Genomic DNA, 51,373 nt, shown 5'->3' with positions numbered 1-51,373 from the left:
GCCGGAGAAATAATTGTAGCCCTTGTTGTATTCCTTGACATGCTCGAAGCAGAACAAAAAGAACTGCCCTTCCGCATTGCGCCCGACGGGGGCGCGATGCGTACCGTGCTTGTCGCAGCCGTCCCACTGGCATGTCGGCGGGCCTTGCTCAGGCTCCTGCGCGCGCTTGCGGCGGGTGCGGATACGATCGAAATATTTTGAATCAAGTCTCATGGCGTCCTAATTATGGGGCCTTGGATACCCCACAACAAGAATTGACAAACAGGAATGTTACAGGCTTTGTGGGAGCCTTTTTCGTGAGCGAGGTCGAAGCGGGAATATGGAAACGACACTGCAATCCCGCATTGAACGGAAACTTGTTGATGCATTTGCGCCCGAGCGCCTTGCCGTCATCAATGAAAGCCATCTTCATGCCGGCCACCAGCCCGGCATGACCGGAACCGGCGAAACCCATATAAGAATTCGCATCGTTTCCGCCAAGTTTTCGGGCATGCCGCGCCTTGCGCGCCATAGGGCAATCAATGAGCTTTTGAAGCCGGAACTGGACGCCGGCCTGCACGCGCTGGCCGTGGAACCCGCCGCCCCCGGCGAAATGGTACGCTGGTAACCGCACCAATCGCGTCTTAGGACGGCTTTACCTCTTCCGTCTCGGCGGGGCGAATGCGCAGCTTTGTGATGCGGTTCTTTTCCCGCTTCATGACGATGAAGCGCTTGCCGTAGAAGGTGAAGGCCTGCCGCTCTTCCGGAATGGTCATCGATTCGTGAATGACGAGGCCGGCGATCGTCGTTGCCTCTTCGTCGGGCAGATCCCAATCGAGCGCACGGTTCAGGTCGCGAATCGGCACGACGCCGTCGACGACGATCGAGCCGTCGGCCTCTTGCCGCACGCCCTGGATATCGATGTCGTGCTCGTCGGCGATATCGCCGACGATCTCCTCCAGAATGTCTTCCAGGGTGACGATGCCCTGCACCTCGCCATACTCGTCGACGACGACGGCAAAATGCTGCTTGCGGCGCAGGAAGGCGTTGAGCTGGTCTTCGAGATTGGTGCTGTCGGGCACGAACCAGGGTTTCTGCGCGATCTTGACGATGTCGAGATTTTCCGGCTCGACATTGCGTTCCGCCAGCGCCCGCAGCAGGTCCTTGGCATGGACGACGCCGATGATGTTGTCGATCGTGCCGCGCCAGAGCGGCATGCGCGTATACGGGCTGTCGAGGATCGCCCGCACCACCACCTCGGGCGGATCGTCGGCATTGATGGCGCGCATCGCCGTGCGGTGCACCATGATGTCGGACAATTCCAGTTCGCCCAGATCGAGCACACCGCCCAGACGGTCGCGGTCGGCCTTGACCACGGACCCTTCGCGGTGAAGCAGGTCCACGGCGCCGCGCAACTCCTCGTGTGCCGACAGCATCGAGACCTCCCGGGAGAGGTTGATGCCGAACAGACCGAGTATCCAGCGGACGATGGCGTTGACGAAGCTCGATACCGGACCGACGACGGCGACAAACAGCCGCACCGTGCCGGCCACATTGAGCGCGAAGCGATCTGGCGTCGAAATTGCCCAGCTCTTCGGCAGCACCTCGGCGAAGATGACGAGGATAACGGTCATCGCGGCCGTCGCCAATGCGACGCCGGAATTGCCGAACAGGCCAAGGAAGACGCTGGTCGCCAGCGAAGAGGCCAGAATGTTCGCGAGATTGTTGCCGATGAGCAAGGTGCCGATCAGACGGTCGCGGCGCTCGATGAGACGGCGCACGATGCCAGCGCTCTCATCGCCATTGGCCTCCAGCGTGTGGATCCGAGTCCGGGAGACGGCGGTCAATGCCGTTTCCGATCCGGAGAAGAAGGCCGACAGCAGCACGAGCACGACGATCGAGACGATCTCGGGCCAATATTCCAACAATACAGCCAGCGTGCCCTCGACGGTCATCAGGGATGCTTTTCTTTTAGGAAACTCAAGACTTCGGACGACGGCACATCATCCGCAACGAAGGACTGGCCGATGCCATGGGTAAGAATGAAGGTGAGCTTGCCGCTCTTGACTTTCTTGTCCTGTGCGATCGCATCCATCAGCGTTTCGGCAGGCGGCAGTTCGCCGGGGATGTCACCCATCCGGGTCGGAAGGCCGACGGTCTTCAGATGGGCCTCGACGCGCTTCGCATCGTCAGGGCTCGCGAGATTGAGGCGTGCGGAAAACTCGTGCGCCAGCACCATGCCGATCGCGACGCCCTCGCCATGCACCAGCCGGCGGCTGTCATAGGCGGTTGCGGCTTCCAGAGCATGGCCGAAAGTATGGCCAAGATTGAGCAGGGCGCGCGGTCCGTTTTCACGCTCGTCGGCAACGACGACATCGGACTTTGCCTGACAGCTCGCGGCAATTGCCTCGATGCGGGCCGCACCACCCGAAAAGACTTGCCTCCAGTTGGCCTCAAGCCAGGCAAAGAAATCCGGCTTGTCGATCAGACCGTATTTGGCGACTTCGGCATAGCCGGCGCGGAATTCGCGCTCGCTCAGCGTATTCAGCACATCGGTATCGGCAAGCACGAGATCGGGCTGGTGGAAGACGCCGACGAGGTTCTTGCCGTGATGGGTGTTGATGCCGGTCTTGCCGCCGACGGACGAATCCACCTGCGACAGCAGCGATGTCGGCACTTGAACGAAACGAACGCCGCGGCGCACGATGCCGGCGGCAAAGCCGGAGAGATCGCCGATGACGCCGCCGCCGAGCGCGATCACTGCATCATTGCGCTCCACGCGCGCGGTCAGTATCGCATCGCAAACCGTCATGAGATGCTCGAAGCTCTTGGTTTTCTCGCCGGCCGGCAGCACGAGGCTGGCTGCCTGGATGCCGGAAGCCTCGAGGCTGGCGACCAATGCGTCGAGATAAAGCGGCGCGACGTTTTCATCGGTGATAACAGCGGCCTTGCGCCCTTTCAGCCGCGCCGCGATCTCTTGGCCTGCACGCGCGATCAGACCGGGGCCGATTAGGATGTCATAGGCGCGCTCGCCAAGAGGCACGCGCACGAGACGCTCTGCGGAAGCCGGTGTGATCGCATTCATGGTATTTTGCTTTCTGCTTTCTTTCTCTCGGCGATGGCGGCAAGGACTTCATTGACCATGACATCCTTGCTTACGTCGCGGGAGAGAACCGTGATATCGGCTTCCGCATAGATCGGATAGCGCGCGTTCATCAGGTTCTCGAGGGTCTGTTTCGGATTCTCGGTCTTGAGCAGAGGGCGCGTATCGCGCTTGTTCACCCGATCCCACAGCACGTCGAGGTCGGCCTTCAGCCAGACGGAAAGGCTGCCGCGCTTGACATGCAGCCGCGTGCTTTCGTTGATGAAGGCGCCGCCGCCCGTCGAGATCACACGCGGGCCACCCTTTAGGAGCCGCTTGATGACGCGAGTTTCCAGCGCCCGGAACTCCTGCTCGCCGTAAGCGGCAAACAGTTCGGCGATCGTCATGCGCGACACGCGCTCGATCTCGATATCCGTATCGACGAAGGGAAGGCCGAGCTGCTGCGCTACGGGACGGCCGATCGAGGATTTTCCTGCTCCCATCAATCCGACGAAGACGAGGTTGCGCTGACCCAGCGCAGCGCGCGCCCTGTCTTTGAGGCTTTCGTCAAGGGTCAGAACTTGTTCACTCATCGGCCCATTCACAATTTCTTTGGAAACGGTATCGTCAAATGCACCGGTAGCGTCAAGACGCCGCTGTCGTAAACATGTCTGCAATATCCTTCAGCTAACCCTTGAAGGGCATAATTATCGCGCATCGCGGCGCCAATGAGCGGGAGAAGGAGAGTTTTCGAATGCCAACCCTGTTTCGCTTCCTTGTCATCTGCGCGGTCATCGCGGGATCGATATATGGAGCGATGTGGGCGCTCGTGCTCTTCGTCGATCCCCAGCCGCGCGACGTGACGATCCGCATTCCGCCCGAGCGCCTCAACCCGCCGACAACGGGCTCGTTGAAACCATGAGCGTGCAAGCCGAGAACGTACGAGCCGGCAAGAGGGATCTGGGGCGCGCGCATCTGGAAGCCTTTCTGGAGATGATGAGCGCCGAGCGGGGTGCGGCCATCAACACGCTGCAATCCTACGAGCGCGATCTCGACGATCTCCATTCCTTCCTGTCCGGGCAGGGTGTCCGCCTGACGGAGGCCGGCCCCGGCGATCTTGGCGCCTATCTCGCCAGCCTGTCGAGCCAGGGCTTCAAGCCGTCCTCCCAGGCCCGCCGCCTCTCCGCCATGCGGCAGTTCTACAAATTCCTCTATGCCGAAGGTTTGCGCACGGACGACCCCACCGGAATTCTCGATGCCCCCAAGAAAGGCCGCGCGCTTCCGAAGACGATGGGCGTCGAGGAGGTGACGAAGCTTCTGACCCAGGCGGAGCAGGAAGCGGCGATCGAAGGACCTGACCGGCTGCAGCGCCTGCGTATGCTGGTGCTTCTGGAAATGCTCTATGCCACCGGCATGCGCGTAAGCGAGCTCGTTTCTCTGCCGGCGAAGGTGCTGGATCAGGAAGGCCGCTTTCTGATGATCCGCGGCAAGGGCAACAAGGAGCGGCTGGTGCCGCTATCCCAAACGGCCATTTCGGCCCTGAAAGCCTATGGGCGGCTGCAGGCCGCGATTGCAGCCAACACCAAACAGTCCGCATCGGAAAGCCCATGGCTTTTTCCCGCCGCTTCCAAGCAAGGCTACCTGCCGCGTCAAGTCTTCGCGCGCGATCTCAAGGACCTTGCCATCCGGGCCGGCCTGACGCCTTCGATGATCTCGCCGCATGTGATGCGCCATGCCTTCGCAAGCCATCTTCTCGCCAATGGCGCGGACCTTCGCGTGGTGCAAGAACTTCTCGGGCATTCCGACATTTCGACCACGCAAATTTATACACATGTGCTGGAAGAACGCCTTCATCAGCTGGTCCAGACGCATCACCCCCTTGCCAAACAGGCAAAAAAACAGGATTAGGACCGGCATACTGGCTAAAGCTGCCGTCTCTCGTCACGGGCAAAAGGATCGGAAACGCACCTCATGCACAATTATCTGGACTTCGAAAAACCCATCTCGGATCTCGAAGGCAAGATTCACGAGCTCAAGAAGCTGGCGAGCGAAGACGAAAGCATCGACACATCGGACGAAGTCGGCCGGCTTGAAATCCGCGTCCGCGAGGCGATGGTCGACATCTATTCCAAGCTCAATGCCTGGCAGAAGACGCAGGTCGCGCGCCACCCACAGCGCCCGCATTTCGTCGATTATGCCAATGCGCTCTTCACCGAATTCACGCCGCTCGCCGGCGACCGCCAGTTCTCCGAAGACGCCGCCATCCAGGCAGGCTTTGCCCGCTTCCGCGGCCAGCCGGTCGCCCTCATCGGCCAGGAAAAAGGCAACGACACCAAGAGCCGCCTGAAGCACAATTTCGGCAGCGCCCGGCCGGAAGGCTATCGCAAGGCGATCCGCATCCTCGAAATGGCCGACCGCTTCCAGCTTCCGGTCATCACGCTGGTCGACACGGCCGGCGCCTATCCCGGCGTCGGCGCGGAAGAGCGCGGCCAGGCAGAGGCAATCGCCCGTTCCACCGAAATGTGTCTCGGCGTGAAAGTGCCGATCGTCTCCATCGTCATCGGCGAAGGCGGCTCCGGCGGCGCCATCGCGATTGCCGTCGGCAACCGCGTCTATATGCTCGAACATTCGATCTACAGCGTGATTTCGCCCGAAGGTGCGGCCTCGATCCTTTGGCGCGATTCAACGCGGGCCAAGGAAGCCGCAACCAACATGAAGATAACGGCCGACGATCTGAAAGGCCTCGGCGTGATCGACGGCATCATCCCCGAGCCTCTCGGCGGGGCACACCGCGATCCGAACGCAGTGATAAGCACGGCCGGCGAAACGATTGCGAACGCGCTGGCTGAACTTTCCAGCCGTTCGGGCGAACAATTGCGCAGCGACCGCCGCCAGAAATTCCTCAACATCGGCCGCAATCTGTAGAGCCGGATGATTTTAGGTCGCATCGACCTAAAATCTCGATCCGCTCTACCATCAAAGAAGTAGAGCATGATGTCGTCCGAAATTCCCGACACTTTTCGGCATCATGCTCGAAGCCGCATTCGGAAAAAGTGATCGCTAAAAGCCGGCCAAAAACGGGAATGAGGCCAAACCTTGGCCACATTTTCGTTATCGAAGCTGTTATGGCAAAGAAAAGCTTGCCGACGCGCTGCGGGCAGGTCATAGGCTGGTAAGGAATTTTCAAGTATAAGCCGTCTATGATTCCGTTTCATGCTTCGAGGGGAGTGGCGAAACAGATCGAGTTGCCGCTCTTCGCATTTATGGGCCAAGTCAGAATGCGCATCCGTCACCTTGCCTATGTTTCCCTGATGGCGCTGACACTCGCCGGCTGCAACGACGCGCTGGATACGGCGTCGGTCGACCTGTCGACGGTCAAGAACAAGGTCGAGCAGCCGCTTCCGAGCCATATCCTCGCCGACATGGCCAAGAAGGGCATGGACCGCAACTCGCCGATCATGATCCGCATCTTCAAGGAAGAAGGCGTGATGGAGATCCTGAAGGCGAACCAGAACAACCGCTTCGAAGTCATCGCGGACTACAAGATCTGCGCCTGGTCCGGGCGTCTCGGCCCGAAAGTGAAGGAAGGCGACCGGCAGGCGCCGGAAGGCTTCTACATGCTGACGCCGGCCAACCTGAACCCGAATTCGAAATACTATCTCGCCATCAACACCGGCTTTCCGAACCGCTACGATGCCGCCAACGGCCGTACCGGCAACAATCTGATGATCCACGGCGCCTGCTCGTCGTCCGGCTGCTATTCGATGACCGACCAGCAGGTGCTGGAAATCTATGCCTTCGCTCGCGACGCCTTCAAGGGTGGACAGAAGGCCGTTCAGCTCGAAGCCTTCCCCTTCCGCATGACGGCGGAAAACATGTGGAAGCACCGGCTGAGCCCCAATATCGAATTCTGGAAGATGCTGAAGGTCGGCTACGACAATTTCGAAGTCACAAAGCGGCCGCCCGAAGTCGAAGTCTGCGAGAAGAAATATGTCTTCAACCAGCAGGCCAGCGGACCGTTCAACGCCGGCGGCAAGTGCCCGGTCATGACGACGCCGCCCGCCCTGCAGATGGCGCTTGCGACCTATGACAAGCAGTACCAGGCAGATTATGCGACGGCCATGAAGAAGTTCGACGGCATGGCCTGGTACGATCCGACCGAAGCCGAGCGCAAGGCGGTCGTCGCCAAACAGCGCAAGGGCCACGATCTTGCCTATGCTCCGACAGGCACCGCCCTTGCCGCCGGCAAGATGATGAAGGTGGCTGACCTCGAATCGATGATGTCCAACCAGTCTGCCCAGCAGGTGGCGCGCGGCGGCACGGCAGTCAGCCCGACCGCCAACCCGTTGACCGCAAGCATCCGCGTGGCGACGGCCGCCCCTGCGACCGGCGCCCCGGCAGCAACGGCCGGGCAGCCCGCGGCCGGCCCGGTTGTTGCGGCCAACGCTCCGGCAAATGTCCCGATCCCGACGGCAAACCCGATGAACCCCGGTCTGAACGCGCTCGCCTATGCACCGGCCCCCGCTGTCGAGACCGCACAGACCGAGGCCAAGAAGCCGCCCTTCTGGAAATTCTGGGCCAAGAGTGAATAGTCCGGATACCGAGATCTACGATCTGCGCGGCCTGAAATGCCCTTATCCGGCGATCAAGACGGAAAAGCGCCTGCGCGCCATGGCAAGCGGCGCAACCTTGACCGTGGAAACCACGGATCCGCTCGCCGTCATCGACATTCCGCATCTCTGCAACGAAAAGGGCCACACGCTTCTCTTGAACGAGAAGACGGACAGCGGCCATCGCTTCGTGATCCGCAAGGGATAATTGTTTGGCCGGGCCATCCTCGCGGTTCGAGGGTCGCTGCGCTCCCACCTCACCATGAGGGCAATCGCACCTGAGGCAGGTACGCTGCCGAACACCCCTTCTCCCCAAGGGGAGAAGGAGCTTCCAGAGCGAGGCAGGTTGCCGGATATAAAAGGCTGAAACTAAAACCTCATCCCCGGCACGGCGAGCGGATTGTCCTGCAGCGCCGCCCTGTCGGGCGTATCGACGCGCGGCTTGCTGAGGAAGGCGTCGAACAGGCCCTTCACGAAATCCTCCGGCAGGTCCTTGGTGATGATGACCATGCGTGTACGGCGGTCTTTAGGATCGGGCCAGGCCGGCAGGCGCACCGGTGGATGGAAGATGTTCTGCACGCCGTGCAGCACGACGGGGCGCTCCGGCCGGTCGGACACGGCAACGATCGCCTTCATGCGCAGCAGCTTCTCGCCATGCGCCGAACGCAGGAGATCGATGAACATCTCCAGCGCCATCGGATCGATCGGCTGGGTCTCGACGATCGAGAAGGAACGGATCGATCCGTCATGGCGGTTGACGTCATGGGCATGGTGATGCCGATGGCCGTGGTGATGCCCATGATGGTGGTGATGATGCCTGTGGTCGCCCTGATGCTGATCATGATCGTGGTCATCGTGACGATGGTGATGATCGTCTGCCTCCAGCTCGTCATGCAGCCAGCGGCCGACATCGGCGATCTTGGAAGCCGGATCATAGAGGCCGTTGATTAGAATGGCGGCGCGGCCAGCCTCATCGCCATCGGCGTTCATGATCTGCGCGCGCGGATTGAGCAATCTCAGCCTGCTCTCCAGCTGCCCTTCAGGCACAGCGCCGGCAATCCTTGTCTTGGATACGATCAGCCGGTCGGCAACCGCCACCTGCTTGCGCGCCTCTTCATGATTGTCGAGCGTCTGCAGGCCGTTGACGGCATCGACGACGGTGATGACGCCGTCGAGGTCGAAATTGGTCGCAATGATCGGGTTGCCCATGATCGATTGCATGACGGGAGCGGGATCGGCAAGACCGGTCGTTTCGATGACGACGCGCTTCAGCGGCCGGATACGGCCGGTCTGCATGGCATCCATGAGGTTCGCCAGCGTATCCACCAGCTCGCCGCGCACCGTGCAGCACAGGCAGCCGTCGGAAAGTTCGATGATGGAATCGCCGGAGCTTTCCACCAGCAGATGGTCGATGCCGACATCGCCGAACTCGTTGATGATGACGGCCGCATCGCGCATGTCCTCGTCCTTGAGGATGCGGTTGAGCAGGGTCGATTTACCCGCACCGAGAAAACCGGTCAGGATGGCTACCGGTACTCTTTCCTGCGAAACGCTCATGATTCCAATCCGATTTTTAGAACGTGGGCCGCGGCATCGGGATCGGGACATTGGATGCGCCGCCGGCAACGGCGATCTTGTTGTCCCTGATCGCCTTGTCGCCTCTGGCCGTGGGCTCGTCGTTGTCACCCTTGGCGGCAGTCGCAACGTCCTGGCCGCCGATCAGGCCGGCATAGACGAAATTGGGCTCGTGATCCATTTCATGGATATAGGGCGACTGCACCTTGGTCCGGCCGAACGGATCGCGGGTTTCGCTGCGTGCATGCGCGCCCTTGGCGCTGCAGATCTCGGAGGTAACATCCGCAACCTCGCTCGCAACAGGCGCATCAGGCCTGAGGGTCGCCAGCGTGTCGCGGGTGGACAGCTGGTTCTGGAAGCCTTTTTCGAGGAAATTGGCGGAATCGTCGGCGCGCGCCGCCAGGCTGTCGGTGCCGAGGACGACCGAGATCAGCGTGCGGCCGTTGCGGGTTGCCGATGCGATCTGGTTGAAGCCGGCCGCGCAGATGAAGCCGGTCTTCATGCCGTCGGCGCCGTCGAAGCGGCCGATGAGCATGTTGATGTTCGGCACCTGCTTCACGCCGTTGGTGAAGCCCTCAAGCGAGAAATAGCCGGCATATTGCGGAAACTCGCGGCGCAGCGCGACGCTCAGAACGGCGAGATCGCGCGCCGTCGTATACTGCCCCTTGCCCGGCAAGCCGTTCGGATTGATGAAATGCGAATCGCGCATGCCGAGGCGTGCGGCTTCGGCATTCATCCGCGCTACGAAACTTTGCTGCGAACCGCCGACCGTTTCGGCGACGGCCATGGCAAGATCGTTTGCCGATTTGATCAGCATCATCTTCAAGGCATTGTCGAGCGTCAGCTTCTGCCCAGGCTTGAAATACATCTTCGCCGGGGGCTGGGAGGCGGAAAGCTTCGACATGACGACGGGCGTATCGAGCCGGACCTGACCGGACTGGAGCGCGCGGAAGGTGACGTAGGTCGTCATCAGCTTGGTGAGCGAGGCGGGATACCAGCGGCGAAACGCCTCCTGCTGGTCGAGGACGCGGCCGGTGCTGACATCGACGAGAATATGCGGATTGGCTCCGGCCGTCTCAGCGGTCGACAGGAAAAGCATGGATGCTGCTGCGGCCATAGGGACGAGCCGCAGGGCGGCATACAAACGATTCTGCTTCGTCGGCACGATCTATCCTTCAGAAGTCCGGAATTTTCTCGAAAGCTTCGTCTATTTAACCTATATGGCTAGGAGAAGGCAAAGGCGATTGACGACTTTATTTCCCGCCGGCACGCCGCAAAGGCCGCGATAGGCCGGCCAAGGCTGTGCGACGGACCCGCAGGTTGAACCAGAATCGATATTGAGCAGCAGGAAAATCAGCATATGCCGATCTTGAACAGAGCCGCAGAACTCCAGGGCGAAGTGACCGAGTGGCGCCGCCACATTCATGCACATCCGGAGCTCCTCTACGCGGTCGAGAACACCGCCGCTTTCGTGGCCGAGAAACTGCGCTCCTTCGGCGTCGACGAGGTGGCGACCGGCATCGGCCGCACCGGCGTCGTCGGCCTGATCCGCGGCAAAGGCGAAGGACGCACGATCGGCCTGCGCGCCGACATGGACGCCCTGCCGCTCACCGAAATCACCGGCAAGCCCTATGCCTCCCTCACTCCCGGCAAGATGCATGCCTGCGGCCATGACGGCCACACCGCCATGCTGCTGGGCGCGGCGAAATATCTCTCCGAAAACCGCAACTTCAACGGTAATATCGCCGTCATCTTCCAGCCGGCCGAAGAAGGCGGCGCCGGCGGCGACGCCATGGTCAGGGACGGCATGATGGAGCGCTTCGAAATCGCCGAAGTCTATGGCATGCACAACATGCCCGGCCTCCCCGTCGGCCATTTCGCCATCCGCAAGGGGCCGATCATGGCGGCAACGGACGAATTCACCGTCTCCATCAAGGGGCTCGGCGGCCATGCCGCCATGCCGCACCGGACGATCGATCCGATCGCCATCGGCGCGCAGATCATCTCCAATCTGCAGCTCATCGCCTCGCGCAGCGCCGATCCGCTGAAATCGGTGGTCGTCTCCGTCACCAAGTTCAATGCCGGCAACGCCCACAACGTCATCCCCAACGATGCAAGCTTCGCCGGCACCGTGCGCACGCTCGAAGCCGAAATGCGCGACCTTGCCGAACAGCGCTTCAGGCAGATCGTCTCCGGCATCGCGGCAAGCCACGGCGCGAAAGCCGAGATCGAGTTCCATCGCAACTATCCCGTCACCTTCAACCATGCCGACGAGACCGATCACGCAATCGCGGTGGCACAGGAGATCGCCGGCGCGGGCAACGTCATTGCGGATATCGACCCGATGATGGGCGGCGAGGATTTTTCCTACATGCTCAACGCCCGCCCCGGCGCCTTCATCTTCGTCGGCAACGGCGACAGCGCCGGCCTGCACAACCCCGCCTACGACTTCAATGACGAAACCATCGCCCACGGCATTTCCTACTGGGTGCGGCTCGCCGAACAGCGTCTCAACGCCTGAGGCTTCTCACCGACGCTCCCGCGCAGCCTCCAAGGCCGCGCGGGGCGCACGCTCAAGACAGATTGTCTCCGCGACGCAAAAGGGCTTGGCTTCGGGCCTTTGCTTTTGTATGGATCATGCCAAGTGGTCTCGTAGCTCAGCAGGATAGAGCATCAGATTCCTAATCTGAGGGTCACGCGTTCGAATCGCGTCGAGATCACCATTATCTCCTTCAAAAACCTTTGGATCGTAACGGCTGAGGTAATGCGACGACGCTACGCCCAGCCCACTACCATGCCCGTGAAACTCCTTGGCAATTCGGCCTCCCAATACTCTGCGCTGCATCACATCTGCTTTATTCAGGTAAATGAAAAAGCGATAATTTAGGAACAAAATGTGTTGCGCGATCATCTTTTGACGATAGGCCAAACTTGACCGAAATGTTAATGTCAATCCCATGAGCGAAGAATCAACAAAGAACATCATCGCAGCATTCACCGAGGACCAGACTGCGAGGTTGACTGGGGTCACCGTGCGCCAATTGCGTAACTGGGACAGGACGGGTTTCTTTGTACCAAGTTTGGCGTATGAAGATCGCAGCCAGCCTCTAAGTCGGCTGTATTCGTTTCGAGATCTTGTTTCGCTCAAGATTCTGAATTCACTGCGCAACGAACTCAACGTCTCGCTACAGCATTTACGGCAGGTGAAATATAAGCTTGCTCATCTCGGTGATGATCTTTGGTCTAACACAGTACTTTTTGTACTAAATAAACGAGTTGCCTTTGAAAACCCAGAGACGAGAGCTAAGGAAGAAGTAGTATCCGGCCAAGGAATTCTTCAAATTCCGTTAGAGGTTGTGACGGGTGATATGCGAAGAGCCGTGGATGCAATGCGAAAAAGAGATGAGACTTTGGTTGGGCAAATTGAGCGCAAGAAGGGAATAGCAAATAGCAAACCTGTTATTGCTGGAACTAGGATACCTGTAAGCTCCATCAAGGCTTTTGCGGATGAAGGATATACGGTTGAACAAATTTTGGCTGAGTATCCGACGCTTACGAAAGCAGACGTCATTGCTGCCATAAATCATAAAAACGCTGCATGAGGTCTGGCGTCCCATCATGAAATTTCTTTTAGATGCGGGCGTTCCAGTTTCAGTCGGCAGGGCATGTCAGTCCAATGGGCATGACGTAATATATTATCATGAAGTGCTACCCGACAGGGCCAACGATCTGCTCGTGTGTGAGACAGCGATGCAGAACGATGCGGTATTGATAGCAATTGATCTCGATATGAGGCGTATCGAAAATCGCTACGGAAACAATCCGCGGTTTGCAAAGCTTAATCTACTACATTTAGGATGCAATGAGGTAATGGCTGCCAAACGATTGGACCAGGCTTTATCGCTTATCCAAAGCGAATGGGAATTCAAGCTTCTCAAGCCCTCACGCAGATTCTGGTTTGAGATTACTGGTCAGTATTTTAAAACCTTCAGATAGTTAAGATAACTACAAGGTGGCCGATAGGATGCTGGCGAAAGCCCCGGCCATCACGAGCTTTTTCATGCGTCTCTCTGAAGATGGAATGCAAGCTGATTCCTGCGTGACGCAGGATGATTAAAGCCCTGCCATCACCCCACCGCGATCCTGTTCCTCACCAGCCGGACGCCGCGGACGGACTCGGCGACCGCGGTTGCCCGCTTCACTTCCTGCTGCGTCGCGACCGACCCGTAAAGGCGGATTTCCTGGCCCGCCGCAATCACCGTGACATCGGAAGCATCGATTCCGCCGGCAACGGCGAGCGCATTGGCAACGGCGGATTCCAGCGCCGAGCGCCTGGCCTGCTCGCTTTCCAGATCGAGTTCCATGCCGTGAAACGTTGCCGCCTTGAAAACCATCCTTCACCCTCCGCAATCGAGTGGTCGGAAAACGCAGTAGTTTGCATTTGGTTCAATGAAGATTGAAAAAAATATGACTAATTGCACATTCGCTTTCCGCCTGCGCTGCCAGAGGAACGGTTGCATGGCTCCGGACTTGCCGCTCCCGGCAATCCCCTGTAGAGCCATGGGGAGCAGCAGCAAATGCGGATACCTGAATGAACACCGCCAGCAACGCGCGCCGGCGCCTGACGATATTGGGTTCGACCGGCTCCATCGGCCAGAACACGCTCGACGTCATCGCCCAGCTCGGCGGACGTGACGCCTTCGATATCGCCGCGATCACCGGGCATGACAATATCGGCCTCCTGGCCGAGCAGGCCAAGGCCTGCGGCGCCGCTTTTGCCGTGACGGCAAATGAAGAGCGCTATCAGGAGCTGAAGGATGCGCTCGCCGGATCCGGCATCGCCGCAGGCGCCGGCAAGAATGCCTTGATCGAAGCCGCCTCCATGCCCTCGGACTGGGCGATGGCGGCAATCGTCGGCACCGCCGGTCTGGCACCGACGCTCGCAGCCGCCCGCCGCGGCGCCGATATTGCGCTTGCCAACAAGGAATGTCTCGTCTCCGCCGGCGATCTCTTCGTGCGCGCCGTTGCCGAAGGCGGCGGCCGGCTGATCCCGGTCGACAGCGAACACAGCGCCATCTTCCAGGCATTGGAAGACGACCAGCAGCATGCGGTGGAGCGCATCATCATCACCGCATCGGGCGGCCCCTTCCGCACCTGGACGCGCGAGCAGATGGCCAATGTCACGCCGGCTGTCGCCCGCGCCCATCCCAACTGGTCGATGGGCTTCAAGATCTCGATCGGCAGCGCCTCCATGTTCAACAAGGCGCTGGAAATGATCGAGGCCAAGCACCTGTTCGATGTGCGGCCGGATCAGATCGAGGTCGTGGTCCACCCGCAATCCGTCATCCATTCCATGGTCGGCTATACGGATGGCTCGGTGCTGGCGCAGCTCGGCTGTCCCGACATGCGCACCGCCATCGGCTATGCGCTCACCTACCCCACCCGCACCAGGCTCAGCGTCGACCGCCTGGATTTCGCCAAGCTCGCCCGGCTCGATTTCGAGGCGCCGGATGAAGTCCGCTTCCCGGCGCTGCGCCTTGCCCGCACGGCGCTGGAACGCGGCGGCCTGCAGGGCGCGGTCATGAATGCAGCCGAGGAAATCGCCTTCCACGCCTTCGTCGATGGCCGCATCGGCTTCCTTGAAATGGCCGATATCGCCGAAGCCGTCATGGACGAAATGATCGCAACCGGCAGCGCCGACACCATGGATGCCGTCTTTGCCGCGGACGCAGAGGCACGCCGCCGCGCCGCTGCGCTCGTCGCCCAGCGGGAAAAGGCGGCCTGACCCTCGCCGACGGCGCTTTGCGGAGATCATTTCATGCCACTTCATCTTGAAACGCCGCTCCTTGAGTCCCGTCCGCTTAGCCAGGTATCGGGACGTCCCATCTGGCTGAAAATGGATGCTCTCCAACCGCCCGGTTCCTTCAAGATCCGCGGCATCGGTGCTGCCTGCGAACATCACGCGAGAAGCGGCAAGCGGCGCTTCGTCTCTTCCTCCGGCGGCAATGCCGGCATTGCGGTCGCCTATGCCGGGCGCTGCCTTTCGATTCCGGTATCCGTCTTCGTTCCCGAGACGGCATCGGACCGGGCGAAATCGCTGATCCGCCAGGAGGGCGCCGAGGTCTTCGTGCACGGAGCATCCTGGCAGGAGGCAAACGAACGCGCGCTGCAGGCGGTCGATGCGGACACGGCTTTCATCCACCCTTTCGATGATCCGCTCCTCTGGACGGGCCATGCCACGATGATCGACGAGGTCGTTAGAGCCGGAGTCAAGTTCGATGCGGTCGTTCTGTCGGTGGGCGGCGGCGGGCTGCTGGCTGGCGTTTCCGAAGGGCTCGACCGCAACGGCCTTCAAACTGTCCCGATCATCGCCGCCGAAACGGAAGGTGCCGCCTCGCTCGCAGCCGCTGTGAAATCAGGCAAACCGGTGGAACTGCCCGCCATCACCAGCATCGCCACATCGCTTGGCGCTCGAAAGGTCGCTGAACGCGCCTTTGAGATCACCCGGAACAGGCCGGTCGATTGCATTGTCGTCAGTGACCGGACCGCCGTCGATGCCTGCCTGCGCTTCCTTGACGATCATCGCGTCCTGGTGGAGCCGGCTTGCGGCGCCGCATTGGCCGTCGCCTACACTCATGCGGATCGGCTGGCTCGCTTCGAACGCGTGCTGATGATCGCCTGCGGCGGTGCGACCGCCACCCTTGCGCAGCTGCAGGCCTGGCAGGCCAGCCTGGCATCAGTAAGCAACAACTAACCTTGTCGTCCTGAAAAGACATCGCGGAAATGGGCGCTGCGCCAGACGTTCCCGCAATGACGATGTGGATAGCGCGTTAAGCGACAGCCCTTGCGAGCGCACAGCGCGACCAGAGTGCGTGCAGCGCGCCGACCAGCTGCTCGATATCGCCGTCCGAATGCAGCGGCGTCGGCGTGATGCGCAGGCGCTCGGTCTTCTTCGGCACTGTGGGATAGTTGATCGGCTGGACATAGACGCCGGCATCCAGCAGCAGGTCCGAAATCCACTTGCACTTGGCTGCATCGCCGACCATGACCGGCACGACATGGCTCGGGTTCGGCATATGCGGAATGCCTGCCGCATCGAGCTGGGCGCGCAGCTTGCGCACGCGATCCTGATGGCGCATGCGTTCGAACTGGCTAACCTTGAGATGCTGGATGGACGCAACGGCGCCGGCAGCGAGCGCCGGCGGCAGCGAGGTCGTGAAGATGAAGCCGGATGCAAACGAGCGGATGAAGTCGCAGAGCGCACTCGAAGCGGCAATATAGCCGCCCATGACGCCGAATGCCTTGCCGAGCGTGCCTTCGATGACGGTCAGACGGTCCATCAGCCCCTCGCGCTCGGCAATGCCGCCGCCGCGCGGGCCGTACATACCGACGGCATGCACTTCGTCGAGATAGGTCATCGCGCCATACTTGTCGGCGAGATCGCAGATATCCTTGATGGGGGCGATATCGCCATCCATCGAATAGACGGATTCGAAGGCGATCAGCTTCGGCGCCTTCGGATCGGCGGCCTTCAGCTTGGCTTCGAGATCGTGCAGGTCGTTATGCTTCCAGATGACCTTGTCGCACTTCGCATAGCGGATGCCTTCGATCATCGATGCGTGGTTCAATGCATCGGAAAAGATGATGAGGCCCGGAATACGTGCGCCGAGCGTGCCGAGCGTCGCCCAGTTGGAGATATAGCCGGAGGTGAAGATCAGCGCGGCTTCCTTGCCGTGCAGATCGGCGAGTTCCTGCTCGAGCAGAATATGGTAGTGGTTGGTGCCAGAAATATTCCGGGTGCCTCCCGCACCCGCGCCACAGTAATCGATCGCCTCCTTCATCGCCTCGATCACTTTCGGATGCTGGCCCATGCCGAGATAGTCGTTGGAGCACCAGACGGTCACTTCCTGCGGGCCGTTGGGGGTGTGCCTGATAGCGCGGGGAAAATTGCCGCGGCGGCGTTCGAGATCTGCAAAGATCCGATAACGGCCTTCATTGTGAAGGCCTTCCAGCTCACCCTTAAAAAATGCTTCGAAATCCATCATCTGCTCCAGTACCGTGCGACCGTTTTCGAGAATGCCGGTACGCACGTCAACCCCTATGCATTGCTTTCGCCTCCACTGCGGCAAATGGCCCCTAATTTTGAACAATTCCAGACAAGAATAACCATTCACGTCAAATTGACAATCGAAACCACATCCCGGACGCGAAAACCGGAGCGGAGGCTTTTGCCCGCCGCTCCGGCGTTCCTCGTGGCAAATCTATGCAGCAGCCACGGCGCGCTTCGCCATGACCTTGATCAAATTGGCACGATATTCGGCCGTCGCATGCAGGTCGGAGAGCAGCTCATCGGGATCGATGGTCACGCCCGCGACAGCCTCCGGCAGCCAGTTCGCCGCAAGCGCCTGCTCCATTGCGCCAAGACGGAAGACGCCGTTCGCACCCGCGCCGGTGACGGCAACACGCACGCCACCCGCGCCCTTGGCGACGAAGACACCCGTCATCGCGTAGCGAGAGGCCGGATTCGGAAACTTGGCGTAGCCCGCCCTTTCCGGTGCGTCGAAGGCGATGGAGGTGATCAGCTCCGCACCTCCCAGCGCCGTCTCGAACAGCCCGCGGAAGAAGTCGTCGGCTGCGATTTGCCGCCGGTCCGTGACGATGGTGGCGTTCAGCGCCAGCATCGCCGACGGATAGTCCGCTGCCGGATCGTTGTTGGCGACGGACCCGCCGATCGTGCCCATGTGCCGGACATGCGGATCGCCGATCATGCCGGCAAGGTCGCAGAGCGCCGGACAAACTGCGCGGATCGCCGCCGAGGAGGCAACCTCCGCATGGGTGGTCGCCGCCCCGATCGTGACCCTGCGGCCATCGACGCGGATCCCCTTGATCGAAGGGATATGCCGGAGATCGACGAGATCGCTCGGCGATGCCAGACGCTGCTTCATGGTGGCGATCAGCGTCATGCCGCCGGAGACGTACTTGCCTTCGTCGGTATCGGACAGAAGCTTGACGGCTTCGTCGACCGAGGAGGCGCGATGGTAATTCGTTGCATACATTGTCCTATCCTCCTCTCGTTTCAGGCCGTGGCCTGCGCTGCTTCCCACACCTTGAGCGGGGTTGCCGGCATGGTCAGCCTGTTGTTGCCGATGGCGTCGGTAATGGCGTTGATCAGCGCCGGCGGCGAGCCGATGGCGCCCGCCTCGCCGCACCCCTTGATGCCAAGCGGATTGTTCGGGCACGGCGTGTTCTGGTGCGAAAGCTGGAAGGAGGGCAGATCGTCGGCGCGCGGCATGGTGTAATCCATGAAGCTCGCCGTCAGAAGCTGGCCGCTCTCGTCGTAATGAACGCTTTCCAGCAGCGCCTGGCCGATGCCTTGCGCGATGCCGCCATGCACCTGTCCCTCGACGATCATCGGATTGATGATGTTGCCGAAGTCGTCGGCTGCGACGAACTGCACGATCTCGGTCTTTCCGGTTTCCGGATCGACCTCGACTTCGCAGATGTAGCAGCCGGCCGGGAAGGTGAAGTTCGCCGGATCGTAGAAGGCGGTTTCCTTCAAGCCCGGCTCCATGCCGGCGGGCAGGTTGTGCGCCGTATAGGAGGCAAGCGCCACCTGGAACCAGGGCAGCGTCTTGTCGGTGCCCGCCACCTTCAGCTCGCCATTCTCGATGACGATATCGCTTTCGTCGGCCTCCATCAGATGCGCGGCGATCTTCTTCGCCTTCGCCTCCACCTTGTCGAGCGCCTTGACGACGGCGGACATGCCGACGGCGCCCGAGCGGGAACCATAGGTGCCCATGCCCATCTGCACCTTGTCGGTATCGCCATGGACGATGGAGACGCTGTCGATCGGCACGCCGAGCCGGTCGGCCACGAGTTGCGCGAAGGTCGTTTCATGCCCCTGCCCATGGCTGTGCGAGCCAGTGAGCACCTCGATCGTTCCGACCGCGTTCACCCGTACCTCGGCCGATTCCCACAGGCCGACGCCGGCCCCGAGAGACCCGACCGCCTGCGAGGGCGCAATGCCGCAGGCTTCGATATAGCAGCTCATGCCGATGCCGCGCTTCATCCCCCGACGGGCAGCCTCGGCCTTGCGGGCTGGAAAGCCGCTCCAATCCGCCTGCTGCATGGCCGCGTTGAGCGAAGCCTCGTAGTCGCCAGCATCGTAGTTCATGATGACGGGCGTCTGATGGGGGAAGGAACGGATGAAATTGATCCTTCTGAGCTCCGCCGGCGAGACGCCGAGTTCGCGGGCCGCCGTTTCCACCGTGCGCTCCAGCAGATAGGTCGCTTCCGGCCGCCCTGCCCCGCGATAGGCATCGACGGGCACGGTATTGGTATAGACCGTGCGGACATTGGCATGGATCGCCGGAATGTCATATTGGCCCGACAGCAGCGTCGCATAAAGATAGGTCGGCACCGCCGAGGAGAAGAGCGACATGTAGGCGCCGAGATTGGCGATGGTATCGACCTTCAGCGCCGTCATGCGGTTTTGCGCATCGAAGGCCATCTTGACCTTGGAGACGTGATCGCGGCCATGCGCATCCGTGAGGAAGGCTTCGGTGCGGTCGGCCGTCCATTTGACGGGCACGCCGGTCTTCTTCGATGCCCACAGGCAGACGATTTCTTCCGGGTAAATGTAGATCTTCGAGCCGAAGCCGCCGCCGACGTCGGGCGCGATGACGCGGAGCTTGTTTTCCGGCGCGACATTGTAGAAGGCGCTCATGACGAGCCGGGCCACATGCGGGTTCTGGCTGGTCGTGTAGCAGGTATAGTGGTCTTCGGCCGCATCATAGATGCCGAGCGTGGCGCGCGGCTCCATGGCGTTCGGCGAGAGCCTGTTGTTGTGGATCTCGATTTCGGTGACGTGCGCAGCCTCGGCTATCGCCTTGTCGGTCGCTGCCGCGTCGCCCAGTTCCCAGTCGAAGATCAGATTGTTTGCCGCTTCCGGATGGATCTGCGGCGCGCCGGCTTTCAGCGCATCCACCGCCTCGACGACGGCAGGCAGTTCCTCGTAGTCGACGGCTACGGCTTCCGCCGCATCGCGTGCCTCGCCCAGACTGTCGGCAACGACGATGGCGACGGCGTCACCGACATAGCGGACGGTATCGACCGCCAGCGGCCGCCACGCGCCCATCTTCATCGGGGAGCCATCCTTTGAATGGATCATCCAGCCGCAGATCAGATTGCCAATGCCATCGGCAAGCAATTGCTTGCCTTCAAGCACGCCGATCACGCCCGGCATGGAAAGAGCCGCCGATGCATCGATGCCCCTGATCTTCGCATGCGCATGCGGGCTGCGAACGAAATAGGCATATTTCATTCCCGGCGTCACCATGTCGTCGGTGTAGCGCCCCTTGCCCGTCAGAAATCGCTTGTCTTCCTTGCGCGTCACGCGCGCGCCAATGCCTTCCACGCCCATCACATCCTCCCGTCGGGGTTGCGGGCCTGGCATCACGCCGAGACGATCATCATCGGCGTTTCGCCAGACGGTCTCGGTGAAACTCTATTCGGCCGCTTGGCTCGCGGCGTTCATCTCGGCATTGGCTGAAAGCACTGCCTTGACGATGTTGTGATAGCCGGTGCATCGACAGATATTGCCTTCAAGCTCGCTGCGCACCGTCTTTTCGTCCAATGCCCCGCCATGACGATTGATCATGTCGACAGCAGTCATCACCATACCCGGCGTGCAGAAGCCGCATTGCAGGCCATGATGCTCCTTGAAGGCAGCCTGAACGGGGTGCAGCTCGCCACTGGCGGCCAGACCCTCGATGGTTGTGATCTTGGAGCCGGAAGCCTGAACGGCCAGGATGGAGCAGCTCTTCACCGACCTGCCGTCCATGTGAATGACGCAGGCGCCGCACTGGCTGGTATCGCAGCCGACATGCGTTCCGGTCAGGCCGAGTTTTTCCCTGATGAAATGGACAAGCAGCGTGCGATCCTCGCACTCGCCGCTGACCGGACGGCCGTTCACCGTCAAAGTCACTTTTGCCATATTTTCCTCCTCGCCTCTCCTCCAGAGGCAAGGGCATCATTTGACTTTTTCGCAATCCAATCAACCTCTACTTTAGAGAGGAGGCTGATTTTCTGCTTGCCGCGGACTGTTTTGTTCTCCGAACGCGAGATTGCCTTTGTTCAGCAATAAAAAAACTGCCACCCGCCAATAGACAATCGTATTTTGCACGATATTTTCTATAGTTGCAGGACTGTAAAGACAGCCCATCGTGGTGGAGCTGAAGAATTGGGACGACGTTGGCCGGGGTTCGGCTTAACTAACGTTGGAGAGAGTAAATGAAGAAAGTTCTTATGCTCGCATTGGTCGGCTTGTCTATCGCAAGCTGCACGCCGACCGAACAGGGCGCAGGCATTGGCGCGGCATCCGGCGCGATCATCGGCGGCGCAGTCACCGGCAACGTCCGTGGCGCGGCAGTCGGCGCAGCGATCGGCGGCGTCTCCGGCGCCGTCATCGGCAGCGTCCAGGAACAGCCCGGCCAGTGCTACTATCGCGACCGCTACGGTCGTCGCTACATCGACGATTGCCCGCGCGGCGGCTATCGCGGTGGATATGGCGGCGGTTACGGCGGCTATTGATCGATATTTCACTGAAATTTCGAAAGTCCCGGGCCGCGGTCCGGGACTTTTCGATTCCGGCGGCAAAGAACCTTTGGCGTCGGCGCCGCAGCCAGCCAGAGCCTGCAAGAGCAACTCCGGCGCGCCGTTCTTCAGCCCGCCCGAATATGTGGAAACCTGCCCTGAAATCCGGGCGTTTTACCCGCTGACGGTCATGTTTTACCGTGTTTTGACTTCAAAACGGTACACCTGAGAGACTTTTGCCTCTATGGTGGCCGCGCGTTAACTCCCGGGAAACGTCAAACCGAGTAAGTTCTCATGTAACCGTAAAGCGGCGTATGCATAAAAGAACTGAACCGAAGAAGAGTATTGCGTATCGGCAGGCAGGAACCGTGGCAGCGGTTGCGGCAGCGCTTGCGCTTGGTCCGATGTATGCTGGAAATGCCTTTGCATTCAAGCTCTTCGGAATCAAGCTCTGGGGTGAGGATGAAACGGCGGATCAGGTTTCCGATCCCGTCCATTACACGGTCGATTTCAGGGCCGACAATCTCGACAAGGACCTGAAGGAAGCGCTGAGCCAGAGTTCGATGCTGGTTTCCGACAAGGACAAGCCCGTGTCCGGCGACCTCGGTGTCGTCGTGAAGGCGCGCGACGATCGCGATCGACTGATCGCCACGCTCTACGAAAAGGCCCGTTACGGCGGCGTGGTTACCATTTCCGTCAACGGCACCCCGATCGATGCGTTGCCGCCGACGCCCACCTTCAGCCGTGCCGCACCCGTCGCCGTTACCATCAGCGTCAATCCCGGACCGGTCTTCAAGCTTGGCAGGATAAACCTGCTTGGCGATGCCGCCCGGCTGGACCCGGCAAATTATGGCCTCGTACGCGGCGGCGATGCCGGCTCCCTGACGATTCTGAAGGCAGGCGACAAGATGGTCGCCGATTTCAAGAACGAGGGGCATCCGCTCGCCAAGCTCGAAAAGCGCGAGGTCGTCGCCGATCATGCGACCAATACGGTCGACGTTTCGCTGAAAGTCGACAGCGGCCCGGTCGCTCCTTTCGGCAATGTCGGCGTCACCGGTCAGAAGTCGGTCGATCCGGATTTCATCAAGCGCTATGCCCGCATCAATGAAGGCATGCCCTACTCGCCGGACGAATTGAAGAAGGCATCGGACCGACTGAGAAAGCTCGGCGTCTTTTCAAGCGTCACCATCCGCGAGGCCGACAAGCTGGCGCCCGATGGCAGCATCCCGACGACCATCGAGGTGTCGGAAGGCAAGCAGCGCTTCTTCGGCGTCGGCGCGCAATATTCCACCATCGACGGTTTCGGCCTGCAGGGCTATTGGGGGCATCGCAACCTGACGGGACGCGCCGACTCGCTGCGCATCGAGGGATCTGTCTCCCGCATCGGCGAGACCACGAATGTCGGCAAGCTGGATTACGCTGCCGGCATTACCTATGTGCGGCCGGCCACCTTCTACCCCTCGGCAACCCTCACGGCAGGCCTCAAGATGCAGAGCCTGCATCCGGACGCCTACGACGCCGATACCATCACCGCAAGCGGCAGTCTCGCCTACGAAATCAACGATCAGGATACCGTTTCCGCCGGCGGTGAAGTGTCTTACGAAAAGGACACGACCGACGCCTTCGGAAAGCAGAATTATCTGACGGTCGCGATCCCGCTCGAATATGTCCGCGATACGCGCGACAACAAGCTGGACCCGACCGAAGGATATCGTGCCTCGATCAGCGCCAAGCCGAGCTACGAGGCGATGGGCGGCACGGTTTTCAGCTCCTTCGAGGGCTCGATCACCGGCTACAAGGGCATAGGCGCCAACAACAACGTGGTCTTTGCCGGCAAGCTCGCTGCAGGCTCGCTGCTGGGTGCAAACAGCATCCAGGATATTCCCGCCACCCGGCGCTTCTATGCCGGCGGCGGCGGCTCGGTGCGCGGCTACAGCTATCAGGAAATCTCGCCTTATAATTCTCACGGTGATGAAACCGGCGGGCGCTCCTATGTGACCGCCTCCTTGGAAGCGCGGGTGAAGATCACCGATACGATCGGCGTCGTACCCTTCGTCGATATGGGCAGCGTCACCGACAGCGTCTTGCCCGACGGCTCCGACCTGCGCATTGGCGCTGGCGTCGGCTTGCGCTACGCTACCCCCTTCGGTCCGATCAGGCTCGATGTCGCCGTGCCGTTGAAGAAATATGACAATGGCACATCTTATGGCATCTATGCAGGCATCGGTCAGGCCTTCTGATAAACCGCGGAATTGTCGCAGGCCTTTCAGCACATGATTACGAAATTGAGGCTACTGTTGCTTTCATGAGCATACTGATTCGAATTCTCGGGAAATTGGTGCGCTGGATTGCTTATGCGGTCGTGGCAATCCTCTTGCTCGCGATTGCGGCTGTGCTCGTCGTCGGTCTGGTGCCCTCCGCAGCCGGCTACGCCGTCGACCAGGTGGCAAAGCTCGCCTCGACGCCGGATCGTACCATCGCCGTCGCCACCCCCTCCGGGCTGCTGAACGGCAATCTGAGGGTCGGCTCGATCACCGTTTCCGATACCAAGGGTATCTATGCCAAGGTGCAGAACCTCGCCATAGACTGGTCGCCGCTGTCTTTGCTGACCGGCACCTTCCATGCCGATCGCGTCGCAGCCGATGTCGTCGATTTCGAGCGTCTCCCCGTTTCGACGGCAGCGCCGGCGCAGGCAACGCAGCCGACAGGCAACGGCGGCTTCTCGCTGCCCATCGCCATCGGTATCGGTGCCATCGCTCTCCCCGATCTTCGCGTCGGACAGGCGGTGGCAGGCCAGGATTTTGTCCTGGCCGTCGATGGCAGCGCCAAGGCAAACAGCAGCAGCATCGGCCTCACGCTCAATGCCTTCAGGCATGACGTGCCCGATGCCAAGCTTTCCGCCGACATCGCCTTCGCGCCGGCCGAAAACCGATTGAAGCTGAAGACCCAGATTTCCGAGCCTCGCGACGGCATGCTGGCCGGCCTTCTGCATCTGCCGGGCGGCCCGGCCGTCAACATAGACCTCTCCGGCGAAGGCCCTCTTTCCAATTGGGCAGGCAAGCTGCAGGCAGCACTAGACGGTAAGCCGACGGTTGCCATCACCGGCCATCACAGCCTTTCGGCCGACGGCCTGCACCATGTGGATGTCAAGGGCGGCGGCAACGTCGATTCCCTGCTGCCGCCGACCATGCGGCCGCTCTTTGCCGGCCAGACGACAATCGATCTCTCCGCGACCTTCGACGGCAAAGGCAAGATCGATATCCAGACCGGCAATCTTGCCACCGGCAGCGCCGTGCTTGCCGCATCGGGCACGCTCGATCCCACCGGCAACAATAGCCTCAATGCCAATCTGCTCGGCACGTCCGGCCCCGTCGATTTCCGCTGGCCGATGGAAAACGGCGAGGTTCGCGCCTTGATCTCGCGAGTCGATGTCGCGCTCACCGGCGCGGCCCAGTCGGTCAAGATCGATGCCAAGGCTGCACTCGAAAGCGCCAGCACGCCGCAGGGCCAGATCGGACAAGTCAACCTCAGCGCCAGAAGCGATGCCTTCAATTTGGCCAGCATGTCCGGCCCGCTGCAGCTTCGCCTCGTCGTCGGCCAGACGGCTTTCATCAGTGCCGATCTCAATCGCCTCATCCGGGCGCCGATCGCCTTGACCGCACCGCTGCAGCTCTCGCCCGACACGATCGGCTTCAACAATACGACGCTCGAAAGCGCCAGCATCGGCGGCACGGTCAACGGCAAATATGCGCTGTCGTCAAAGGCGTTGACGGGCAATTTCAAGCTCTTCGCCCTGCCCGGCGTATTGCCGGACAGCGTTTCCAGCAAGTTCGAAGGCACGATTTCCCTGGAGGGTCAGGTCGCCGGCACCGTGCCGGCCAAGATGACGCTCTCCAATCTTGCGATCAAATCCAACGTCGCCGAGATCAACGGCAATGTCGCGCTCAACGGCCAGTCGCTGACCTCGGACATCACCGGCAAGGTGCTCGATCTTTCCAAGCTCGTTCCGAATGCGCAGGGACAAGCCGATATCGGCCTCAAGGCCAAGGGGCCTCTTAGCGCGCTCGGTATCGATGCAACGGTCAAGGCGGTCAATGTCAAGCTGGCGGGACGGCTGCTGGATACGCTCGATATCGGCTTGACAGGAACCGCCGACCCCAAGGCTCCACAGGTAAATATCCAGGCGAGCGGCGCAATCGACGGCAAGCCGATCCAGATTGCCGCCGACGCCGTTTCCAAGGATGGCCGCACCAGCATCCCGTCGCTGGCGGCCGAGATCGGCACCAACAAGCTGCAGGGCAAGCTGGACCTCTCGCCGAGCCTTGAGCCTAGCGGCGCCCTGACCTTCGACCTTCCCGATCTCAGCCTGCTTGCAGCGCTCGCCGGACAAAAAGCCGAAGGTGACCTCAAGGGCTCGCTCGATATCACCAGTGGCAATGGCAAGATCGGGCTGAAGGTCAACGCCAACGGCAGCGGCATCCGCCGCGACGATCTCGTCATCAGCAAGCCGGCCGTGGCGCTCAGCATTGACGATTTGAAAGCCTTTTCCGCCAGCGGAGGTATCCGCGCCGACGCCATCGCTTCCGGCGCCAACCGCATCGCCGATCTCAATCTGACCTTCACCCAGCAAGGCAGCCGCACGGACTTCGATCTGAAATCGAGCTACGACAATGCGCCGCTGACCACGCGCGGAAGCGTCGAGACAGCGGGCGGGCAGACGACCGTAAACCTCGATTCGTTCGCGGGCGCACCACGGACGATACCGGTGAAACTCGCATCGCCAACCAGGATCGTCATCAAGGATGGCATCGCTTCGCTGAACGGACTGACCCTTCAGACCGGTGGTGGTTCCATCACCGTCGACGGCACGGCGGGCCAGACTTTGAACATCAATGCCCGGATCGCCAATCTGCCGGCAAGCCTTGCCAATCTCTTCGCGCCGTCGCTTGCGGCAGAAGGCACCATCTCCGGCACCGTTGCGGTCACCGGCAAGGCGACCTCGCCTGCTGTCGTCTTCCAGACCAATTGGTCGGGGGCTGCAACAAGCCAGACGAAATCCGCCGGCCTCGCACCGCTCGGCATCAAGGCCGATGGCAAATTCGCCGACAATGTCGTGACCATCAACACCAACCTGACGGGCCAGAGCGGTCTCGCGCTCAATGGCGGCGGCACCGTCGCCGTTGCCGGCAGCAAGGCCATGGCATTGAAATTTTCCGGCAATGTGCCGTTCGATGCCCTTGCCGGCCAGCTCGCCGCCCAGGGCCTGGTCATGACAGGTTCGGCCAAGATCGACATGCAGATCGGTGGCACTACCGCCGCACCCGCCATCGCCGGCTCGATTTCCACCGACGGTGCCAAGCTGGTCGATGTCCGCCGCAACCTCACTCTTACCGGCCTCGCCGTCTCCGTCACGCTTGACGGCAAGCAGGCTGTCATCTCGCGGCTCAGCGGCAATTTGACGAGCGGCGGCAGCATTTCGGGCAGCGGCACGGTCGGTATTACCCCGGAGAGCGGCTTCCCCGCCGATATCCAGGTGAAGTTCAACAATGCGACCTATGTCGACGGAACCCTTGTCGCCGCGACCGTCAACGGCACCCTCGGCATCAAGGGGCCGCTGATGACGGCGCCGATGCTGACGGGCAATCTCAGGATCAACAAGGCGTCGATCACAGTGCCTGAAAAGCTGCCGGCCTCGCTGTCCGAGATCAACATCAAGCACAAGAATGCGCCGGCCGCAGTCAGTGCCCAGTTCAAGGATCAGAAGCCGGAGGGACCTCGAAGCAAATCGGCAACCCTCGGCATCGATCTGCAGCTCGATGCGCCCTCGCAGATTTTCGTGCGCGGCCGCGGCATCGACGCCGAACTCGGCGGCAGCATCACGGTGCGCGGCACGGCGGCAGAACCTATCGTATCCGGCGCCTTCACCATGCGGCGTGGACGCCTGACCATCTTGAGCCGCCGGCTTGATTTCACCGATACCAGCAAGATCACCTTCGGCGGAGACCTGACGCCCGCGCTCAACTTGGAAGCAACATCTTCGGTGAACTCCACCACAATCACGGTCGATGTCACCGGCCTCGCGACCGATCCCCAGATCGGCTTCTCGTCTTCTCCGGCTTTGCCGCAGGACGAGGTTCTCGCCCAGCTGATCTTCGGTCAATCCATGTCGAAACTTTCGGCCATGCAGATCGCCCAGCTTGCCGATGCCGCCAGCCAGCTTGCCGGCGGACGCTCGACCTCGTTGTTCGAAGGCCTGCGCAGCCATCTCGGCGTCGACGATCTGGATATCTCCACGGATGCGAACGGCCAGGCACAGGTCGGTGCCGGTAAATATCTCAACAGCCGTACCTATATCGAGCTGCAGCAGGGCGCCTCCAACAACACCAAGGCCATCATCAATTTCAATGTCGGGCGCGGGGTGAAGCTGCGTGGTGCCGCTGGATCTGACGGCGCCGGAGAAGCCGGAGTCGTCTACGAGCATGAATATTGAGGAACCCTCGCCCTCGAAAACAGACGGTCATCGAAGGTTTGCCGAGCCCCTCGAACAACACGATTGTCCTCATGCCGGCGGCGCGCGTCCACTGCCGGTGCGAATGGTGGAGGCGCCGCAATCGCGTCCTTGACCAGCCGTTCGATAGAGGCCTGCCACTGCCGCGTCGTCGCCGCAGCCAGGACGGAGATGCGCGCATTGTGGTCTAGCGCGCTCGCGGGTTCGCATGAAGATTGTCCTTATGCTTGCCATTCTGCGCAATCCGATTGATCAATCCGTCAAATACTAGTGAATTCTGGACAATTTTCCATCTTTTTGCTGTCATCCAGACCATTGATAATGCGCGCCGACATCATCCAGACCAGTTCGGCTCTTCATGGTCCCGATCTGTTTATCTCATTGTTTTCACGCTTTTCCGGGCAAGAGCCGCTGCGGCTTTTCCGGGATCGCTCTAACCCTCGGAGCAATGCCGATGAATACGCAATCCACTCTCGTTACCTTGATCGGCGTTCCCTTGGAGGAAGGTTCCGGCCGCCGCGGCGCGGGCATGGGTCCGACGGCGCTTCGTATTGCCGGCATCGAAACCACGTTGGCCGAACTCGGCCACCGTGTCACGGATAGCGGCGATCTGCATCCGGTGCCGGCAATAGATCTGCCGGACCATCCGCACGCTCACAATCTGAAGATCGTCGGCGCCTTCACGCGTGCGCTGGAGGCAAAGGTCTATGATGTCGCGTCGTCCGGCGGCTTCCCGCTGATTCTCGGCGGCGACCACAGCCTCTCCATGGGCAGTGTTTCCGGCATGGCCCGCCATGCGGCGGAGGCCGGCCGTCCGCTCTTCGTGCTCTGGCTCGACGCTCACTCCGATTTCAATTCGCCCGCCACCTCCCCATCAGGCAATATTCACGGCATGCCCGTCGCATTCTTTTGCGGCGAAGCCGAGATCGAACGCGTTCTGCCGGCCGGCCGCCCGCTGGTCGATCCGACAAAGGTCTTCCAGGTCGGCATCCGCTCCGTCGATCCGCGCGAACGCGAAGAGATCCGCGAACACGGCGTCAACGTCTTCGACATGCGCTCGCTCGACGAACAGGGTGTCGCCGCCATCATGCGCAAGGTGCTCGATACCGTCAGCGCCGCCAACGGCCTGCTGCATGTCAGCTTCGACGTAGACTTTCTTGACCCCGATATCGCCCCCGGTGTCGGAACGACGGTGCCTGGCGGCGCCACCTATCGCGAAGCGCATCTCATCATGGAAATGCTCTCCGACAGCAACCTCGTCTCGTCGCTCGATCTCGTCGAGCTCAACCCCTTCCTCGACGACCGCGGCAAGAGTGCCCGCGTTCTCGTGGAAATGGCCGCAAGCCTTTTCGGCCGCCGTATTTTCGATCGGCCGACACGGGCTGCCTGAGGCGGTCCATTTTTCCATCGAGGCCATCCTCGCCCTTCGACAAGCTCAGGGTGAGGATGGGGCGAGCTGCATCTTTGATGCGGCTTACCGTTCCTCTGCAGCAGATCGAGAAGACCAGCTCTCATGGTGAGTAAGCCCAAAGGGCTGTCTCGAACCACGGGGGCGGGTGGCTAGTCTCCTTACAACCTCCATAACTTCCGGCATCACGCCTCAGGTACCTATACAGTCGAAACCGCTTGTATAGATTTAGGTTTGAGCAATGTTCTTGCTTTATCGTGTCACCAATACGCCGGATTCGGCGTCGCGCTTCAACGGGAAGAACGTCCATGGCCACGATCAATTCCACCAGCTTCAGCGGCGAAACTCTGGAGATCATTGCCTTCCGGCTGCATGATCAGGAATTTTGCGTCAAGACCACCACGATCCGCGAAATCCGCGGCTGGGCGCCGTCGACGCCGATCCCGCACGCACCGGCCGATGTCATCGGCGTCATGAACCTGCGCGGCTCGGTCATCCCGATCATCGATCTCGCCTACAAGCTCGGCATGCAGAGCACGGTTGCCAACGAGCGCAGCGCCATTGTCGTTGCCGAAGTGCACAGCATGGTCATCGGCATGCTCGTCGACCGCGTCTCCGACATTCTGACGATCGCTTCCAGCCAGGTGCAGCCGGTTCCGGAAGTCACGGCATCCTTCGACCGCGCCTACTGCGAAGGCATCATCGCCACCGAGAATGGAATGATCTGCTTCCTGAACCTCGCCAAGATGTTCAAGGAAAATGAAACAGAAGAACTGGCCGCGTAATTTCGCGGGACCGATCTCTTTGAAAAAGCCGCTCCGGTCTTTCGGGGCGGCTTCTTCATTTTGGCGGAACGTCAACCGAGCACGGCGTAAGTGCCTTGATCGCCGCGCATTTTTTATATTAAGCCGGCTTAATTTCTTCTGCCGGCGCAGGCTTGTGGATCAGCGCCGCCGCCTCCAGCACCAGCGGGCTCAGCCCGCTATCCCCATGCTCGATGATCGCGAACAACTGACGCCGCATACGCGGCTCCCAGAACTTGTTGATATGCGTGGCAACCCCCTGCACGGCTTCGTTTGCGGGCTGCGTCTTAAAGAAGGTGGCGATCTGGTTCGCCATATAGATGAGCTTGGCTTCGGTCTTGCCGTGCGGCGTTTCGTCAGGCGACATCGGCGATGCTCCCCGTGATAATGCGATGCGGATGGGTGAAAATCTCGAAATCGTCGCCGCGTACCAGCGCCACGAGCGTCATGCCGGCCTCGTCCGCCGTGCGGATGGCGAGCGCTGTCGGCGCCGAGATGGCGACCAGTATGGAAGTGCCCAGAATCGCCGTCTTCTGAACCATCTCGACCGAAAGCCGGCTGGTGACAGCCACCACGCCTTCGGTCCCTTTGTGACCGGAGCGGATGACCGCGCCGCAGAGTTTGTCCAGCGCATTGTGCCTTCCGACATCCTCGCGCACGGCAAGCAGTCCCTCGGTTGGAATATAAAAGCCAGCGCCATGCACGGCGCGCGTCGCGCGATGCAGCGGCTGGGCATCGTTAAGCAGCGCGACCCCACGGACGATGTCCTTCTGCGTCAGCTTCAAAGCGACCTTCGAAACGTCAGGCACCTTCCGTACCGCCTGCTCGATCGATTCGATGCCGCATAGACCACAGCCGACGGGTCCTGCCATATGGCGGCGCCGCAGCCGCAGGGCATCAGCGGCATCGTCGACGAGAGTGATCTGTACATCGATCCCCTGCTCGTCCTCTATTGGTTCGACGGCCGCGATCTGATCGATATCGGTAATGATGCCCTCAGTCAGGCTGAAACCGATCGCAAAATCCCCGATATCGGCGGGCGTTCCCATCATGACCGCATGCGACGTGCCGCCATAGGAAAAGGCGATCGGCACTTCCTCGGGGACGACGCGCGTCCCCGAACGCAGCAGGCCATTGCGGCGGACGGTTTCGGAGACGGGAGTAGTGGGAGGGAATTTGGTCATTGTCCGGCCGGGCGTGGAGTACCCCCCTCTGTCACTTCGTGACATCTCCCCCACAAGGGGGGAGATTGGTAACGCGCAGCACTCTCTTGCCTCAAGCAAACATCCAGACTGCTGAAATCGGTGCCTATTGTCTTGCTAGTGACAAGCCGCAAACTCCCAACAATCTCCCCCCTTGTGGGGGAGATGTCGCGAAAGCGACAGGGGGGGGTATATTTCCCCACACTTCGGCTCACTCAGCTGCCTCCATCTTCCCAACGATGCGTCGCGATTGCCGCGCCTGCTCATCATAATCGACCTGCCACTGAGACGGGCCGTTCGACGGCGAGACCTGCACCGCCGTCACCTTGTATTCCGGGCAATTCGTCGCCCAGTCGGTGTAATCGGTGGTGATGACGTTCGCCTGCGTATCCGGATGATGGAAGGTCGTGTAGACGACGCCGGGAGCGACACGGTCGGTAATCAATGCTCGAAGCGTCGTGTCGCCGGAGCGGCTGCTGAGCCGGACCCAGTCGCCGTCACGGATGCCGCGCTGCTCCGCGTCGTGCGGATGGATTTCCAATCGATCCTCCGCATGCCAGACCACATTCTCCGTCCGCCGCGTCTGCGCGCCGACATTGTACTGGCTGAGAATGCGCCCGGTGGTGAGCAGCAGCGGGAAGCGCGGGCCGGTGCGCTCGTCGGTCGCGACATATTCCGTGCGGATGAACTTGCCCTTGCCGCGCACGAAACCGTCGATATGCATGATCGGCGAACCGAGCGGCGTCTTCTCGTTGCAGGGCCACTGCACGGAACCCATCTTTTCGAGATAGTCGTAGGAAACGAGAGCGAAGGTCGGCGTCGTCGCGGCAATCTCGTCCATGATCTCGGACGGATGCGTGTAGTTCCAGCCGAGACCCATGGCCTGCGCCATCTTCTGCGTCACTTCCCAGTCGGCATAGCCGTTCCGCGGTGTCATGACCTTGCGAACGCGGTTGATGCGACGTTCGGCATTGGTGAAGGTGCCGTCCTTTTCCAGGAAGGTCGAGCCCGGCAGGAAGACATGCGCATAGTTGGCCGTCTCGTTCAGGAAGAGGTCGTGAACCACGACGCATTCCATTGCGGCGAGGCCGGCTGCGACATGTTTGGTATCCGGATCGGACTGAAGGATATCCTCGCCCTGAATATAGAGACCCTTGAACGTGCCTTCGACGGCGGCATCGAGCATATTCGGGATACGAAGACCCGGCTCGTTGTTGAGCTTCACGCCCCACAGCTTTTCGAAGACTTCGCGCGTGGCATCGTCGGAGATGTGGCGATAGCCGGTCAGCTCATGCGGAAAGGACCCCATGTCGCAGGAGCCCTGCACATTGTTCTGGCCGCGCAGCGGGTTCACGCCGACACCGGGACGGCCGATATTGCCGGTCGCCATGGCAAGGTTGGCGATCGCCATGACCGTCGTCGAGCCCTGGCTGTGTTCGGTGACGCCGAGGCCATAATAGATCGCACCGTTGCCGCCCTTGGCATAAAGGCGCGCTGCCCCGCGCACGAGATCGGCGGGAACGCCGGTGTATTTTTCCGTTTCCTCCGGGCTATGCTGCGGCTCGGCAACGAAGGCCGCCCAATCCTCGAATTCCGACCAGTCGCAGCGTTCGCGAATGAATTTCTCGTCGAACAGGCCTTCGGTAACGATGACGTGAGCCAGCGCCGTCAGCATGGCGACATTGGTGCCCGGCTTCAAAGGCAGATGATAACTGGCCTCGACATGCGGCGTGCGCACGAGATCGATGCGGCGCGGATCGATGACGATCAGCTTGGCACCCTGACGCAGGCGCTTCTTCAGGCGCGAACCGAAGACCGGGTGACCGTCCGTCGGGTTGGCACCGATGACGATAACGACATCGGAATGCTCGACGCTGTCGAAGTTCTGCGTGCCTGCCGACGTGCCGAAGGCCTGGCCGAGGCCATAACCTGTGGGAGAATGGCAGACGCGGGCACAGGTATCGACATTGTTGTTGCCGAAGCCGGCGCGCACGAGCTTCTGCACCAGATAGGTTTCCTCGTTGGTGCAGCGCGAGGAGGTAATGCCACCGACGGAATCGCGGCCGTACTGATACTGCAGTCGCTTGAACTCGGTGGCGATATGGGCAAAGGCCTCGTCCCAGGTCACCTCGCGCCAGGGATCGGTCACCTTCTCGCGGATCATCGGGTTGAGGATACGGTCCTTGTGGGTCGAATAGCCATAGGCGAAGCGGCCCTTGACGCAGGAATGGCCGCGATTGGCCTGGCCATCCTTCCAGGGCACCATGCGCACCAGCTCCTCGCCGCGCATTTCCGCCTTGAAGGAGCAGCCGACGCCGCAATAGGCGCAGGTGGTGACGACGGAATGTTCCGGCTGGCCGATCGATATGACAGACTTTTCGGTCAGCGTCGCGGTCGGGCAGGCCTGCACGCAGGCGCCGCAGGAAACGCATTCGCTATCGATGAAATTCTCGTGCATGCCGGCCGAGACGCGAGAATCGAAGCCGCGGCCTTCGATGGTCAGCGCGAAGGTGCCCTGCACTTCCTCGCAAGCGCGCACGCAGCGCGAGCAGACGATGCACTTCGAGGCATCAAAGGTGAAATAAGGATTGGACTCGTCTTTCGGCGCCCATTTCAGATTGATGTCGCCATTGTTGCGCGCCTTGACGTGATTGTCGCCCTCATAGCCGTAGCGCACGTCACGCAGGCCGACGGCGCCAGCCATGTCCTGCAATTCGCAATCGCCATTGGCAGCACAGGTCAGACAGTCGAGCGGATGGTCGGAAATATAGAGTTCCATCACGCCGCGGCGGATGTCCTTCAGCCGTCCGGTTTGCGTATGGACGACGATGCCGGGGGCGACCGGCGTCGTACACGAGGCCGGCGTACCGTTGCGGCCTTCGATTTCGACAAGGCAGAGCCGGCAGGAGCCGAAGGCGTCGATCATGTCGGTGGCGCAGAGCTTCGGCACCTCGATGCCGGCTTCCATCGAGGCGCGCATGATCGACGTGCCCTCAGGCACCGTAATCTGCTGTCCGTCGATGGTCAGCGTCACCATGGTTTCGGATTGGGAGGCGGGCGTGCCATAATCGATTTCTGGAACGAGGGACATGGCTCTTACTCCGCCGCTTCGATCAAGGGAGCCGGAGAAAAATCCTCCGGGAAATGGGTCATCGCACTCATGACGGGATAGGGCGTGAAGCCGCCGAGTGCACAGAGCGAACCGAACTTCATCGTGTTGCAGAGATCGGCGAGCAGCTCCTTGTTCTTCTCCGGTTCGATACCGCGCGCGATCTTGTCGGCCGTCTCGACGCCGCGCGTCGAGCCGATGCGGCAGGGCGTACACTTGCCGCAGCTTTCGACCGCACAGAACTCCATCGCGAAACGGGCCTGCTTCAGCATGTCGGCAGTATCGTCGAAGACGACGAGGCCGGCGTGGCCGATCAACCCGTCCTTGGCCGCAAAGGCTTCATAGTCGAACGGTGTGTCGAACAGAGAGCGCGGGAAATAGGCGCCCAGCGGGCCGCCCACCTGTACTGCCTTGACCGGCCGGCCCGTCGCGGTGCCGCCGCCGATCCGCTCGACGATATCGCCGAGCGAAAGGCCGAAAGCCGTCTCGTAAAGGCCGCCATGCTTGACGTTGCCGGCGATCTGCAATGGGATCGTGCCGCGCGAACGGCCCATGCCGAAATCGCGGTAGAAGGCGGCGCCCTTGTCCATGATGATCGGGACCGAGGCGAGCGAAATCACGTTGTTGATGACGGTCGGACGGTCGAACAGACCCATGTGCGCCGGCAGCGGCGGCTTGGCGCGCACGACGCCGCGCTTGCCTTCGAGGCTGTTCAGCAGCGCCGTTTCCTCGCCGCAGACATAGGCGCCGGCACCGGTGCGGATTTCCATATCGAATGCCTTGCCGGAGCCGAGCACCGAGGTTCCGAGAATGCCGGCCTTGCGCGCGATTTCGACCGCTTCGGTCATGGTGGCGATCGCATGCGGATATTCCGAACGCGTGTAGACGAAACCCTTCGTCGCCCCCGTCGCGAGGGCAGCTATCACCATGCCTTCGATCAGCACGAAGGGATCGCCTTCCATGATCATCCGGTCGGCAAAAGTGCCGCTATCGCCCTCGTCGGCATTGCAGACGATGTATTTGCGGTCGCCTGGAGCGTCGAGCACCGTCTTCCACTTGATGCCCGTCGGGAAACCCGCACCGCCGCGGCCTCGAAGGCCGGAGCCGGTGACTTCCTTGACAATATCTCCTGATGCCATGCCGATGGCGCGACGCAGGCCTTTCAGGCCGCCATGAGCTTCGTAATCCCGCAGCGAAAGCGGATCGGTAATGCCGCAGCGGGCAAAGGTCAGGCGGGTCTGCTCTTTCAGGAATGGGAGGTTTTCGACCTCCCCAAGACAGAGCGGATGCTCGCGGCCCTCAGCGAGCCCGGCATCGAACAGACCAGAGACGTCCTTTGCCTTCACCGGCCCATAGCCGATGCGCTTGCCGCCGATCTCGACTTCCACCAAAGGCTCGAGCCAGAACATGCCGCGCGAGCCGTTGCGCACGATGCGCGCATCGAGGCCGCGTTTGGCGATTTCCTGCGCGGCCGATTTCGCCACCTTCTCAGCACCCAGCGAAAGGGCGGCGGCATCGCGGGGGATATAGATGGTGAGCGTCATTGGCGCGCCTCCTTCACCAGGTCTTCGGCGCTCTCGGCGTCGAGCCGGCCATGCACCTCTCCATCCAGCATCGCGGCCGGAGAGCAGGCACAGAGACCGAGACAGTAGACGGGCTCAAGCGTAACGCTGCCATCGAGCGTCGTTTGGTGAAAATCGATGCCCAGCAGCTGCTTGACGCGCTCCGCGACCGCATCGCCACCCATCGACTGACAGGCTTCGGCACGACAGAGCTTCAGGACGTGGCGACCCGCCGGATGGTCGCGATAGTCATGATAGAAGGTCATGACGCCATGTACTTCCGCGCGAGACAGGTTGAGTGCCCTAGCGATCAGCGGCAGCGCTTCCGGCGGCACATGGCCGAATTCCTCTTGAATCCCGTGCAGGATCGGCAAAAGCGGCCCCTCCATCGATTTCATATTATCGATGATGGCACCGGCGCGGGTTGCGACATCGCCCGCGGCCTGATTCAAACCCATTAGCAGCCTCCCGCGCATGGCTCTGAAAATCGAAGGCACATCTTCAGACAAGGCTCATGCGGCATTTCCTCTATGGCGCGCGATCGACACGCCTTGATTTAAAGTCGCAGGGAGAGGGCCAGGGATCAATAAGGCAGTCCCGTCGATCGATAGAGAATTTCTATCGATTCTTGAGACCCTCTGCGAGCAATCTTGCCTCATGCAACAGGGCCGATACGAGCGGCGTGAAGGGCTCCCGATGCGTGGCGACCAGCCCGACGAGATGCTCCGCCTCCGGTTCCGTGATCGGAATTTTGTGAATATCGGCCGGAAAACCGAAAGAATCGGCGATATTCTTCGGCATGATGCTCGCCCAGCGCCCCGTCTGCACATGCGAGAACAGCACGATCATCGAATTGGATTCCAATGTCGGGTTGGCTGCAACGCCCGCTTCGGCCAGATGCCGGTTGATGATGCGGCGGTTCTGCATGTCGGCGGTCAATAGACAAAGCCGAAGGTTGCCGACTTCCTTCCAAGTCACGCTCTCCCGCTCGGAAAACGGGCTGCCGGCCGCCGTGATCAGGTGATAACGCTCGGCATAGAGCGGCACGCTGGTGACACGGCCGAGCGGCTCGTTTTCCAGATAAGTGATGCCGGCATCGATCTCGAGATTTTCAAGCAGGCTCAAAACCTGCAGCGAATTGCGCGATATGATGGAGAAGGTGACGTCGGGATGCCTTTCCTGGAAAGGAGTGGTGATTTTCGGGATCATGGCAAGCGCCGTCGGGATGGCCGCAATCCGGATATGGCCGGCAAGCCCCTTGCGCGCTGCCCGCATTTCCTCGCGCATGGTGCGGCTGTCGCCGACGATGCGGCGCGCCCATTCCAGCACGCGCTGTCCCTCGGGCGTCAGCCCCTGAAAGCGCGAGCCGCGGCTGACGAGTATCACGCCGAGCTGGTCCTCGAGCTGCCTGATCGCCGCCGACAATGTCGGCTGCGTCACGCCGCACTCTTCGGCGGCGCGGCCAAAATGCTTCTGATTCGCCAGCGCTATGAAGAATTCCAGCTTGTCGATCATTCCACTCTCCCAACGCGAAAGAGTTAGAGCAATTCCAGGAAAAGTGCGAAGCGGTTTTCCGTCCGGAATTGCGTGAGAACAAAAGGTATAGAGCGTTTTCGCGATTCGGAGAAAAGCAGAGACACCTAGACCGCTGGCCTGGCAAGCGCAACACCGCGCCGGACATCAACGATCGGTCTCGCAGAAGGCTTCCTGCAGCGAATCGACCACGGCACAGATTTCAGACCGCGAAACGGCATAATGAATGAGCCGTCCCTCGCGGCGCGTATCGACCAGATTGTCCAGACGAAGGCGTGCCAGATGCTGCGAAACGACAGCCTGCGGCAGATCGAGAAGAGCCTCGAGCTCCATCACCGTTTTCTCGTGCTTGGCAAGCACGAAAAGAATCGCCAAGCGGGTTTCGTGCGACAATGCTTTCAGTAGCGCGCTAGCCTTGCGCGCCCTGTCGGTCATTTCCTCGACATCATGTTTCGCAGCGCGGCGCCGCGGTAGAGACGACGACATATCACAGCCTCTAGTAAGAAATCCCCCAGAGGCATGCTTATAATATTATCAAATCAGACGCTTATTCAAAAACACCTGGAAAACCAAAAAAGGTCCGCTTTATCAGCAGATAAGCTGACCGCCATTGATCTCGATCACTTGCCCGGTGATGTAGCCGGAAAGCGTCGGCGCCGCCAGAAAGAGATAGGCAGGCGCGCAATCTTCCGGTGTGCCGAGCCGTTGCAGCGGGATGGATTTGCGCGTCTGCTCCAGTTTCTCCCGGGACGAATAGCGCTCATGAAAGTCGGTTGCTATCGTGCCGGGCGAGACGCAGTTCACCCGAATGCCGTCAGGCGCCAGCTCGCGCGCCAGAGCCTTCGAATAGGTCGAAACGAAAGCTTTCGAAGCGGAATAGATCGCAGATCCGGGACTCCCGCCGGTCAGCGCGGAAATCGAAACCGTATTGACGATCGCAGCCTGCCCAGCCGCCCGCAGCAGCGGCAGCAGTCCCCTTGTCACCTCCATGACGGAGGTCTGATTGAGCTGAACGATCCTTTCATACTGCTCATCCGTCAGTTCGCTCGCAGGAAAACGCCCCATCATGGTGCCGGCATTGTTGACCAGGACGTCGACGCGGTCGAAACGCTCGCCCGCGGCGCTGAGGAAATCCTGCGTGCCGTTGCCGGCAGAGAAATCGCCGGCAATGAGGAATGCGCGGCGGTCCGCTTCCGCCTCCATGAGAAAATCGGGTAATTCACGACCGGCATCACGACCGACGTGGACAAGGACGTGGGCTCCGCAATCGAGAAACTGCCGCGCGACCTCCAGCCCGATGCCCCGACCTGCGCCGGTGACGACGACATTGCGATTTTCGAATAGCTTCGGATGAAACATCCATGACCTCCTCAACAACACTGGAACCGGGTGATTTTAGGTCGAATCGGTTTGAAATCCGCTCCCGCTTCAGGAAGCAAAAGCAGAACACGGCGTCGTCCGAAATTCCCCGACACTTTTCCGTATCATGCTCTATCCGCGCGCCGGTAATTGCGGAATTTTCACTTTATCATATGATGACGAAAAAACGAAAGAAAGGGAGCGAAGACCATGTTCCTGTCCGGGCGCCAGACCGAAATTCTCGACATCGCCAAGGCGGAGGGGCGCGTGCTGGTGGAGGAGCTGGCGCTGCGCTTTTCGGTCACGCCGCAAACCATCCGCAAGGATCTGAACGATCTCTGCGACGGCCGCGTGCTGTCGCGCGTGCATGGTGGCGCGATCTTTCCCGGCGGCACCGAAAATGTGAAATACGAAGCTAGGCGGTCGATCGCCGCCCCGGAAAAACAGGCGATAGGGCGCGCCGCCGCCAGCCTGATCCCCAGCAACAGTTCGCTTTTCATCAATATCGGCACAACGACGGAAGCCGTGGGCGAGGCTCTGCTCGGTCATCACGAACTGATGGTCATCACCAATAACATCAACGTAGCCAATAAGTTGCGCGTCTTTCCGTCCATCGAGGTCGTCATCGCCGGCGGTGTCGTCCGCGGCTCGGATGGCGGCATCGTCGGTGAAGCCGCCGTCGACTTCATCAAGCAGTTCAAGGTCGACTACGCCGTCATCGGCGCGTCGGCGATCGACGCCGACGGCGCGATTCTGGATTTCGATTTTCGTGAAGTGAAAGTGGCGCAGGCTATCATCGCCAACGCCCGGCATGTCATTCTCGTTGCCGACAACACAAAGTTCGAACGAACCGCTCCGGTTCGCATTGGCCATCTCTCGCAGGTTCATACGTTCGTCACGAACGAGTGCACCATCGAATCCATCCGAACCATTGCGGCAGAGCACGATGTCCATCTTGTAGAAACTTCCCGCCGTCCGGCCTGACAGCGCGTTTTCCGTCAAGAAATGTTCGTTTGACATTCGTATTCGTTTCGATCTAGATCAAATAGTTTCGATTTCTTCATCTTCATTCCATGACGGACCCTTGCGGAGGGGCGCGTGAACGAACAGGCCTACGATATTTTCGTCATCGGTGGCGGCATCAACGGCTGCGGCATCGCCCGTGACGCCGCGGGACGCGGCTACAAGGTGGCGCTTGCCGAAATGAACGATTTCGCCTCCGGCACCTCCTCCGGCGCCACCAAGCTCATCCACGGTGGGTTGCGTTATCTCGAACACTACGAATTCCGCCTCGTGCGCGAATCGCTGATGGAGCGTGAGGTGCTCTGGGCCATGGCGCCGCATATCATCTGGCCGATGCGCTTCGTCCTACCTTATCACAAGGGCGGCATCCGTCCGGCCTGGCTCATCCGCCTCGGCCTTTTCCTCTACGACCACCTTGGTGGGCGAAAGCTCCTGCCGCCGACGGCGACGCTGGACATGAAGAAGGATCCGGCCGGCAAGCCCCTGAAGGCCCTCTTCACCAAGGCGTTCGAATATTCCGACGGCTGGGTGGACGACGCCCGCATGGTGGTGCTGAACGCACGCGATGCGGCCGATCGCGGCGCGGCGGTCATGCCGCGAACGAAGGTAGTCTCGGCCCGGCGCGAAGGCGCCTTCTGGGCCATCGAAACGGAAAACACGATCAGCGGCGAAAAGCGGCAGTTCCGCTCGCGCATGCTGGTCAATGCCGCAGGTCCCTGGGTCGATCATGTTCTCTCGGAGGCGTGCGGCAAGAACCAGGTGCACAATGTCCGCCTCGTTCAGGGCAGTCATATCATCGTGCGCAAGAAGTTCGATGGTCCCCGCGCCTATTTCTTCCAGAACCCGGACAACCGCATCATCTTCGCCATCCCCTACGAGCAGGATTTCACACTGATTGGCACCACGGATCGCGACTACAAGGACGATCCGAAGGACGTGAAGATCACCGAGGGCGAAACCACCTATCTCTGCAACGCCGCCAGCGAATATTTTAGGGAGCCGGTCCGGCCCGAGGATATCGTCTGGACCTATTCTGCCGTGCGCCCGCTTTATGACGACGGCGCATCGAAGGCGCAGGAAGCCACGCGCGATTACGTGCTGAAGGTCGAAGGCGAAGAAGGCCAGGCGCCGCTGCTCAATGTCTTCGGCGGCAAGCTCACCACCTATCGCCGTCTCGGCGAACACGCGCTGGAGAAGATCGGCGAGGCCATCGGCCCTAAGGGCACGCCCTGGACCGCCAAGAGCTCACTGCCCGGCGGTGACTTTCCGGTTCGCGGCTATGATGCCGAAGTCTCCAAGCTCAAGTCGCGCTATCCCTTCCTCGCCGACCCGCATGCCCGCCGCCTCATCCGCCGCTACGGCACGCGCGCTGCCATGATCCTTGGCGACGCAAAGACGATCGCCGATCTCGGCCGGTGTTTCGGAAGCGATCTCTATGAAGCGGAAGTGCGTTACATGATCGAACAGGAATGGGCTTATAGCGCCGCCGATATCCTCTGGCGCCGCTCCAAGAAGGGCCTTTACCTTTCGAAGGAAGAAGCCGCGGCTCTCGACAGCTACATGGCCGACAGCCACGTCCACGCCTGAGCGTTCAATTCACTCTGCGGGGTCGAGCAGCCGCGGCCCCGCACCCTCTTCGGAGAGCGTATCCCATGGATTGCGCAAGGGACAGCTATCGAGCGATAGGCAGCCGCAGCCGATGCAGCTGTCCAGCTGATCGCGAAGTCCCTGCAGGCGCTTGATGCGGGCGTCGAGATCATCCTTCCATAGTTCCGAAAGCGCTTTCCAGTCGGATGCAGTCGGTGTCCGCCCCTGCGGCAGAGATTGGAGGGCCGCCTGAATCTCGGCAAGCGGAATGCCGACCCTTTGCGCCACCTTGATGACGGAGACTCGCCGCAGCACCTCGCGGGGATAGCGCCTCTGATTGCCGCGGCTGCGATGGCTCTCGATCAGGCCTTTCGCTTCATAGAAATGCAGCGCGGACACCGCCACACCACTGCGCGCCGCCACCTCGCCGACCGTCAGCAGCTTTGAGAATTGAGCCGGTTCGATTTTCCCCATGATTTCCTATTGACCTCAACCTTACTTGAGGTTTTATAACCCTGGCTCCGAACCGCGTAAAGCAGGAGCAAGACATGACAGAAAGAACCCGGCTGGCGATCATCTACGGCAGCACGCGCCCGGGCCGGCTGTGCGACCGGGTGGTCAACTGGGTCGCCCGCGAATTGGCGCACTATCCGCTTTTGGACATCGACCTGATCGATCCCCTCGAATTCGATCTGCCTTTTGAGCACAATCGCGAGCATCCCGGCGTCGCTGCCCTATCGGAGCGGCTTTCGGCTGCCGATGCCTTCATTATTGTTACGCCCGAATACAATCACAGCTTCACCGCCTCGCTGAAATTCGTGCTCGACCTCGTCTATGAGCCCTGGCATGGCAAGCCCGTTGCCTTCGTCTCCTATGGCGGCATCTCCGGCGGCCTGCGCGCTGTCGAGCAATTGCGGCTCGTCTTTGCCGAGCTGCATACCGTCACGGTGCGCGATACGGTGAGCTTCGCCAATCCCTGGGGCAGATTTGCCGAGGACGGCACGCTGGAAAATCCGCTCGATGCCAGAAAGTCGCTTGTCCTGATGATCGCGCGGCTGACCTGGTGGAGCAATGCCTTGAAGCCGGCTCGCACGACACGCCCCTACCGCTCCGTTGCTGCCTGATCTCTATCCCAACACCTCAATCCGATCCCCCGTTTCTGGCAGGTGCGGGAGATCGGTCCGACGCCCGGACCCAGGCACCACGGGTCCGGGCGTCCTGCCTTCAAGGATCGCGCTTGCCGAAACCGCCGCAATGACCTAACCCAATAGAAGGAGATCTCGGGCGGATACGGGAATGGAGAACGCGAAGCGGCTGGGAGGAGCGGATTTCATGCGCGCCGTCGCATGTCTGATGGTGCTTGTTCACCATCTCGTGCTCCGAATGAATTTCTACAAGATCCCGCCGGCCCTGGACATGACCTTCATATTGGCGCGCTTCGGCAATCACGGCGTCTCGGTCTTCTTCGTCCTCAGCGGCTTTCTGCTGGCGCGTCCCTTCTGGTCAGCATTGGATCGAGCCCAGCCCATCCCTTCTTTGAAGATCTACGCCATGCGCCGCGCGGCTCGCATCCTGCCGGGCTTCTGGTTTGCCCTGACGGTTGGCTTCCTGATCAGCTTCACAGTCTACGGTTTTGCGTTCGACGCGGAACTGGTCGGCCGCTACGTCTCCGGCTTCTTCCTGATGAGCCAATGGCATTGGCGCACTTTTTTCCCGGTACAGGGCGATGGGCCTTTATGGTCGATTCCCTTCGAGACGACCTGTTATGTTCTCCTGCCGATCGGCTTCCTGCTGCTGTTTCATACGAAGCTGAGATCGCGCTCGACACTCGTCCGCCGCCTGCTCTGGATCGGCATCATCGCAGCCTCATTGGTCGGCCATTGGCTTGTCGTGACCTATCTCCCGACGGATAGCGTCGGGCGGGGATGGCAATATGGCTTCCAGGGCGGCGCTAAGGAATGGATGCCACGCTACAATCCCATCGGCTTCTTCGCGATATTCGCGATCGGCGCGCTGGCCGCCGGCGTCCAGACCATTCTTCCGCCCCGCCGCTTGGCGATCTACGATATCATCGGAGCGCTCGCGATCGTCATGGGTGCGTGGCAGCTGCCGCAGTCGATCGGCGGCGCAGCGGAAGGCTATGCCTGGCTCGGTATTCCCTATCAATTTCCGCTGCTTCCTCTGGCGGTCGCCATCGCACTCTGCACGCTCCCGCAATCGCTGCTGCTCGCGAAACTGCTCGACAATCCCGTGAGCCGTTATGTCGCCACCGTCTCCTTCGGCGTCTACATCTGGCAGGATATCGTGCTGACCTTGATCCCGCAGCTCTTCCCCTCGTCTTTCGGCGCAGGCTCGGACGACGTGCTGGGCGGCTGGATAATTTCAAGTCTCATCGCAACCGCCATCATCTTTGCCATCGGCACGCTGAGCTATGTGCTGCTCGAACGCCCTGTCATTCAGTGGGCTCGGGCACGGGAGAACATGGTGATACGACCCGTCACCGTGTGACGTGGGACCATCGCATGCGAAGCACGTCAGCGCCGCAAGTTCCTTCTCCCCGAGGGGAGAGGGAGGACATGGCGATGACCCCGATGTGTGATGGGCAAATAGATATCGCCTCGAATTCCGAAGGCGCCTAAATACGCGTCGCCTTCAGCCGCTCCTCGTCGAGAGCGATGCCAAGGCCCGGTGCGGTGCCGAGATCCAGCCAGCCGGCTTCATGCTTGAGCGGCGACGTCATCGGATAATCGCGGCGGGCTTCGCTCCACTCCGGATTGTCATAGGGATATTCGAGCCAGGCGGCGTCGGCAACACCGGCAGTCAAATGCGCATTGGCGAGAACCCCGATGCCGTTCGTCCAGGAATGCGGCGTAAACTGCACGCCCGCCTCTCGCGCCTGATAGGCCAGCCGTCGGCAACCGGTGATGCCGCCAACCAGAGCAACATCGGGCTGGATGACATCGAAGGCACGCTCCTCGATGATATCCCGGAACTCATAGAGTTCGCGCGTCATTTCACCGCCGACGATGCGCACCGACGTTGCCTGCTTCAGTTCCTTCATGCCCTTGCGGTCGGAGCGATGTAGCGGCTCCTCCATCCAGTAGACGCCGAGCCGCTCCAGTTCCTTGGCAACAGCAAGCGCATCCTTGAAGGTCCAGGGCAAAGTCGTATCCCAGGGCATGCGCCAACCCTGATTGCAGTCGACCATCAGCTCCAGCCGATCGCCGACACGGGTGCGAATCGCTTCCAGTGCCTTGACGTCTTCGCGCCAGCCGCCACGCCCGCCCGAAGACGAGGAGAAGCGCACCTTCATGGCCGGAAAGCCCTCATCGATATAGCGCTCGGCCTGATCGGCCATGGCAGCCGGCTCCCGCAGCACGCCGGAAGAGGCATAGAGCCGCACACGGCTGGCGCGGCCGCCGAGCATCCGCCAGACCGGCTCGCCGGTGATCTTCCCGGAAAGGTCCCACAACGCCAGGTCCATCGGCCAGCAGCGGCCGTAATGGAAGTTGATGTGCGACAGGACTTCATAATGCCGTTCGACGTGCCGGGGGTCCTGTCCGATGAACAGATCCTCATGCCCCTCGAAACCCTTCATCAGGTCGCCGGAGCCGATACCTTCGCGGCCCTCATCATCCCGGACGCGCACGATGGTCGCGTCGAAATGCTTGCGCGGGCGGCCATCCCAGCTCGCCTTGAACGCTGGATCGAGCGGCAGGCGATGATGGGTAATATCGATGGAAACGATCTTGCTCATTATGGCTCCCCTTATCCTCCGGGCATGATCCCGATCAGCGTCGCCGCTTTGGACGGGATTATGCAATTCCAATATCTCAACCGAACTGCTGCCAGATCGTCTTGTAATCGCAATACTTGTCGATCGCATGCACCGAACGATCACGGCCGAAGCCGGACTGCTTGAAGCCGCCGAAGGGCGTCGCGAAGTTCGACATGTCATAAGTGTTGATCCAGACCGTACCGGCATGGATCTCCTCGGAAAAGCGGTGGGCGCGATCCATGTCCTTGGTGAAGACCGCACCGGCCAATCCGTAGATCGTGTCGTTGGCGATCTCTAGCGCTTCCTCCTCCGTATCGAAGGGGATGGCGGCGAGCACCGGCCCGAAGATTTCCTGCCGCGCCAGGCTCATATCATTGGTCATGTCGACGAAGACGCCCGGCGACACATAATAGCCGCCGGTTTCGCTCAGGACGCGCTCCGCGCCGAAGGCCCGGCGCGCGCCTTCCTTCTCACCGGCCGCGATCATCGCCAGCACCTTGTTCATGTGCTCTTCCTCGATCAGGGCGCCGATCTGCGCTGCGGGATCGAGTGGATGCTTGAGCGCGATATCGGAGCGCGTGACCGCCTCGATCTTCTCGATCAACCTGTCCTGCACCGAGCGCTGCACGATGAGCCGTGTCGAGGCATGGCAGGTCTCGCCGGAATTGTAGAAGCAGCCCCAGGCAGCCGCGACGGCGGCGGCATCGAGATCGGCATCTTCGAACACGACCAGCGGCGACTTGCCGCCGAGTTCCAGCGCCACGCGCTTGACATTCGATTGCGCCGCATAGCCCATGATCAGCTTGCCGACTTCGGTAGAGCCGGTAAAGGCGATCATGTCGACATCCATGTGCAGCGCCAGAGGCTTGCCGGTCTCCTCGCCATAGCCCGTAACAACATTGAAGACGCCAGCTGGTAAGCCGGCTTCGATCGCAAGCTCGGCGAGGCGGATCGCCGAAAGCGAGGATTGTTCGGCGGGCTTCAGCACGACGGAATTGCCCGCCGCGATCGCCGGACCAAGCTTCCAGGCATCGATGATCATCGGATAGTTCCAGGGCGTGATCGCCCCGATGACACCGAGCGGCACCTTACGGACCAAGGCCCGCGCATTCGGACCGGTCGGTGCGATCTCGTCATACATCTTGTCGATTATTTCGCCGTAGAACTGGATGCCGTCGGCGCAAAGGCGTACATCGACGCCAAGCGACGCCATGACCGGCTTGCCGACATCGATCGTCTCGAGCATGGCGAGCTCATCACCATGGGCACGAATGAGATCCGCCCATTTCAGCATGATCCTCTTCTTTTCCAGCGGCTCCTTCTTGCGCCAGACACCGCTTTCGAAGGCGGCGCGGGCGGAGGCGACCGCAGCATCGATATCGGCGGCATTGCCGCGCGCGAGCTCGGCACCGGGCTTGCCATCCATCGGCCGGATACGGATGAAGGTCTCGCCCGAAGCGGCGGCGCGATGCGAGCCATCGATGAAGTGACGACCTTCGGGCTGGAGGCCGGAGAGAACGCTTTCCCAATAGTCGCGCGTATAATTCTTGGTCATCTCAGATTCCTTTCGGCAGCGCCATGACGGCGGCGGCAAAGCGGTCGATATCGGCATCCGTCACGTCGCGGATCGTCGAGCGCCGCATGGGCTGGTTTTCGGTCGCACGCATTTCGCGGGCAAGATCGGCTGCATCATACGGCTTGAAGGCAGCCGGCAGCGCGCGCACGATGCCGCAGCGATCCATCCAGTCGGAGACAAAAGCGGGCAGCTCGGCGGCGCTCTCGACACCGCAGGCTTTGGCTGCAGCATTGAGATCTGCCGTATCCGCTTCGATGAGCCACGAAAGCGTCGCTTCGAAGCCGAGCGCGGTTGCGAGCCCATGGTGAACCGGACCGAGGCCGGCCAGCGCATGGCTGATATTGTGGGCGATCGCGGTACCGCAATTGTCGATGGCGATGCCGCCGAAGCACGAGCCGAGCAGCACATCGCCGCGAGCCGCCATGTTATCGGGCTGCTTGACCGCCGTTTCCAGCGCACCGGTCAGCAGCCGCAGCGCCTGATGCGCATAGAACTGCGCGCCGCGATGGGTGTTGCGGTTCGTCGCCGCCTCGAAGGCATGGATGAAGGCATCGAGGCCGCACCATGCCGTCAGCGTCGCGGGCAGGGTCTTCGTCAGCGCCGGATCGAGAATGACGAGATCCGCCTTTGTCTCAGGTCCCCAGATCCAGAGCTTCTTGCCCTCGGGGCCGGCGAAGATATTCGTCGCCGAAGTTTCCGATCCTGTACCGGCCGTAGTCGGGATCATGATTTTCTTCAGTGCGTTCTTTGGCAGCGGGTTGGCAGCCAGCGCATAGTGCATCGGGTCTTTACCTGAAGCGATGCAGCAGGCGACGATCTTGCCGATATCGAGCGCCGAACCGCCGCCGACGCCGATCACCATGTCGGCACCCTTCCCTGCCGCGATTGCCGCATGCAGATGCGCGAGCTTCGGCTCACCGGCAAAATCGGAGAAGACCTGCGTCTTCACGCCTGCTTCGGCAAGCTCGCCGCTGATCCGGGCGGCAAGGCCCGATTGCGCCAGGAAGGCATCGATCACAAGCAGGACGGCTCCGACGCCATCGAAAGATTTGACCGCCGCGGGAAGGCCGGAGAGAGACCTCTCACCGAAGCGAATGTCTGGAATGGCGGAAATGGAGAAGGACACGCGGGATCACCTTGGACAAGCGGCTGAAAATGATGTCACAATCCTGCATCACAATTTCAGATCTTCAAATCCGGGCAATTATCGGGAATATTGATGATCTCAGGTCATGGAGAGCCAATGCTGGAAAAAATACCGCTGGAGGCGTTCCGCGTGTTCGATGCGGCCGCGCGCGCCATGAATTTCTCCCGCGCCGGCCGCGAGCTGAACATCACCCAGGCTGCCGTCAGCCGCCGAATCAAGGGGCTGGAAGATCACCTCGGCGCGACGCTCTTTACGCGGCGCGGCCGGAACCTTGCACTGACGCCGGATGGCGAGCGGCTGTTCCAGCGCGTGCGCGCCACGCTGGAATATCTGGAAGAAAGCCTCGAACCTTTCCGCACCGGCACGGGCGAGATCATCTCGATAGCAGCAAGCGGCTCGATCTCGCATCTCTGGCTCGGCCAGCGGCTGCGGGATTTCGGCAAGGAAAGCCCCGGCATATCGGTGCGCTTGCTGACGACGGACGTCCATTCCGAACTCGCCTCGGAAAACAACGATCTCATCATCATCTATTCCACCGGCGAACATCCGCGCTGGAGCCTGACGCCGCTTTTGAATGAAGTGCTGGTCCCGGTTGCCTCGCCGGACTATCTGACTGCCCGTGGCCTCGACCCGCAAGCATTGACGGCGGTCGATATCGCCGGGCTCGACCTCATCGATTACGAACGCGCCAACGCCCACTGGATCAGCTTCCGCCAATGGTTCGGCCGCATCGGCGATCCCCTGAAAGGCAAGCTGCCGAGACCGCGCCTGTCATTCTCGACCTACATCATGGCAGTCGAAGCATCCCTGAGGGGCGAAGGCATAGCACTCGGCAGCCTCGGCCTGATTGAGGAATATCTGCAATCAGGCGCGCTCGTCACCGTGGGCAACGATCGTGTCGAAAGCGGCTTCGGATATTATCTCGGCGCTCCGCGCTTCCGCGCACTTTCTCCGGAGGCGGCGCAGCTGCATCGGTTCCTGCTGGAGGGACAACAGGATTAATGCGGCTTTGGAAGGAATCCGCTTAGCGCGTCAAGGGGCATCGTCTATGAGATCGTAACCCCTTCTCCCCTCAGGGAGAAGGTGCCGACAGGCGGATGAGGGGGTGCCCGCCAAGAGCGGGAAAATTCACGAATTCAAATCGGTAAGCCCCCTCATCCGACCCTTCGGGCCACCTTCTCCCCGAGGGGAGAAGGAACATGCACGGCCGACTTGCCTTGTGTGCGGCTGCCCCAGCTAGGTCATGACTGGCGACGTCAGCCAAGGCATGACGTCACAACAAAAAAGCGGTCCAAAGGACCGCTTTCGTCTCAACCATCACTGCGCTGACCTCATCAATCCTGCGGGATCGAGCCGCGCAGATGCGTCAGTTCCATGATGAAATGCTCGAGGCGCGACTTATGTTCGTGATGCTCGGCATCTTCGAGTTCGGCCTTGGCAGCATTGATGCGGCGATCCAGCTCGTCTCGGCTCATGTCTTCGACAGGAACAGCGGATTCGGCAAGCAGCGTGCAACCGGTCGGCAGGATATCGGCGAAACCGCCGAAAACGACGTAATCCTGCTTCTTGCCCGAAGCGGAATGCACCTTGACGACACCAGGCTTGATCGTGGTCATGGTCGGCGCATGGTTGGCCATGACCGTCATCTCGCCTTCGCTGGCCGGGATGACGACATCGATAACCTGTTCCGACAGCAGCAGACGCTCCGGAGAAACCAGTTCGAAATTGAAATTGTCAGCCATGGCCCGTCACTTCTCGATTGTCTTATTCGCAAGGCAAGGGCGCGCGGGCAATGCCGCGCGCCGATGGATTGGCCTGATCAGGCAGCCAGCTTCTTGGCCTTTTCGATCGCTTCGTCGATCGAGCCGACCATGTAGAATGCGGCTTCCGGCAGATGGTCGTATTCGCCGTTGACGAGACCCTTGAAGCCCTTGATCGTGTCTTCGAGCGCGACGAGCTTGCCCGGCGAACCGGTGAAGACTTCGGCGACGAAGAACGGCTGCGACAGGAAGCGCTCGATCTTGCGGGCGCGGGCAACAGCCAGCTTGTCGTCTTCCGAAAGTTCATCCATGCCGAGGATGGCGATGATGTCCTGCAGGGCCTTGTAGCGCTGCAGCGTCGACTGAACCTTACGGGCGATTTCGTAGTGCTCTTCGCCGACGACCAGCGGGTCGAGCATGCGCGAGGTGGAGTCGAGCGGGTCGACTGCCGGGTAGATGCCCTTTTCAGCGATAGAACGCGACAGAACCGTCGTTGCGTCCAGGTGGGCAAACGAGGTTGCCGGTGCCGGGTCGGTCAAGTCGTCGGCCGGAACGTAAATGGCCTGAACCGAGGTGATGGAGCCCGTCGTCGTCGTGGTGATGCGTTCCTGCATCTGGCCCATGTCGGTGGCGAGCGTCGGCTGATAGCCCACGGCCGAAGGAATACGGCCAAGCAGAGCCGACACTTCCGAACCTGCCTGCGTGAAGCGGAAGATGTTGTCGACGAAGAACAGTACGTCCTGGCCTTCATCGCGGAAATTTTCAGCAACGGTCAGACCGGTCAGAGCGACGCGAGCGCGGGCGCCCGGCGGTTCATTCATCTGGCCGTAAACGAGTGCTGCCTTGGAGCCTTCGCCGCCGCCGTGCTTGTTGACGCCCGATTCGATCATTTCGTGGTAGAGGTCGTTGCCTTCGCGGGTACGCTCACCCACGCCTGCGAACACCGAGTAACCACCGTGCGCCTTGGCGACGTTGTTGATCAGTTCCATGATGAGAACGGTCTTGCCGACGCCGGCGCCGCCGAACAGGCCGATCTTGCCGCCCTTTGCGTAAGGAGCAAGGAGGTCGACGACCTTGATGCCGGTGACGAGGATCTGCGCTTCCGTGGACTGCTCGACGTAGGACGGAGCATCCTGGTGGATGGCGCGCTTCTTGGCGGTGTTCAGCGGACCTGCTTC

General features: G+C 60.9%; 46 protein-coding genes, 1 tRNA gene and 1 pseudogene. 23 read left to right on the top strand and 25 right to left on the bottom strand.

Going from position 1 to position 51,373, the window contains the following annotated elements; translation table 11 throughout:
* Positions 1-213, bottom strand: a pseudogene (locus tag Q4Q11_RS12020) (molecular chaperone DnaJ); the annotation flags it as partial.
* Positions 214-319: 106 nt separating this feature from the next.
* On the opposite strand from Q4Q11_RS12020, the gene Q4Q11_RS12015 reads away from it, so the two are divergent.
* Positions 320-607, top strand: coding sequence for a BolA family protein (locus Q4Q11_RS12015; RefSeq protein WP_113215336.1), 288 nt, complete (start codon positions 320-322; stop codon positions 605-607).
* A 16-nt stretch (positions 608-623) separates the two neighbouring features.
* Here the strand turns inward: Q4Q11_RS12015 and Q4Q11_RS12010 are convergent, their stop codons facing one another.
* Genes Q4Q11_RS12010 through Q4Q11_RS12000 form a run of 3 tightly spaced genes read right to left on the bottom strand, consistent with a single transcriptional unit; the run spans position 624 to position 3,654 of the window.
* Entirely contained in the window at positions 624-1,934 is a 1,311-nt protein-coding gene (locus tag Q4Q11_RS12010; RefSeq protein WP_112504364.1) for an HlyC/CorC family transporter, read from the bottom strand.
* Positions 1,934-3,064: a 3-dehydroquinate synthase gene (aroB, locus tag Q4Q11_RS12005; protein WP_112504366.1), complete on the bottom strand. Its 1,131-nt coding sequence runs from the start codon at positions 3,062-3,064 to the stop codon at positions 1,934-1,936. Before aroB ends, Q4Q11_RS12010 begins: the two co-directional genes overlap by 1 nt.
* Positions 3,061-3,654: a shikimate kinase gene (locus tag Q4Q11_RS12000; protein ID WP_112504368.1), complete on the bottom strand. Its 594-nt coding sequence runs from the start codon at positions 3,652-3,654 to the stop codon at positions 3,061-3,063. Before Q4Q11_RS12000 ends, aroB begins: the two co-directional genes overlap by 4 nt.
* 161 nt (positions 3,655-3,815) lie before the next feature.
* Here Q4Q11_RS12000 and Q4Q11_RS11995 point away from each other — a divergent pair, with 161 nt between their 5' ends.
* The 5 genes from Q4Q11_RS11995 to Q4Q11_RS11975 all read left to right on the top strand — a co-directional run bounded on the left by Q4Q11_RS11995 (position 3,816) and on the right by Q4Q11_RS11975 (position 7,879).
* Positions 3,816-3,983: a hypothetical protein gene (locus Q4Q11_RS11995; protein WP_162943920.1), complete on the top strand. Its 168-nt coding sequence runs from the start codon at positions 3,816-3,818 to the stop codon at positions 3,981-3,983.
* Positions 3,980-4,969 (top strand): site-specific tyrosine recombinase XerD, encoded by a 990-nt coding sequence (gene xerD / locus Q4Q11_RS11990; RefSeq protein ID WP_498569609.1) that lies wholly within the window; start codon positions 3,980-3,982, stop codon positions 4,967-4,969. Before Q4Q11_RS11995 ends, xerD begins: the two co-directional genes overlap by 4 nt.
* 63 nt (positions 4,970-5,032) lie before the next feature.
* The gene (locus Q4Q11_RS11985; protein ID WP_112504372.1) at positions 5,033-5,986 is read left to right on the top strand and encodes an acetyl-CoA carboxylase carboxyltransferase subunit alpha; all 954 of its coding nucleotides are present in this window, start codon (positions 5,033-5,035) and stop codon (positions 5,984-5,986) included.
* Between the two features lie 353 nt (positions 5,987-6,339).
* Positions 6,340-7,653 carry a L,D-transpeptidase family protein gene (locus Q4Q11_RS11980; RefSeq protein WP_498569608.1) on the top strand — a complete coding sequence of 438 codons (1,314 nt, stop codon included), beginning with the start codon at positions 6,340-6,342 and terminating at the stop codon, positions 7,651-7,653.
* Positions 7,646-7,879 (top strand): sulfurtransferase TusA family protein, encoded by a 234-nt coding sequence (locus tag Q4Q11_RS11975; RefSeq protein ID WP_112504374.1) that lies wholly within the window; start codon positions 7,646-7,648, stop codon positions 7,877-7,879. The genes Q4Q11_RS11980 and Q4Q11_RS11975 overlap by 8 nt, the downstream gene beginning before the upstream one ends.
* A 161-nt stretch (positions 7,880-8,040) precedes the next feature.
* Here Q4Q11_RS11975 and Q4Q11_RS11970 read toward each other — a convergent pair whose 3' ends face one another.
* Together Q4Q11_RS11970 and Q4Q11_RS11965 are read right to left on the bottom strand one after the other, a co-directional pair.
* Positions 8,041-9,228, bottom strand: coding sequence for a CobW family GTP-binding protein (locus tag Q4Q11_RS11970; protein WP_498569607.1), 1,188 nt, complete (start codon positions 9,226-9,228; stop codon positions 8,041-8,043).
* A 16-nt stretch (positions 9,229-9,244) separates the two neighbouring features.
* Positions 9,245-10,411, bottom strand: a complete 1,167-nt coding sequence (locus Q4Q11_RS11965; protein WP_113215340.1) for a D-alanyl-D-alanine carboxypeptidase family protein — start codon at positions 10,409-10,411, stop codon at positions 9,245-9,247.
* 195 nt (positions 10,412-10,606) lie between these two features.
* Here Q4Q11_RS11965 and Q4Q11_RS11960 point away from each other — a divergent pair, with 195 nt between their 5' ends.
* From Q4Q11_RS11960 to Q4Q11_RS11945, 4 genes are all read left to right on the top strand, one after another.
* The gene (locus Q4Q11_RS11960) at positions 10,607-11,767 is read left to right on the top strand and encodes a M20 aminoacylase family protein (RefSeq protein ID WP_113336833.1); all 1,161 of its coding nucleotides are present in this window, start codon (positions 10,607-10,609) and stop codon (positions 11,765-11,767) included.
* Between the two features lie 125 nt (positions 11,768-11,892).
* Positions 11,893-11,969: transfer RNA gene (locus tag Q4Q11_RS11955), tRNA-Arg, on the top strand.
* A 234-nt stretch (positions 11,970-12,203) separates the two neighbouring features.
* The gene (locus Q4Q11_RS11950) at positions 12,204-12,848 is read left to right on the top strand and encodes a DUF433 domain-containing protein (protein WP_498569606.1); all 645 of its coding nucleotides are present in this window, start codon (positions 12,204-12,206) and stop codon (positions 12,846-12,848) included.
* A 16-nt stretch (positions 12,849-12,864) separates the two neighbouring features.
* Positions 12,865-13,242: a DUF5615 family PIN-like protein gene (locus tag Q4Q11_RS11945; protein WP_498569605.1), complete on the top strand. Its 378-nt coding sequence runs from the start codon at positions 12,865-12,867 to the stop codon at positions 13,240-13,242.
* Positions 13,243-13,373: 131 nt separating this feature from the next.
* Here the strand turns inward: Q4Q11_RS11945 and Q4Q11_RS11940 are convergent, their stop codons facing one another.
* Positions 13,374-13,640, bottom strand: coding sequence for a BON domain-containing protein (locus Q4Q11_RS11940; RefSeq protein WP_112504386.1), 267 nt, complete (start codon positions 13,638-13,640; stop codon positions 13,374-13,376).
* A gap of 197 nt (positions 13,641-13,837) precedes the next feature.
* Between Q4Q11_RS11940 and dxr the strand changes: the two genes are divergently transcribed.
* Both dxr and Q4Q11_RS11930 read left to right on the top strand, forming a co-directional pair.
* Positions 13,838-15,031, top strand: a complete 1,194-nt coding sequence (gene dxr / locus Q4Q11_RS11935) for a 1-deoxy-D-xylulose-5-phosphate reductoisomerase (RefSeq protein ID WP_498569604.1) — start codon at positions 13,838-13,840, stop codon at positions 15,029-15,031.
* Between the two features lie 33 nt (positions 15,032-15,064).
* On the top strand, positions 15,065-16,000 hold the full coding sequence (locus Q4Q11_RS11930; protein ID WP_498569603.1) for a pyridoxal-phosphate dependent enzyme: 936 nt from the start codon (positions 15,065-15,067) through the stop codon (positions 15,998-16,000).
* Positions 16,001-16,076: 76 nt separating this feature from the next.
* On the opposite strand, the gene hemA is transcribed toward Q4Q11_RS11930, so the two are convergent.
* The 4 genes from hemA to Q4Q11_RS11910 form a co-directional block, all read right to left on the bottom strand.
* On the bottom strand, positions 16,077-17,288 hold the full coding sequence (gene hemA / locus Q4Q11_RS11925) for a 5-aminolevulinate synthase (protein WP_498569610.1): 1,212 nt from the start codon (positions 17,286-17,288) through the stop codon (positions 16,077-16,079).
* A 219-nt stretch (positions 17,289-17,507) separates the two neighbouring features.
* Complete coding sequence (locus Q4Q11_RS11920; protein WP_498569602.1) at positions 17,508-18,302, bottom strand: FAD binding domain-containing protein; 795 nt, start codon at positions 18,300-18,302, stop codon at positions 17,508-17,510.
* Positions 18,303-18,322: 20 nt separating this feature from the next.
* Complete coding sequence (locus tag Q4Q11_RS11915; protein ID WP_498569601.1) at positions 18,323-20,668, bottom strand: xanthine dehydrogenase family protein molybdopterin-binding subunit; 2,346 nt, start codon at positions 20,666-20,668, stop codon at positions 18,323-18,325.
* Between the two features lie 84 nt (positions 20,669-20,752).
* Positions 20,753-21,241, bottom strand: a complete 489-nt coding sequence (locus tag Q4Q11_RS11910; protein ID WP_112504396.1) for a (2Fe-2S)-binding protein — start codon at positions 21,239-21,241, stop codon at positions 20,753-20,755.
* Positions 21,242-21,537: 296 nt separating this feature from the next.
* Between Q4Q11_RS11910 and Q4Q11_RS11905 the strand changes: the two genes are divergently transcribed.
* From Q4Q11_RS11905 to Q4Q11_RS11880, 6 genes are all read left to right on the top strand, one after another.
* Positions 21,538-21,837, top strand: coding sequence for a YMGG-like glycine zipper-containing protein (locus Q4Q11_RS11905; protein ID WP_069612891.1), 300 nt, complete (start codon positions 21,538-21,540; stop codon positions 21,835-21,837).
* Positions 21,812-22,069, top strand: coding sequence for a hypothetical protein (locus Q4Q11_RS11900; RefSeq protein WP_498569600.1), 258 nt, complete (start codon positions 21,812-21,814; stop codon positions 22,067-22,069). The genes Q4Q11_RS11905 and Q4Q11_RS11900 overlap by 26 nt, the downstream gene beginning before the upstream one ends.
* An 85-nt stretch (positions 22,070-22,154) precedes the next feature.
* Positions 22,155-24,080 carry an autotransporter assembly complex protein TamA gene (locus Q4Q11_RS11895; protein WP_498569599.1) on the top strand — a complete coding sequence of 642 codons (1,926 nt, stop codon included), beginning with the start codon at positions 22,155-22,157 and terminating at the stop codon, positions 24,078-24,080.
* A 65-nt stretch (positions 24,081-24,145) separates the two neighbouring features.
* Complete coding sequence (locus tag Q4Q11_RS11890) at positions 24,146-28,330, top strand: translocation/assembly module TamB domain-containing protein (RefSeq protein ID WP_498569598.1); 4,185 nt, start codon at positions 24,146-24,148, stop codon at positions 28,328-28,330.
* 472 nt (positions 28,331-28,802) lie between these two features.
* Positions 28,803-29,738 carry an arginase gene (gene rocF, locus Q4Q11_RS11885; protein WP_112504402.1) on the top strand — a complete coding sequence of 312 codons (936 nt, stop codon included), beginning with the start codon at positions 28,803-28,805 and terminating at the stop codon, positions 29,736-29,738.
* Positions 29,739-30,064: 326 nt separating this feature from the next.
* Positions 30,065-30,541, top strand: a complete 477-nt coding sequence (locus Q4Q11_RS11880) for a chemotaxis protein CheW (RefSeq protein WP_112504404.1) — start codon at positions 30,065-30,067, stop codon at positions 30,539-30,541.
* 118 nt (positions 30,542-30,659) lie between these two features.
* On the opposite strand, the gene Q4Q11_RS11875 is transcribed toward Q4Q11_RS11880, so the two are convergent.
* The 8 genes from Q4Q11_RS11875 to Q4Q11_RS11840 form a co-directional block, all read right to left on the bottom strand.
* Entirely contained in the window at positions 30,660-30,926 is a 267-nt protein-coding gene (locus Q4Q11_RS11875; protein ID WP_112504406.1) for a formate dehydrogenase subunit delta, read from the bottom strand.
* Positions 30,916-31,743: a formate dehydrogenase accessory sulfurtransferase FdhD gene (fdhD, locus tag Q4Q11_RS11870; RefSeq protein WP_498569597.1), complete on the bottom strand. Its 828-nt coding sequence runs from the start codon at positions 31,741-31,743 to the stop codon at positions 30,916-30,918. Before fdhD ends, Q4Q11_RS11875 begins: the two co-directional genes overlap by 11 nt.
* Before the next feature lie 229 nt (positions 31,744-31,972).
* Positions 31,973-34,852, bottom strand: a complete 2,880-nt coding sequence (gene fdhF / locus Q4Q11_RS11865; protein WP_498569596.1) for a formate dehydrogenase subunit alpha — start codon at positions 34,850-34,852, stop codon at positions 31,973-31,975.
* Positions 34,853-34,857: 5 nt separating this feature from the next.
* Positions 34,858-36,414, bottom strand: a complete 1,557-nt coding sequence (locus Q4Q11_RS11860) for a formate dehydrogenase beta subunit (RefSeq protein WP_498569595.1) — start codon at positions 36,412-36,414, stop codon at positions 34,858-34,860.
* Positions 36,411-36,890: a formate dehydrogenase subunit gamma gene (locus tag Q4Q11_RS11855; RefSeq protein ID WP_498569594.1), complete on the bottom strand. Its 480-nt coding sequence runs from the start codon at positions 36,888-36,890 to the stop codon at positions 36,411-36,413. Before Q4Q11_RS11855 ends, Q4Q11_RS11860 begins: the two co-directional genes overlap by 4 nt.
* A gap of 160 nt (positions 36,891-37,050) precedes the next feature.
* Positions 37,051-37,947, bottom strand: coding sequence for a LysR family transcriptional regulator (locus Q4Q11_RS11850; RefSeq protein ID WP_112504416.1), 897 nt, complete (start codon positions 37,945-37,947; stop codon positions 37,051-37,053).
* Positions 37,948-38,112: 165 nt separating this feature from the next.
* Positions 38,113-38,451 (bottom strand): ArsR/SmtB family transcription factor, encoded by a 339-nt coding sequence (locus tag Q4Q11_RS11845; RefSeq protein WP_498569593.1) that lies wholly within the window; start codon positions 38,449-38,451, stop codon positions 38,113-38,115.
* Positions 38,452-38,553: 102 nt separating this feature from the next.
* Positions 38,554-39,324: an SDR family NAD(P)-dependent oxidoreductase gene (locus Q4Q11_RS11840; RefSeq protein WP_498569592.1), complete on the bottom strand. Its 771-nt coding sequence runs from the start codon at positions 39,322-39,324 to the stop codon at positions 38,554-38,556.
* Positions 39,325-39,534: 210 nt separating this feature from the next.
* On the opposite strand from Q4Q11_RS11840, the gene Q4Q11_RS11835 reads away from it, so the two are divergent.
* Positions 39,535-40,308, top strand: a complete 774-nt coding sequence (locus tag Q4Q11_RS11835; protein ID WP_498569591.1) for a DeoR/GlpR family DNA-binding transcription regulator — start codon at positions 39,535-39,537, stop codon at positions 40,306-40,308.
* A gap of 114 nt (positions 40,309-40,422) precedes the next feature.
* On the top strand, positions 40,423-41,934 hold the full coding sequence (gene glpD / locus Q4Q11_RS11830) for a glycerol-3-phosphate dehydrogenase (protein WP_498569590.1): 1,512 nt from the start codon (positions 40,423-40,425) through the stop codon (positions 41,932-41,934).
* 9 nt (positions 41,935-41,943) lie between these two features.
* On the opposite strand, the gene soxR is transcribed toward glpD, so the two are convergent.
* Entirely contained in the window at positions 41,944-42,408 is a 465-nt protein-coding gene (gene soxR / locus Q4Q11_RS11825) for a redox-sensitive transcriptional activator SoxR (RefSeq protein WP_112504425.1), read from the bottom strand.
* A gap of 74 nt (positions 42,409-42,482) precedes the next feature.
* Between soxR and Q4Q11_RS11820 the strand changes: the two genes are divergently transcribed.
* Together Q4Q11_RS11820 and Q4Q11_RS11815 are read left to right on the top strand one after the other, a co-directional pair.
* Positions 42,483-43,058, top strand: coding sequence for an NAD(P)H-dependent oxidoreductase (locus tag Q4Q11_RS11820; RefSeq protein WP_112504427.1), 576 nt, complete (start codon positions 42,483-42,485; stop codon positions 43,056-43,058).
* A gap of 172 nt (positions 43,059-43,230) precedes the next feature.
* Entirely contained in the window at positions 43,231-44,442 is a 1,212-nt protein-coding gene (locus Q4Q11_RS11815) for an acyltransferase family protein (protein ID WP_498569589.1), read from the top strand.
* Between the two features lie 127 nt (positions 44,443-44,569).
* On the opposite strand, the gene Q4Q11_RS11810 is transcribed toward Q4Q11_RS11815, so the two are convergent.
* The 3 genes from Q4Q11_RS11810 to Q4Q11_RS11800 form a co-directional block, all read right to left on the bottom strand.
* Positions 44,570-45,691, bottom strand: a complete 1,122-nt coding sequence (locus tag Q4Q11_RS11810) for a mandelate racemase/muconate lactonizing enzyme family protein (RefSeq protein WP_498569588.1) — start codon at positions 45,689-45,691, stop codon at positions 44,570-44,572.
* 76 nt (positions 45,692-45,767) lie between these two features.
* Positions 45,768-47,267 (bottom strand): aldehyde dehydrogenase, encoded by a 1,500-nt coding sequence (locus Q4Q11_RS11805; RefSeq protein WP_498569587.1) that lies wholly within the window; start codon positions 47,265-47,267, stop codon positions 45,768-45,770.
* A gap of 1 nt (position 47,268) precedes the next feature.
* Positions 47,269-48,414, bottom strand: coding sequence for an iron-containing alcohol dehydrogenase (locus Q4Q11_RS11800; RefSeq protein WP_498569586.1), 1,146 nt, complete (start codon positions 48,412-48,414; stop codon positions 47,269-47,271).
* 117 nt (positions 48,415-48,531) lie between these two features.
* Between Q4Q11_RS11800 and Q4Q11_RS11795 the strand changes: the two genes are divergently transcribed.
* Positions 48,532-49,437 (top strand): LysR substrate-binding domain-containing protein, encoded by a 906-nt coding sequence (locus Q4Q11_RS11795; protein WP_113215360.1) that lies wholly within the window; start codon positions 48,532-48,534, stop codon positions 49,435-49,437.
* 332 nt (positions 49,438-49,769) lie between these two features.
* Here Q4Q11_RS11795 and Q4Q11_RS11790 read toward each other — a convergent pair whose 3' ends face one another.
* On the bottom strand, positions 49,770-50,177 hold the full coding sequence (locus tag Q4Q11_RS11790; RefSeq protein ID WP_113215361.1) for a F0F1 ATP synthase subunit epsilon: 408 nt from the start codon (positions 50,175-50,177) through the stop codon (positions 49,770-49,772).
* Between the two features lie 77 nt (positions 50,178-50,254).
* A partial coding sequence (atpD, locus tag Q4Q11_RS11785; RefSeq protein WP_498569585.1) for a F0F1 ATP synthase subunit beta occupies positions 50,255-51,373 on the bottom strand: 1,119 nt, incomplete at its 5' end.

The organism is Rhizobium sp. UFLA01-1127 (genome assembly GCF_059803845.1).
This window is presented reverse-complemented; position numbering and strand designations above follow the sequence as displayed.

Coding starts and splice junctions, on each gene's coding strand:
- rocF (WP_112504402.1), top strand. CDS start 28,803: ATGAATACGCAATCCACTCTCGTTACCTTGATCGGCGTTCCCTTGGAG.
- Q4Q11_RS11875 (WP_112504406.1), bottom strand. CDS start 30,926: ATGTCGCCTGACGAAACGCCGCACGGCAAGACCGAAGCCAAGCTCATC.
- Q4Q11_RS11945 (WP_498569605.1), top strand. CDS start 12,865: ATGAAATTTCTTTTAGATGCGGGCGTTCCAGTTTCAGTCGGCAGGGCA.
- fdhD (WP_498569597.1), bottom strand. CDS start 31,743: ATGACCAAATTCCCTCCCACTACTCCCGTCTCCGAAACCGTCCGCCGC.
- Q4Q11_RS11895 (WP_498569599.1), top strand. CDS start 22,155: ATGCATAAAAGAACTGAACCGAAGAAGAGTATTGCGTATCGGCAGGCA.
- Q4Q11_RS11900 (WP_498569600.1), top strand. CDS start 21,812: ATGGCGGCGGTTACGGCGGCTATTGATCGATATTTCACTGAAATTTCG.
- Q4Q11_RS11845 (WP_498569593.1), bottom strand. CDS start 38,451: ATGTCGTCGTCTCTACCGCGGCGCCGCGCTGCGAAACATGATGTCGAG.
- Q4Q11_RS11860 (WP_498569595.1), bottom strand. CDS start 36,414: ATGACGCTCACCATCTATATCCCCCGCGATGCCGCCGCCCTTTCGCTG.
- Q4Q11_RS12010 (WP_112504364.1), bottom strand. CDS start 1,934: ATGACCGTCGAGGGCACGCTGGCTGTATTGTTGGAATATTGGCCCGAG.
- Q4Q11_RS11850 (WP_112504416.1), bottom strand. CDS start 37,947: ATGATCGACAAGCTGGAATTCTTCATAGCGCTGGCGAATCAGAAGCAT.
- hemA (WP_498569610.1), bottom strand. CDS start 17,288: ATGGATTTCGAAGCATTTTTTAAGGGTGAGCTGGAAGGCCTTCACAAT.
- Q4Q11_RS11960 (WP_113336833.1), top strand. CDS start 10,607: ATGCCGATCTTGAACAGAGCCGCAGAACTCCAGGGCGAAGTGACCGAG.
- Q4Q11_RS11805 (WP_498569587.1), bottom strand. CDS start 47,267: ATGACCAAGAATTATACGCGCGACTATTGGGAAAGCGTTCTCTCCGGC.
- Q4Q11_RS11985 (WP_112504372.1), top strand. CDS start 5,033: ATGCACAATTATCTGGACTTCGAAAAACCCATCTCGGATCTCGAAGGC.
- Q4Q11_RS12000 (WP_112504368.1), bottom strand. CDS start 3,654: ATGAGTGAACAAGTTCTGACCCTTGACGAAAGCCTCAAAGACAGGGCG.
- Q4Q11_RS11940 (WP_112504386.1), bottom strand. CDS start 13,640: ATGGTTTTCAAGGCGGCAACGTTTCACGGCATGGAACTCGATCTGGAA.
- soxR (WP_112504425.1), bottom strand. CDS start 42,408: ATGGGGAAAATCGAACCGGCTCAATTCTCAAAGCTGCTGACGGTCGGC.
- Q4Q11_RS11970 (WP_498569607.1), bottom strand. CDS start 9,228: ATGAGCGTTTCGCAGGAAAGAGTACCGGTAGCCATCCTGACCGGTTTT.
- Q4Q11_RS11980 (WP_498569608.1), top strand. CDS start 6,340: ATGCGCATCCGTCACCTTGCCTATGTTTCCCTGATGGCGCTGACACTC.
- Q4Q11_RS11890 (WP_498569598.1), top strand. CDS start 24,146: ATGAGCATACTGATTCGAATTCTCGGGAAATTGGTGCGCTGGATTGCT.
- aroB (WP_112504366.1), bottom strand. CDS start 3,064: ATGAATGCGATCACACCGGCTTCCGCAGAGCGTCTCGTGCGCGTGCCT.
- dxr (WP_498569604.1), top strand. CDS start 13,838: ATGAACACCGCCAGCAACGCGCGCCGGCGCCTGACGATATTGGGTTCG.
- Q4Q11_RS11915 (WP_498569601.1), bottom strand. CDS start 20,668: ATGGGCGTGGAAGGCATTGGCGCGCGCGTGACGCGCAAGGAAGACAAG.
- Q4Q11_RS11995 (WP_162943920.1), top strand. CDS start 3,816: ATGCCAACCCTGTTTCGCTTCCTTGTCATCTGCGCGGTCATCGCGGGA.
- fdhF (WP_498569596.1), bottom strand. CDS start 34,852: ATGTCCCTCGTTCCAGAAATCGATTATGGCACGCCCGCCTCCCAATCC.
- Q4Q11_RS11840 (WP_498569592.1), bottom strand. CDS start 39,324: ATGTTTCATCCGAAGCTATTCGAAAATCGCAATGTCGTCGTCACCGGC.
- Q4Q11_RS11815 (WP_498569589.1), top strand. CDS start 43,231: ATGGAGAACGCGAAGCGGCTGGGAGGAGCGGATTTCATGCGCGCCGTC.
- Q4Q11_RS11790 (WP_113215361.1), bottom strand. CDS start 50,177: ATGGCTGACAATTTCAATTTCGAACTGGTTTCTCCGGAGCGTCTGCTG.
- Q4Q11_RS11855 (WP_498569594.1), bottom strand. CDS start 36,890: ATGGGTTTGAATCAGGCCGCGGGCGATGTCGCAACCCGCGCCGGTGCC.
- Q4Q11_RS11795 (WP_113215360.1), top strand. CDS start 48,532: ATGCTGGAAAAAATACCGCTGGAGGCGTTCCGCGTGTTCGATGCGGCC.
- Q4Q11_RS11930 (WP_498569603.1), top strand. CDS start 15,065: ATGCCACTTCATCTTGAAACGCCGCTCCTTGAGTCCCGTCCGCTTAGC.
- Q4Q11_RS11835 (WP_498569591.1), top strand. CDS start 39,535: ATGTTCCTGTCCGGGCGCCAGACCGAAATTCTCGACATCGCCAAGGCG.
- Q4Q11_RS12015 (WP_113215336.1), top strand. CDS start 320: ATGGAAACGACACTGCAATCCCGCATTGAACGGAAACTTGTTGATGCA.
- xerD (WP_498569609.1), top strand. CDS start 3,980: ATGAGCGTGCAAGCCGAGAACGTACGAGCCGGCAAGAGGGATCTGGGG.
- Q4Q11_RS11820 (WP_112504427.1), top strand. CDS start 42,483: ATGACAGAAAGAACCCGGCTGGCGATCATCTACGGCAGCACGCGCCCG.
- Q4Q11_RS11950 (WP_498569606.1), top strand. CDS start 12,204: ATGAGCGAAGAATCAACAAAGAACATCATCGCAGCATTCACCGAGGAC.
- Q4Q11_RS11920 (WP_498569602.1), bottom strand. CDS start 18,302: ATGTATGCAACGAATTACCATCGCGCCTCCTCGGTCGACGAAGCCGTC.
- Q4Q11_RS11905 (WP_069612891.1), top strand. CDS start 21,538: ATGAAGAAAGTTCTTATGCTCGCATTGGTCGGCTTGTCTATCGCAAGC.
- Q4Q11_RS11880 (WP_112504404.1), top strand. CDS start 30,065: ATGGCCACGATCAATTCCACCAGCTTCAGCGGCGAAACTCTGGAGATC.
- Q4Q11_RS11810 (WP_498569588.1), bottom strand. CDS start 45,691: ATGAGCAAGATCGTTTCCATCGATATTACCCATCATCGCCTGCCGCTC.
- Q4Q11_RS11910 (WP_112504396.1), bottom strand. CDS start 21,241: ATGGCAAAAGTGACTTTGACGGTGAACGGCCGTCCGGTCAGCGGCGAG.